Here is a 56,379-nt window from a genome sequence, read left to right as displayed (position 1 = left end):
GACGCGATCGCACTCCTTGACCCGGAGATTGGCGATGCCGACGAAACGCACCGGCGTTTCGTTGAAAGCGGCAAGGACAGCGAGCGTCGGAATGGCGTCCTGCATCTGCGATCCGTCGATGACGGCGGGGAGATGCGGAAACTGCGAGATCATGTCATAGGCGCGGGCGTCCGGCTGCGAGAATTCGCTCGCCGGCGTGCCGAGATCGATCTTCCCGCCGGACAGCACTTCCGCCGCCCAGAGATAGGTCGCGGCCGATGCATCCGGCTCGATATGGAAATCGGCTGCGTGATAGCCAGTCGGCTGAACCCGCCAGGCAACGGCGCTGACGCGCTCCACCTTGGCGCCGAAGGCACGCATGGCGGCAACCGTCAGATCGATATAGCCGAGAGCGCCGATATGTTCGCCAAGCAGCACGACATCGACCGGGCGATCGCCGCCGGCCGCCATCATCAGCAGCGCCGAGACATACTGGCTGGAGAGGCCGCCATCGATCTCAACCCGGCTCGCCTCGAAACGGCCCGTGCCGTTGACGGTCACGGGCGGGCAGCCGGTCTCGGCCGAGGCATCAATGCCCAGGGAGCGCAGGGCGTCAACCAGCGGGCCGATCGGCCGCTTGCGCATATGTGCATCGCCATCGACCACGACCTTCCCGTCAACCAGAGCAGCGGCGGCGGTCAGGAAGCGGGTCGCGGTGCCGGCATTGCCGAGAAACAGCGGCGCGGCCGGCGACTTGAGTTTGCCATCGCCGGTGACGATGAACGTGGTGTCGTCGGGCTCGTCGATCGCAACGCCCATGGCCCGCAGCGCTTCGGCCATATAACGCGTATCGTCGCTCTTCAGCGCACCCGTCAGCCGGCTGGTTCCCTTGGCGAGGCCGGCGAGCAGCAGCGCGCGGTTGGTGATCGACTTCGACCCCGGCGGCATGGCGCGTCCGATAAGCGGCTTGCCGGGGGGGATAATCGTGAGTTTGGCTCTACCCATCATCAATCTCTTTGGTCAGTCCAGAAAGCGGCCAATGGCCTGCGGTCGGCTTCCTTTACCGCCTGGAATGCAAAACCGATAGAAGGAATCTTAGAACTTGACCGATGGAACAGCACGGTCCGTCTCGTTGGTGATTTCGAAGAAGGCGCGCTTGGTGAAACCGAAAGGGCCGGCGAGCAGATTGTTGGGAAAGCTCTCGACCTTGACGTTGAGATCGCGGGCTGCACCGTTGTAGTAGCGCCGCGACATCTGGATCTCGTTTTCCGTCGTTTCCAGGGATTGCTGCAACTCGACGAAGCCGACATTGGCCTTGAGGTCAGGATAGGCTTCGGAGACAACCATCAGGCGACCGAGCGCCTGCCCGAGCACACCTTCGGCAACAGCGCGGCCGGCAACATCCCCTGCAGGCACTGCCTGAGCTCTGCTGCGTGCCTCGACAACTTCCCTCAACGTCTGGTTCTCATGGCCGGCATAGCCTTTGACCGTCTCGACCAGATTCGGAATGAGATCAGCGCGGCGCTTGAGCTGCACATCGATGCCGGACCAAGCCTCCTCGGCCACCTGACGCGCGCGAACGAGGCCGTTATAGGTGAGGACGGCGTAAAGCGCGATCAGAACGATGATCGCCAAAATAATATACATCGCGAACCCCGTGGCAAATGCAACCACGAGGCACATTATGTGGCTTGACGGGCGTTGTCATCCGCTTTTCGCCGCCAGGCCAATACCTTAGAGATTAGGAATGTGCCTTAAGCCGCCTGCTTGCCCCAGTTCGCACCACCGGCATCCGTGAGCAGGAATGCCTCGCCACAGGCTTTCGCCAGCGTGCGGACGCGCAGGATATAGCTCTGGCGTTCGGTGACCGAGATCACGCCGCGCGCATCGAGCAGATTGAAGACGTGGCTGGCCTTGATGCACTGATCGTAGGCTGGAAAGACGCATTTGTGCAGGAGCTGATTGGCATTGTCGCCCGGCGCGCCGGCGGCAAGCAGCGCTTGGCATTCCCGTTCGGCATCGATGAAATGGCGATGCAGCATTTCCGTGTTGGCATATTCGAAATTATGCCGCGAATATTCCTGCTCTGCCTGCAGGAAGACATCGCCATAGGTGATCTTCTCGTCGCCTTCGAGACCGTTGAAATTCAGGTCGTAGACGCTGTCGACGCCCTGGACATAGGTTGCCAGACGTTCGAGACCGTAGGTCAATTCGCCAGCAACCGGCGCGCACTCGATGCCGCAAATCTGCTGGAAATAGGTGAACTGCGACACTTCCATGCCGTCGCACCAGCATTCCCAGCCAAGCCCCCAGGCACCAAGCGTCGGGCTTTCCCAATCGTCCTCGACGAAGCGGATGTCATGCAGAAGTGGGTCGAGGCCGATGGCCGCGAGAGAGCCGAGATAGAGCTCCTGCAGGTTCGGCGGGTTCGGCTTCAGGATGACCTGATATTGATAATAATGCTGCATACGGTTCGGGTTTTCGCCGTAACGACCGTCGGACGGACGGCGCGAGGGCTGCACATAGGCAGCCTTCCACGGCTTCGGTCCAAGCGCGCGCAAGGTCGTCGCCGGATGGAACGTGCCGGCGCCAACTTCCATGTCGTAGGGCTGCAGAACCGCACAACCTTTGTCGGCCCAGTAATTGTGCAGCGTCAGGATCAACGCCTGAAACGAGCGCTTCGGATTCATGTTATCGGGCGGGGTCGCGGTCATGGAGATTGATTTCTTCGGGTAATGGATTGTTTGGCGGACAGGTGCCACGGCAGAACGGAAGGGTCAAGGCTTTCAAGCGCAAACTGTCATAGTCACCTTTTCGTATTTCCACGATCTATCGGAGGCTACTCATCCTCCCGCTTCACCCTATACTCCCCTGTCTTCGGGTCTTTCACCAGTGTGCCGATGGCGCCCGTGCGCCGTTCGCTTTCGGCGCGGCGTGATTTCTCGGTGAGTTTTCGGGCGTCGCGCAGGAAGCGTCGATAGAGAAGCCAAATACCGCCGACAGCAACGATGAAGAAGATGATCTGCGGCATCACGCAGCGCTCCCGATTACAATCCGTACCGCCCCCACAATGCCTTTTCCTCTGCCACCTCTGCAAGTCCGGAGGCGAGGCCGGCGCCGATGCCGTCCATGCCCGAAAGGGAAATGCCGGGTGCGCGGCGGCCGAAGAGGCTACGTGGCGTGGTGACCAGCTCGAGCTTGATCTTGTCGCCGTAACGCTTCTTGAGTTCCTGGCGCATATCGCCGAGCCCGTCGATCAGGCCGAGTTCGAGACCACGCCCGCCGGTCCAGAAGAGGCCGGAGAACACGACCTCGTCCGCCGCCAGTTTACCCGCCCGACGCTCACGCACCATATCGATGAAGACCTTGTGGATCTCGACCTGCAGGCTCTTCAGATATTCGATGTCCTTTTCCTTCTCCGGCTGGAACGGATCGAGGATCACCTTGTTTTCGCCGGCAGTATAGACCCGGCGCTCGACCCCGAGCTTCTTCAAAAGCTCCGGAAAACCGAAGCCGCCGGAGACGACGCCGATGGAACCGACGATGGAGGTGGCATCGGCAATGATCTCATCGCCGGCGAGCGCGATCATGTAGCCGCCGGATGCCGCTACATCCTCGACGAACACCAGCACCTTCTTCTCTTTCTCGCGGGCAAGATCGCGGATGCGGTTATAGATCATCCGCGATTGCACCGGCGATCCGCCGGGCGAATTGATGACGACCGCGACTGCCGGGGCAGCCTTCATGCTGAAGGCCTTTTCCAGCGCTTGCGAGACGCCCGCAAGATTGAGCGACTGCCGGAGAGGACCGCCGCCGGAGGCGATGACACCGCTCAGCCGGACAACGGGAATGATCGCCTTTTCCTTGCGAAACCGCTTCGGAAGCATGCGCCTAAAAAATCCAGCCATTCGTCGTCCCTGATTCATGATGTTTGCTGCGTGTGATGTATGCACGGAAACGGCAAACGCAACATCCAGCATCGCATTTCGCGCCCGGATTCCTCGAGCCGGCATACATTTTCATCGATATGAAGAGGGGATGGGGTGACGGGAGGACTGCCTTTTGCCGTAAACACGGCACCCGGGAAAAACATTTCTCCGCGTCCATCAGGATTGGGCCGCCGCTCTCCCTCTGCTCCCAGCAGATCGGATCACCCGAGGCTCTTTCCGCTCGTCTATTCGTCTGGCGCATGCCAAAGTGACGGACTGAGGCGGGTTCGGCTGCAACCAAGGTGAAGGTGGTCCATGTCGGCAATACAGGTCCCAGGACTGCTATCGCTTACCATTGCGATCCTCGTGTTTTTCATTGGTGCAAACCTCAACCGTTTCATTCCCCTCCTTGTTCGGTGGAGCATACCCAAAGCGGTGACAGGTGGCCTGCTTGCCGCCCTGATAACGCTGATCGCGTACGAATACTTCGGTTTGGACTACTTCTTCACCGGGGTCGGCCTTAACGCCAGGCTCTCCGACCTCATGGCTGGAGGCAAGCCGTTTCTTATCTTGTTGGCTGTCACGCTTGTATTTCTCGTCATCCAGAACGCAATCGCCATCGGCGTCAGCGACATGCTCGGCCTCCCCGATGGCGTGGCAATCTTACTTGGCTCCACGTCGCTAATCGGCGGTCACGGCACAACGATTGCCTGGGCACCGATTATCACCGGACGTTTCGGACTGACGAATGCGCTTGAAATCGGTATTGCGAGCGCAACGCTTGGCCTTGTCATCGCCAGCCTCATCGGCGGACCAATTGCGCAATACCTGATCAAACGCCATGGCTTGAGCGGCCCCGCCACCGAAGAGTTGGTGATCGGTGTATCGCGTGCTGCAGTCAGCAGCCATGAAGATGATGTCAGCTATGTCAGCCTGCTGCGAGCCTTGCTGGTAACCAATATCGCTATTCTCACCGGGTACGCCTTGCATGAGATCATCGTGGAGGCTGGCATCAATCTTCCATTGTTCGTCGTCTGCTTGCTGGTCGCGATTGTGATGACGAATACCGTTCCGCTGCTCGCACCGCGCCTCCCTTGGCCGACACGCACGCGAGCGCTTTCGCTCATCTCCGATCTCTCGTTGAACATCTTTCTCGCAATGTCGCTGATGAGCATGCAATTGTGGGCCCTCAGCGGGCTTGGCGCCGCGCTTCTGATCGTCCTCGTCGTGCAGACTGTTGCGGTTGTCGTTTATGTCCTGTTCGTCGTTTTCCCCGCGATGGGGCGGACATATGATGCGGCGGTGATTTCCGCAGGCTTTTTTGGTATCTCGCTTGGAGCGACCCCGACGGCAATCGCCAATATGACGGCGGTAACCAAAACTCATGGGGCCGCAACCATCGCATTCATCATTCTGCCGCTCGTCTCTGCGTTCTTCATCGATCTGGCAAACGCAGCAGCGCTTGGGTTCCTTGTTCGGTAATTGGTCCTGTTCAGCGGCGTCCAAGAACGGCGATGTCCTGAGATGGAATGAAGCCGAGATTGTCTATCGAGAAAGCCCATCGCCACTAAAGCTCGTCGCGATCTTTCAGATTCGCTCCCGCGCTTTAGCTCCTTGTTTGTGCATGTCGTGTTCGCAAAACCGCCGCACACTTTTGCGCGACATGCATTAGAGGTCGCAGATATCCGCCGTTATTGCAGATTGCAGGAATGCCACAGCCGATGCGAACGAGAGCGGGAACGGCTTTTCTTGTTGCGAATGAATTGCATTATCATTCTAAACCGCTAACTTCTCGCGGTATTGAAGCCTGCGGAAGCCCCATGGATCTTATGAAACCCAAGCCCGATGCCGGCTGGCGCCATGACCGAGAAGAAGCCACTCTTTCCGATGTCTATCGCTCGGTCGAAACCGCAAAGGGCGGTTCGGTGCTGCGTCGCGTCGCTGCCTTCGCAGGTCCGGGCTATCTTGTCGCGGTCGGCTATATGGACCCCGGCAACTGGGCGACCTCGCTCGCCGGCGGATCGAAATTCGGCTATGCGCTGCTAACCGTTGCATTGTTGTCCAACATTATGGCCGTGGTGCTGCAGGCGCTTTGCGCGCGCCTCGCGATCGCCACCGGCCGCGATCTGGCCCAGGCCTGCCGGGACGCCTTTCCGAGCTTCGTCTCCGTGCCACTGTGGGCGATGGCGGAGATCGCCATTATCGCGACGGATATCGCAGAAGTCGTCGGCACCGCCATTGGCTTAAATCTCGTTTTCGGCCTGCCGCTCGAACTCGGCGTGCTGGTGACCGCCTTCGACGTGTTCCTCATTCTTTTCCTGCAGCGGCTGGGCTTTCGCTGGGTAGAGGCGCTGATCATCACCCTGCTCGGTGTGATCGCCTTCTGTTTCGGCATCCAGGTCTTCCTTGCCGATCCAAATTGGGGCGACGTCATCAAAGGCTTTTTCCCGACGACTGAGATCGTCAGGAATCCGGACATGCTCTATCTGGCGCTCGGCATCCTTGGCGCGACGGTCATGCCGCACAATCTCTATCTGCATTCCGGCATCGTGCAGACGCGCGCCTTCGGCCATACGCTCTCGGAAAAGAAAGAGGCGCTGACCTATGCCACGCTCGATTCGACGATAGCGCTGACCTTCGCTCTGCTCATCAACGCTTCCATCCTCATTCTTGCCGGCGCGGCGTTTCACGCGCATGGCCACACTGATGTCGTGGAACTCGCCCAGGCGGAATCGCTGCTGGCGCCGCTTCTCGGCCTGGCGATTGCGCCGACGCTCTTCGGGATCGCGCTTCTCTGTTGCGGCCTCAACTCAACTGTAACGGCGACGCTTGCCGGGCAGATCGTCATGGAGGGTTTTCTGCGGCTCAAGGTGAAACCTTGGCTGCGCCGCCTAGTGACGCGCGGACTGGCGATCACTCCCGCCGGGGTCGTCACCATATGGTACGGCGATTCCGGTACGGCGGATCTGCTGATCCTGACCCAGGTCGTGCTCAGCCTACAACTTTCTTTCGCTGTCTTCCCGCTGGTCATGTTCACCGCCGACAAGACCAAGATGGGCGCTCTAGTCGCGCCGCGCTGGCTGAGTACCGTCGCCTATATCATCGCCATCGTTATCGCCCTTCTGAACGTCAAGCTGATCTTAGATGCGTTCCAAGGCATACACTGAATTCGGATGATCTTCCTAAAAAGCGCGTCATGCGTTCGGGATGACGCGCTACTTTCGGAAATAGGCAGCGCGACCATTGTTGAGGTCGTCGACGAAGTCGGAGAATTTGTGCGTCCCCTCGCCATGCATGATCAGCGGCGCGCGCAGCGCCAGCCGTGCGCGTGAGCCCTTGATGGCCGTCACCAGGATGCGAACGGCATTTTCACCCTCGCGCGGATGGATGGGCGTGATCTCGATGCCGCCGAAACGGCGGCCGCAGGCTGCAATGATCTCAGCGATCGATTGCGGCCGAGCGATCAACGACAGTTGCCCGCCGGGGATCATGATTGCGCCTGCCGTTCGCACCCAGCTTTCGAACAGGCCGTCGGTCATGGCATGCGCCTGCGCTTTCAATGCATCCGGCGTCAGCCTGTCGCTGGCATCGTTGAACGGCGGGTTCATGATGACATGATGGAAACTGTCATCGACCAGACCGGCGTCATTGCGGGCCTTCGCGGTCAAGGCGACATCGGCCTCGACAACGGCGACACGGCTGGCGAAGCGGGCATTTTCCGAAAGTGCCAGGCTCTTGCGGGCGAACTCGGCCATTTCCGGCGAGCGTTCGAACAATACCACCTCCGCCTGCTCCAGCCGCGAGGCCACCGCCATGCCGGCGGCACCCGCTCCCGCACCGAGATCGGCCACCCTGATGCTACGGTCATCGGCCACAAGAGCAGCAAGCAACATGGCGTCCATGCCGGAGCGATGGCCCCTGCCCTTCGGCTGGACGATATGGAACGCGCCGCGATGGAAGGCGTCGATGGTTTCGGAATGGGTATCGGCCATGGCGGAACTCAGCCGCGCGCCGGGCGCAGCTCGTCGCCGAGACCGGCATCGATCAGAATGCGCCGGGCCTGATCGGCGCGCTCGTCCTCGACCATGAAACGGCGCGGCAGCATGCCGAGAGAACCCTCGAGAATGCTCATGGCTTGATCCGCGACGAAACAATGAATCCCGGCGTCCTTCATCAGACTCTCGGCGAAGGAGAGTAAAACGGGATCGTTTGTGCGGATCAGCTCGTGCATAAGCCTTGGGTTTCCTGTCAAATTTGCGAGACGAGACAAATCGCCTCTTGCCGCCTCTTTCGCCCCTTCTTATTGTGCTTTGCAGAAAATGAACAGGAGTCCGGATCGTTGGGCGTCGTGATACCGCTTGAAGAAAGCAAGAATAAACTGGCCTCCATCAAGCCATTGGTGGACCTGACCAAGGCGGATATGGAACGCGTCAACCAGCTCATCCTGTCGAAAGCCGGCTCCGATGTGCAGATGATCCCGGAAGTTGCCGAGCATTTGATCTCTTCCGGCGGCAAGCGTCTGCGGCCGATGCTGACCATCGCCTCTGCCGCACTCTACGGCTATCAGGGCGACAATCACATCAAGCTCGCGACCTCGGTCGAATTCCTGCACACGGCGACATTGTTGCACGATGACGTGGTGGATGAAAGCGATCTGCGCCGCGGCAAATCCACGGCCCGCATGATCTGGGGCAATCAGGCCAGCGTTCTTGTCGGCGACTTCCTGCTTGGACAGGCTTTCCGGATGATGGTCGAAGTCGGTTCGCTGGATGCGCTCGACGTTCTGTCATCGGCAGCTTGCGTCATCGCCGAGGGCGAAGTGCTGCAGCTTTCCGTCTCCAAGAACATGGAGACCACCGAAGACGATTATCTCTCCGTCATTCGCGCCAAGACGGCTGCGCTTTTCGCCGCCGCCGCCGAAGTCGGCCCGATCGTCGCCAATGCCGGCAAGGCCGAGCGCAATGCGCTGAAGTCCTACGGCACCAATCTCGGCCTCGCCTTCCAACTGGTGGACGACGCGCTGGATTACGGCGGCAAGGCTGCCGATCTCGGCAAGAATGTCGGCGACGACTTCCGCGAGGGCAAAATCACCCTGCCCGTTATTCTCGCCTATCGTCGCGGCACCGAGAAGGAGCGCGCTTTCTGGCGCGACGCCATCGAGACCGGCAACAACAGCGACGAGAACCTGGAAAAGGCGTTGGGTCTGATCACCAAATACGGTGCGCTCACCGACACCATCGCCCGTGCCGTTCACTACGGCACCATCGCCCGCGACGCACTGGCGCCGCTACCGGAAACGCCGTGGAAATCTGCGCTCATGGAAGTGATCGATTTCTGCATCGAACGTGTGAACTGATCACAGCCGCCCGAATTTCTTGCAGGAGCGCTTCAAAAAAGCCATCCTGTTGTGAATCAATTGACACGAACGTTTTGTGCCGCCGGCGCTCTTCCGGCAAATCCCTTGATGAAAGGCTTTCTAATGCGGCAGAGACTTGCCATTCGTTTCCTCTCGGGCGCAGCTCTGGCGGCGGTCCTCTCGATGGGCGCGCTGAACAGCGCGCGCGCAGAGGATGCCCCGGCAACGCCGGAGGCCAGCGCCCTGGTGACCTTCGATGCGGAAGGCGTCGACACCTTCGCAGGCGCCTTCCTTGCCGCCCGGACCGCCGATGTCGACCATGACTATGAAACTGCGATTTCGCTTTATAAAAAGGCGCTGATGATCGAGCCGGGCAACCCGGAGATTCGCCAGCGGCTGATGATCTCATTGCTGCTCAACGGCAATCTCGAAGAGGGCGTGAAATACGCCAACGAGCTGAAGAACGATCCCTCGGTCGAACGCGTCACCACGATCGTGCGTGGCATGGACGCCATCCGCCGGCATGACTACAAGGCCGCGCAGGACATCCTCAAATATGACGGTCCGAACGATCTCGACCGGATGATGGCCGGTCTTCTGCTTGCCTGGGCGCGCGCCGGCTCCAATCATGGCAAGGAAGCAATCGCCATGATCGACAAGATGAAGGGACCGGACTGGTTCAACATCTTCAAGAACTACCATGCCGGCGCCATTGCCATCACCATCGGCGATACGAAGTCTGCCCGCTCGCACCTGAACGACGCCATTCTCGACAAGGCGGGCGGCGCTACGGCCCCAGACACATTCATGCGCGCTGTCATGGCGCTGGCGCGGCTTGAAGCCAAGGCCGGCGACAAGCAGAAGGCTCTGGATGCCGTTTCGGTCGGCGACAACCTGATTAACAATTACGCGCCGCTGAACGCGCTGCGCGACAGCATCAACAAGGGCGAAACGCCGGACCAGCAAGTGACCGACAGCACGCAAGGTGCAGCCTCGGTGCTCTTTACCGTCGGCGCGGCGCTCAACCGCGACGGCGCCGAAGATGTCGTCTCGCTTTACCTGCAGATCGCCAACACGCTCGATCCCAAGAGTGCCGACACGCTGGTTCTGCTGGGTGGACTTGCGGAAAAGCAGGAGCAGATGGATCGTGCCATCTCCTTCTACAAAAAGGTGCCCAACAACTCGCCCATGGCCCGCATCTCCGAGCTGCAGCTCGGCCTTGCGCTTGCCCAGTCCGGCAAGGTCGACGATGCGCGCAAGCATCTGAAGGCGCTGATCGATTCCGACCCGAAGGATATCCGCAGCTATCTCGCCTATGGCAGCGTTCTCTCGGACGCCAAGGACTTTCAGGCCATGGCGGACAATTACGATAAGGCTGCTGAGGTTATCGGCGCCGTGCCGAACCGCGGCGACTGGGCCGTGTTCTTCCAGCGCGGCATCGCCTATGAGCGGCTGAAGCAATGGGACAAGGCAGAGCCGAATTTCAAGAAGGCCTTGGAGCTGAACCCCGACCAGCCGCAGGTCCTGAACTATCTCGGCTATTCCTGGGTCGACATGAACATGAACCTCGACCAGGGCCTGAACATGATCAAGAAGGCCGTCGATCTGAAGCCGGATGACGGCTACATCGTCGACTCGCTCGGCTGGGCCTATTTCCGCCTCAACCGCTTCGACGATGCGGTGAACGAACTGGAGCGTGCCGCACAGTTGAAGGCCGGCGATCCCACGATCAACGACCATCTGGGCGATGCCTATTGGCGCGTCAACCGCAAGCTGGAGGCGGTTTACCAATGGAACCGCGCGCTGGCTTCCAAGCCCGAGGACGCCGATATTCCGAAGATCAAGGAAAAGATCGCCAACGGTCTGCCGGCGCTCGACAACGACCCAAGGACGGTCGACAAGACCAAGCAGCCTGATCCGGCGCCCGCGGTCACTCCATCGCCCAACACGACAACGCCACCACCGGCCGATAAGAAGTCCTAAGACTTTCGATGAGCGTGATCTTAGCGGCTGACGATTTCGACGTCTCGGAGGAAGCACCCGCCAAGATCAACTTGGCACTGCATGTGACGGGCCGGCGGGCCGATGGGTATCATTTGCTCGACATGCTCGTCACGTTTGCGCGGCATGGCGATCGTCTCGGTTTTCGCGCAAGCGCCCGTGATGAATTCAGCCTGTCCGGGCGCTTCTCTCCTCTTCTTGCCGAGGAGGGTGCGGGCGGCAATCTGGTGCTAAAGACGCGCGATCTGCTGCGACAAGCGGCTCATGCGGCGGGTTTCGTGGCGACGCCAGTCCACATCCATCTCGAAAAGAACCTGCCCGTCGCCTCCGGCATCGGCGGCGGCTCGGCGGACGCCGCGGCGACCCTGCGTGGACTGACGCGGCTCTGGGGCCTCTCCCTGCCCGCCGACACGGTGATGGCGATTGCGCTGAAGCTCGGTGCCGATGTGCCGATGTGCCTTGCCAGCCGTCCGCTGATCGCACGCGGCATCGGCGAGGCGATCGAGTTGCTGCCGGATTTTCCGTCCTTCGCCATGGTGCTCGGCAATCCCCTCGTCGGCGTTTCGACGCCCGAGGTGTTTCGCTTGCTTGCCCGAAAGGACAATCCGCCGCTCGCACTTCCCTTGCAGCTAACAAACGGCCGCATGCAATGGATCAAGACCATTGAGGGATTGCGCAACGATCTGGAGCCGCCGGCGCGGGCGCTCTGCAACGAGATCGCCACGCTCTCGCAATTGATCGAAAGCCAAGGAGCGCTCACCATTCGCATGTCCGGCTCCGGTGCCACCTGCTTCGGCCTGTTCGATAATCTTGAGCAGGCGACGGCTGCGGCGGCATCGCTTCACAGCTTGAAGCCGGACTGGTATTTCCAGGCGACGGAAACGATAAAGGGAGACGCATGATGGCCGGTGCAAGCGAAGCAAGATCCTTTATCCCGGTGGGAATCGCGGTGTTGACTGTTTCCGATACGCGCACGCTCGCTGATGACAAATCCGGCGACACGCTGGTTACCCGCATTGCGGAAGCCGGTCACAACTTGATTGCCCGCGCTATTGTTACGGACGACAAGGAGCGTATTCGAAGCCAGGTGGAAGCCTGGACGCGCGATGACGCCATCGACGTCGTCATCACCACCGGCGGCACCGGCTTTACCGGCCGCGATGTGACGCCCGAAGCGCTGGAGCCCTTGTTCGAAAAGCGGATGGACGGGTTTTCCGAGGTGTTCCACCGTATCTCCTACGACAAGATTGGTACGGCGACGATCCAGTCGCGGGCAACCGGCGGCGTCGCCAACGCCACCTTCATCTTCGTGCTGCCGGGCTCTCCGGGCGCCTGCAAGGATGCCTGGGACGGCATTTTGAAGCCGCAGCTCGACTATCGGCATATGCCCTGCAATTTCGTGGAGATCATGCCGCGGCTCGACGAACATCTAAAGCGCGGTGCCGGCTCAAAATAAGCGGCGCTTTGCTGGGGAATATCCCGGCTTTCCAATTCCTATGCCTTCGATCCGGGCAAAGCAGGAATTGATTCCCAATTCTGGCCCGTGAGGATCACGCAGCTTCGGCCGGAGATACTGGTGATCATCATTGTCCAACTGCCGCTTTCGGCGGCGAAGATTTCGATGATATTCTTTGGATCAAGCTGACCAATGGCCGAGAGCTTTTCGGAATAGTGCGCTTCCAGGAAAGCGACAATATCGCCGCGCTCTGCGCATGCAAGCATCGCCTGCGAAGCTGCTGAGTTCGGATAAAGGATTGCCGTTGCCAGAAGGGCCGTTCCGATGAGGCGGTAGAGCATCGTGCGTCCCATGACGCACCTCCTTTCGCCGGAAACCGGCAGAAGAGGAGAGTTCTGCTGACCTGCTCTGCCGCATCCCGGCATCTTCATGGTCGGCCGCCCGACGCGACACGCGAGGCGCGCCGCCACATGAAAATTATGACAGTAATTCCCTTATTTTCAAATGGAATCTGGATTGATCACAAAGCCGCGCTACCGCGCCGCGCGCGCGACCCAGGAGGGAATCAGTTCGCTCGACAGTTGGCGGCTTTTCTGCCCCTTGGCGAATTCGGCGAGCCGCATGCCTGTTTTGGCGGCGGCGATGGCTTGTCGTTTGGAGAGGAGCAAACCCAGTTCCAGAGGCGGCAGACTGCGGCCGATGCGCTGCAGCAAAGGCCGGCGATAGCCGCGCGACGCGGTGAAGCGCGCCGGCACCTTGTTGAGCGAGACATATTCGGCAATCTCATCGATCCAACCGGCCTGCGGGCGGGCACCGGGTTCGACGAAAAGCAGCCATTCGCCGCGCGCCGAACTTAATATGTCTTTGATATCCCATTGCGAATAGAAACGGCAGCCGGCAGCGTCGGCAACATGTGAGGTGCCGTCACGCGAGCCGTGATCAAGCACGACAACATCGCACACGAGCCCCTCGATCGCGCCGGCCACCAATGCCGCCAATGTCTGCGCCAGTTCAGGTTCCTGGTCCTGGCATTCAATGATTACCGTCAACATTGCCCATTTATAGAGCGACGCACAAATTATTGCCAGCGCATAAGCTTTAAAACCGGAAGGTCTAAAGTAAGGCTTTGATGGGGTTCAAAATGTCCCCACGACCTCTCGGCCAGACGGCGTAGCGGTGCGCAATCGCGCATTTTGTTCTTGCATTGTTCTCATTTGTCGGATAGGAATTTAATCATCTTAGACGCGGCATGCGACGCCATGAACCGCCCCGGAGTTACCGATGAACGAGCAGTCCCTTGCAGGGCAGGCCGCATTCGCGCCTGCCAATACGGCAGATGTTGCCAATGCTTTGATCGCCGACACCGGTCTCAGAGTCGAGATCGACCGCAGGCGCGGCCGCGGTGCCGGGCTGAACCCCAGCGGCCGATTCGAGGCCCTGAAGCGTGAGACATTCGATGACGGCTGGCAGACGCTAGAAGAGCTGCCGCCTTTCAAAACCGAAGTGCAGGTGGAGAAGCCGCGCACGGCAATCACCCGCAACGACTCTCCCGATATAGGCTTCGATCGTTCCATCAATCCCTATCGCGGCTGCGAGCATGGCTGCATCTATTGTTTCGCGCGGCCGACGCATGCCTATATGGGCCTGTCGGCTGGGCTCGATTTCGAATCGAAACTCTTCGCCAAGCCAGACGCGGCTCGGCTGCTCGAACGGGAACTGGCAAGGCCGGGCTACAAGCCGCGCGTCATCGCCATCGGCACCAATACCGATCCCTATCAGCCGATCGAGAAGGAATGGCGCGTCATGCGCCAAATTCTCGAAGTCCTGAACAAGGCGAACCATCCGGTTGCGATCGTCACCAAGTCGGCGCTGATCATGCGCGATATCGACATTCTTAAGGAGATGGCCGCCAAGAACCTGGTTCGGGTCGGTATTTCCGTGACCACGCTCGACCGCAAGCTGGCGCGCACCATGGAACCGCGCGCAGCGACGCCACAGCGGCGGCTGGAGGCGATCCGGGCGCTCAGCGAGGCCGGCATCCAGACAGCCGTCATGGTGGCGCCGATCATTCCGGCGCTCAACGACCACGAAATCGAGCGCATCCTTGATGCCAGCAAGGCCGCCGGCGCCATAGAAGCGAGCTATGTCATTCTGCGCCTTCCGCTGGAGGTCAGCCCGCTCTTCCGCGACTGGCTGCTGCAGAACTATCCGGATCGCTACCGCCACGTCATGTCGTTGATCCGCTCGATGCGCGGCGGCAAGGATTATGATGCCGAGTTTGGCAAGCGCATGAAGGGCGCGGGTCCCTATGCCTGGCAGATCAGCCGCCGTTTCGAAATGGCGATCAAGCGGCTGGAGCTCACCCGTCGCAGTATCGCGCTGCGCGACGACCTGTTTGTGCCGCCAGATGGCAGCGGCGTGCAGCTTTCACTGCTCTGAGCGGCTCAGCTTTTCACGGAATCTTAGAACCGCTCTCTCTTTTTGTTTTTCCGCAATTCCGGACGGAAAGCGGCTCACGCACTTTTCCTGAAATTGCTCTGACCCTTTCCCGCGGGTTTCCCTGCCCGCCGGAAGAGCCCCCAGGTTCGCCGCCTTGATCCACCGGGGGCTTGCAGGAGATCGGGTGGTGTGCGAGCTTGCCGCATGCCACGCAGCACACCATCCGATTCTCCCATGCTTTTCGACGAAGGCCCGATCGTTCCGACTTTCGAACTGGAGCTGATTGCTCGCCGCGCAGGTCACTGGCCCGTTGCCGGTGCCGACGAAGCGGGACGCGGGCCTCTGGCAGGCCCGGTCGTTGCGGCGGCTGTCATTCTCGACCCGGAGCGCATTCCTGAGGGATTGAATGATTCCAAGCAGCTTTCGGCCATGAGGCGTGAGGCGCTGTTTGTCGAAATCCTCGCGACCGCCACCGTCTCCATTGCTTCCTCGAGCGCGGCCCGCATCGATATCACCGATATTCGCAAGGCTAGCCTGGATGCCATGCGCCGCGCCATCTGCAGCCTTGCCGTGCCGGCAAGCTATGTCCTGACGGATGGGCTGGATGTGCCTGGCGGTCTCGCCTGTCCGGGAAAAGCCGTGGTCAAGGGCGACGCTCGCTCCTTTTCCATCGCCGCCGCCTCGATCGTCGCCAAGGTGACACGCGACCGGATGATGGCCCGCGCTGGCGACGTCTTTCCGGCTTACGGTTTTGCGTCCCATGCCGGCTACGGTACGCCGGAGCATCGCGCCGGTATCAAGAAGCACGGCCCCTGTTCGCTGCATCGTATGAGCTTTCGCCCCCTTCGAAGGGAAGAGGTCTGACAGCGCCTTTCCCACCCTTCAATCCATAAGACCGGCTATAATCTCGTCCCGATGTTCGCTGATATAGGCGACATCGCGCCGGTAAATGCGATCGTGGCCCTCTTCGATGTTGCGGCGATACCGTTCCACGCCATTGGCCGCCTCGCGTTCCATGAAGCCGACCAAGGCATTCAGACGGTCAATGATCATGCCGGGCAATACCGGTCGTTCCTTGGCGGGTAAGCCGTAAGCATCAAGAAAAAGGCGAGTGCGGAGAATTTGCGTATCCAGTCCGCCGAGATCTTCGATTGCGACGCCGGCGGACAGAGGCGCCCAGCGATAGATGGCATAAGCAATGTCCCAGTCACGCGGGCCAGGATGGGCAGTCTCAAAGTCGATGATATCGGTCACCTCGCCGCTATTCAGAACAACATTATAGGGTGCGAAATCGCCATGGCAGATCACTTCGAACGGTGGTCTCGGCGGCAATTGCCATGTCTGATCTTTCTCCAGCATCGGCGGCATAAACAGCGCAGTGCAATCATGATAGCGCCGCAGCAGCCGCGCCGCCGACCGCAGAGCGGTCATCGACCTCATATTCTCATTCTCATCCAGGTCGCCGGTCTCGCCCGGAAGAAAGCTCACCCTCTCCCAAGCCGCGTCATATCCGCCAGAAAATGGCGCGTTCACAAAGCCATGTGATTGAAGTGTGGAGAGTAAGGCGTGAACGCTCGCTGTCCAGGGACGGGTGCGCCTATAGATAAGATCACCATGGCGGAATGGTCCTTCGCCGCCGTCCACGCTCGGTATCACCAGATCACTCCTTAAAACGAGGCGGAAATCTAGTTTGGATTCGGGACCATCGTCAAATGCTGCCGCAGATGAGTGTGCCACAAACGCAAAAAGCCCGGCTGAAGCCGGGCTTTTCCTAGAGATCGATTGCTTGCGCTTAGTTCAACCGCGCCTTCACTTCGCCAACGGCGTTGCTGAAGAGTTCGGATTGAACCTGGCCACCGGCCTTCTTGGCGAGCACGGATTCGGCGGCAGCGATAGCCAGATCGACGGCAGCGGAACGGACCGCCTTCATCGCATCGGCTTCCGCCTGCTTGATCTTCTGCTCGGAAAGCGCCGTACGATTGGCGACGAATTCTTCCGTCTTCTTGCGAGCTTCCGTCGTCAGCATTTCAGCTTCGCGCTCGGCTGCCGCAACGATATGAGCAGCTTCGGCTTCGGCTTCCTTCCGCTTGCGCTGGTACTCGGCCAGAAGATGCTGGGCCTCTTCGCGCAGACGCTTGGCTTCAGCCAGATCGTTGCGGATCTGATCGGCGCGGTCGTCCAGCGACTTGGCCATCATGCCCGGCACCTTCAGATAGACGACAAGGCCGAGGAAGAGGATGAGAGCGACGAAGGCAAAGAAAGTTTCGTCGAGACCGAATTCCATGGATCAACCCTCCCGCTTGGCGGATGCTTCGGCAACAGCCGATGCGACATCGGCCTGACCGGCAACGTTGCCGACGAGCTGCTCGACAACGGCAGCCGCCGTTTCTTCAGCAATGGCGCCGACATCACCAAAGGCCTTCGCCTTGATCTCGGCGATACGAACCTCAGCGGCCTTCAGCTTCTCGGAAAGACTTGCTTCGATCGTCTTGCGATCTTCCTCAGCCTTTGCCTTGGCGGCATCGCGGGCGGTGGCACCGATCGAATTCGCCTTGGCGCGCGCTGCAGCCAATTCGCTTTCGTAGGTCGCAACAGCAGCATCGGCTTCGGCCTTCAGACGCGAGGCTTCGTCGATATCCTGGGCGATGCGATCGTGCCGGCTTTCAATGATGCTGCCGACGCGCGGAATAACGATCTTCTGCATGGCCACGTAGAAGATGACGAAGGTGATCACCAGCCAAAGAAGCTGTGACGGATACGTCGTATGGTCAAACGGCGGGAATACGCCTGCGTGATGGCCCTGATCGGGCGCACCCGTCTCCGTATGCACCGCGCCGGCTGCCGGCGGTGCTTCTTCAGCATATGCCGGGGTCACAAACATGCTCACCTCCAGGTGGTCTGCAAATATAAAGAATCACGGCCCGCTGTCCCGCGAACCGTGATCTATCATGCCGTTGATATCAGACGGCGAAGAGCAGGAGGAGAGCGATGAGCAGCGAGAAGATGCCCAGAGCTTCCGTAACGGCGAAGCCGAATACCAGACGGCCGAACTGGCTGTCAGCGGCAGACGGATTGCGAAGCGCGCCGGACAGGTAGCTGCCGAAGATGTTGCCGAGGCCGAGAGCCGTACCGGCCATACCAAAGCAAGCCAGACCTGCGCCGATGAACTTTGCTGCTTCCGCTTCCATGTTGAACTCCTTTGAAATGGTTGTTGCGGCGAATGACTGACGCCCTGCAGACGTCAATGTCGGTAATCCTTAGTGGCCACCCGGATGGATTGCGTCATTGATGTACATGCAAGTCAGTACCGCAAAGACGTAAGCCTGAAGGAAGGCGACGAGGAACTCGAGACCGGTCAGGGCGACGGTCATGATCAGGGGAAGAATGGCGCCGCCGATGCCAATCGCGCCAAGGGCTCCGAGCGAGGCAACGAAGCCTGCGAACACCTTAAGCGTGATATGGCCTGCCAGCATGTTGGCGAAAAGACGAACAGAGAGCGAAATCGGCCGGGACAGGAAGGAGATGATCTCGATCGTCACCACCAGCGGCAACAATACGCCAGGCACGCCCTCCGGCACGAAGAGCTTCAGAAAGCCGAAGCCATGCTTGATGGCGCCGTAGAGGATGACCGTCAGGATGACCAGAAGCGCCAGCGCGAAGGTAACGATGATCTGGGCAGTGACGGTGAAGAAATAAGGAACCATGCCGAGCAGGTTCGCCGTCAGCACGAACATGAAGAGCGAGAAGACCAGCGGGAAGAATTTCATCCCCTTGGTTCCCGCCCCTTCTTTCAACATCGAGGCGATGAATTCGTAAGCCATTTCCGCGATGGATTGGGCGCGGTTCGGAATCACGCTGCGGGGCGCCGTGGCAAAATAGAGGAAGCCAGCGGAGATCACTGCGGAGGCAACCATGAACAAGGAAGCATTGGTGAACGAAAAATCAATTCCGCCGATGTCGATCGGGATAATCTTGAAGATCAGGAACTGATGGGTAGGTCCGTTTGCCACCGCTTGTTCTCTTTCATTTTCCCGCTCGTCAAAGCGGATGCCTCTCACCAGGAAACCGCGCCGCAGCGCTGCTTCCGCCTCACTTCTTATCAAGCCCGTGCTTTTCAAGCATCGGCGTCGCCACCTTGCCTGCAGAGCGCAGAACATTCAGAACGCCGGCACAAAATCCGAGAAGCAGAAAAACAATCATGCCCCACGGCGCCGTGCCGACAAAACGGTCCAACAGATAGCCCAGAACAGCGCCGACGATGATGGCAGCAATGAACTCACTGGAAAGCTTCATCGCCTGAGCATAGCCTTTGCGGCTTTCCTCGGCGCGAACCTCCCCTCGTTCATCCTCTCCCAACGCAGAGCGCTTGTTTGCCAGTTCGGCTCCCAGTTGCTCCCGTCGCTTTTCCAGACCTTCGTCGCGGTCATCCACCATGGCGACGTCCTCCTATTTTCGCTGCGCGCAGCCCCATTACCCCGGTCAACGCGTAAACGAACAGCAGGTTTCGTCACCTTTTCGGCCCGTTTTGAAGTCGCGCGCAACATAGTTTTAGGAAAAAGCATAGTCAAGGCGTAGACGTCATCTGTCCAGCCATAAATTAGCCGAATTAAATCATGATCTTAGGCTGAATATGCGATGCGGGCGGAAAACTGGGCCGAAGAATCCTCTTCAGGCCGGGTTTTTCTGTGGCCTTTTTGTCGCGCAGCCCGCGCTTACGAAATCGGATTAGTCCCGCCGCGCAACAGGCCGTCAGCTCCAGCCGCCGCCATAGGTGCGATAGAAGATGTGCATGCCAATGCGGCCGACCTTTACCATTTCGGCCGCCCATTTCGGCCGGACGTAGACGGCGTGATAGTGCGTGGCGGAGCCGACTTCCGGCAGCCAGATCCTGCCGGCGGTCACGGCCATGGCGACCTGGCGGGCGACCTTCCAATGTTCGGGTGAGTTGACCCGGTCCTTGACGTTGTCGCAGGCAAAGGAAAACTGGCATGCATTGTGCCAATCGTCGTTCTGATAAACGACGCCGCAGATGGTTTTCGGATAGGCCGGGTTGCGGACGCGATTGAGGATGACCTGGGCTACGGCCGCCTGTCCCTTTACCGATTCCCCGCGCGCTTCAAAATAGATACCGGTGGCGAGGCATTGCTGCTCGTCCGAGGAAAAGACTGAGGGCGGCAGGACATTGGCGGCCCAGGCGTGATCCTGTGGACCGATCTGCGGCACGAAACGGCCCTCACCGTCCTGATCCTTGGCGAGAATCGAATCGAAGGGTGAAACGCGGGCATAATCCGGCGGCGGCGACGCGTAGGCGGCAGCGAGGACATCGGCATCCTGGCTTGTTACCAAGCTCGCAAGATAGGACGGCACGCTATTGTCGGGTTTCGGTGGCTCTTTCTTATAGAAGGCCGTAGCGATCTGAATTTCCTTGCCGCCGATCTTCGGCTTCAGGAATGCCGTCTTGTCCTTGTTATCCAGTTCGGGACGGAACAACAGGCTCTCGCGCTGCAGCACAGAGCCAGCGGAAAAATCCTTGGGCGGCTGCATGGGCGCGACCGCAACCACCCTGCTCTTCTTATCCTGGCGATTGATGCGATCTTCGTCCGGCTTGGGATCGCTCCCCTTTTGCTGCGACAGGAAAGCGACGCGACGGCCGTCGGGCAGGACGAGACCGCCATCGCCAATGGCAGCAGCGGTCGATGCGTCGCCAAAGGCAAGTTCGGCCTGATGCGTCGAGCCTGCCGGCGAATTGGTGATGACCATGCGCCAGTTGCTGCTACCCCTGTCGATACCCGCAAGCAGACCTGCAAGATCGGCATAGGCCACCGCCGAAGGAAAGATCAGCCATGCGCAAAGCCCGAAGACGGCTGGCGAAGTCCAGTTTTTCGGCAAAAGACCAAATTTACGAGGGACACGACGCGGGCGAGACAATACCGGACTCCACGGCACTCTGGGTTAGGAGCCGAAATAATCTCGCATTAACCTTGATGGATGGTTAATTCTGGCGGCCGTGCCATCACCATCTATTCACGAAGACGCAAGCAAAAGGCCCGGCGGATATTCACCGGGCCTTTGATGTAAACAAGCTGAACTGAGCTGCGTCAGATGATGACGTGCGATCCCAGTTCGACGACGCGGTTGGCCGGCAGGCGGAAGTAGTCTGAAGGATCGGTCGCGGCGTTGGCGAGCGCGATGTAGAGCCGGTCCTGCCAGTGCGGCATGCCGGATTTCGCGTCCGGAACCAGCTTACGGCGGCCGAGATAGAAGGAAGTCGACATGATGTCGAACTTCAGGCCGGTCTTGCGCAAGGTCGCCAGTGCCTGCGAGACGTTCTGCGATTCCATGAAGCCGAAGCGCAGCTCGACGCGCGAGAAGCGGTCGGAGACCTTCTCGACCGAGTAGCGGTCCTCCTGCACAACGCGCGGCTTATTGATGGTGCGGATCGTCAGGATGACGTTTTTGTCGTGCAGGACGTGATTGTGCTTCAGATTGTGCAACAGCGCCGCGGGTGCCGATTCCGGATCGCTGGTGAGGAAGATCGCCGTACCGGGCACATGCGCCGGCGAATGGTCGCTCTTGCGCTCGATGGAGCTGACGAAGGACGACAACGGAATATCCGTATGGCGCGTCTTCTCCATCAGGATCGCCGTACCGCGGCGCCAGGTCCACATGATCACCGTGAAGGCAGTCGCGATCAGCACCGGAACGTAGCCGCCGTCGTGGATCTTCAGCAGGTTGGCGCCCAGGAAGACGAATTCCAGCAACAGCAGCGGCGTGAGCACGGCAATTGCCATGGGCAGCGTCCAGTTCCAGCGCACACGCACGAACTCGAAAGCCATGATCGAGGTGACGACCATCGCGCCGGTCACCGAGATGCCGTAGGCCGTTGCCAGCGCATCCGAGGTCTTGAAGCTCAAGACGAGGAAGATGACGCCGAAGAACAGCACCGTGTTAACCGACGGCAGGAAAATCTGGCCGGTATTGGTCTCGGAGGTGAAGAGGATTTCCATGCGCGGCAGGAAGCCGAGGTGAATGGCCTGGCGCGTGAGCGAGAAGGCGCCGGTGATAACCGCCTGACTGGCGATGATCGTCGCGAGCGTGGCAAGAATGACCACCGGCAGGATCGCCCAATGCGGATACATCAGGAAGAACGGGTCGGACATCGCGAGCGGCTGGCGCAGGACGAGAGCCCCCTGGCCCAGATAATTCAGCGTCAGCGACGGAAACACCAGGGCGAACCAGGCCCATTGAATCGGCCGACGGCCGAAATGACCCAGGTCGGCGTAGAGTGCTTCGGCACCGGTGACGGTCAGGAAGACCGCGCCAAGCACGACGACACCGAGGAAACCCTCGTTCATCAGGAAGGTGACTGCATACCAGGGGTTCAAGGCGGCCAGGATGCCGAAATCGTCCGAGATATGCATGATGCCGGCCACGCCCATGACGATGAACCAGATCGCCGTGATCGGGCCAAAGAACCGCGCGACCGCACCGGTGCCGTGCGACTGGATGGCAAAGAGCAGCGCCAGGATCGCGACCGAGATCGGCACGATATAATCCGAGAGCGTCGGTGTCACCAATTTCAGGCCTTCGACGGCCGAAAGAACCGACAGCGCCGGGGTGATCATCGCATCGCCAAGGAAGAGCGCGGCGCCCATCAGGCCCAACAGCATCAGAACGGCGGTATGGCCGTTCGCCGTCTTCATCAACAGCGCCAAAAGCGACAGCGTACCGCCTTCGCCATCGTTGTCCGCCCGCAGCAGAAAAAGGACATATTTGATGGTGACGATGATGGTGAGCGCCCAAAACATCAGCGAAACGAGGCTGATGACTTCGCCGCGCGTCAGGCCGTCGGCGGCCACCGGCTTCAGCGCCTCGCGAAAGGCGTAAAGCGGGCTCGTACCGATATCGCCGTAGACCACGCCAATCGACCCCAAAGCGAGGTAGAAGAGTTTGCGTGTATTCATTTTCCCGTCGGGAGAATGATGGGTTTCGTCAGACATTCAGGATCACTAGACTCTCAGAGCCAGCCTTTCCAGCGAAAAAAGAGAAACGGAACGACCGCAGACACCACCATCAATAGCAACGAGGCCGGGTACCCATAGGCGAAATGCAGCTCGGGTATGAACTCGAAGTTCATACCGTAGACCGAGGCGACAAGCGTCGGCGGCAAGAAGACTACGGAGGCGATCGAGAAAATCTTGATGATGGCATTCTGCTCGATATTGATCAGGCCGAGCGATGCATCCAGCAGGAAGGTAATGTTACCGGCGACGAAGGATGCATGTTCGGATAAAGACTGCACATCCCGCGAGACATTGCGGCACAATTCCTTGGCCTCACGGTCCTGCTGCATGGCGGGGATGGTTTGGAGGAAGGTCAAAACCCGCGACAATGAACTCAGGCTGTCGCGCACCTTGCTGACCGTGCGATGATAGCCTGCAACGTCCTTCAGCTTTTCTTCCAAATAGTTCGACGGACGGCGGATTTTCTTCACGCGATCGCCGAACACATGCACCGACAATATATCGATGCTGGAGACCGTCTGTTCAAGGATCTCGGCCGTGCGGTCGACTATTGTTTCGAGAAGTTTCGCCAGAAGCGCAACGCCCGTGCGCCGCTCCTGCGGAATGCGCTGCAGCGCCGCAATGAACAGCGCAAAGGATTTCGGCCGCGCATAGCGGATGGTGATCAGGCGGTGACCCGTCAGGATGAAGGCAACGTCGGTCAGCGTCGGCAGGTTGGTATCGGCCTTCCACAGCAGCGAAGCCGTCAGGAAAACCGCGCCGTCTTCGACATAGAGCCGGCTTGAAGGCTCGATGTCCTTCATATCCTCGCGCGTCGGCACCTCGAGCCCGAGCAGGCGCTCGATAGTCGTCTCTTCTTCACGCGATGGCTCGACCATGTCGATCCAGATGGCATTGTCCGGCAATTGGGCAATGGTCGACAGATCTGCCAATTCGAGCGGCTTGCAATCGGAGCAATAGGCCGTGATCAACGGATCGTCCTCGATGCAGCGAAGGCAAAGCTATGACTGCGGCGCTTTGTGCGCTCCCGCCGAGATCCTACCAATGGCCAATGAAAAAAATTCATAAAACTCCGGCCGTATCCCGCCGGTTTGGCAGGGAATCCGTGTCCATGCTCCATTGCGCTGCTGTACCAATCCTTCGTCCGTCATGACAAAGCCGATTGCTCAGGCGAGACGAAGTCACCATTTGGCGGATGGCCGTCATCGGATATGGCCGACCAAATTCACGCCGGCGGCGCATATGCAGCAAAGCTCGCAAAGAATCAAGTCACAACCCCTTCGATGCGCGCTTTCACCGCAGATTCAAATCGTGCGAAGTCATAGCACACGGCGCGGGCAAGGCAATCGCTGCGCAGCACACGCCCTTGTGAATTATTCGAAGACGATGGAGGGTGCGGCGCGCTGAGGCGTGTTGCTGACCTGTGCCCAGACTTTGGTCGCGATATCGCGATAGATGCCGGCGACAGTGCCATTGGGGTCAGAAGCGACCAGCGGCGTTCCGGCATCGGAAGTCTCGCGGATGCCCATGGTCAGCGGCACTTCGCCGAGGAAGGGTATGCCGATGCGCTCGGCCTCCTTCCGCGCCCCGCCGTGACCGAAGATGTCGTAACGGGCGCCCGTGTCCGGAGCGATGAAATAGCTCATGTTCTCGACAATGCCGAGAACGGGCACTTCCACCTTCCGGAACATGTTGAGGCCCTTGCGGGCGTCGATCAGCGCCAGATCCTGCGGCGTCGAAACGATGACGGCGCCGGCGAGCGGCACTTGCTGCGCCATGGTAAGCTGGGCATCGCCAGTGCCTGGCGGCATATCGACGACGAGCACATCGAGCTCACCCCAGGCGACTTCCCGCAGCATCTGCAGGAGTGCCGACTGCACCATCGGCCCACGCCAGATCATCGCCGTCTCCTCTTCGACGAGGAAACCCATGGACATAACCTTGAGGCCGTAATTCTGCATCGGGTTGATGATGCGGCCGTCGATCTGCGTCGGACGGCCGGAAATCTTCAGCAGGCGCGGCATGGAAGGCCCATAGATATCGGCATCCAGAATGCCGACGCGCAGGCCGTTGGCGAGCAGGCCGAGCGCGAGGTTGACGGCCGTGGTCGACTTGCCGACGCCGCCCTTGCCGGAGGCAACCGCGATGATGGCGCCAATGCCGGGTACACCGATCTTGCCAGCGCGTGGCGGCTGTTGCGGCGCATGGGTATGGGGATGGTTATGGGCATGCGGCTGAGCAGCCGGACGCGGAGCAGGCGTGCCAGCAGCGTTGGCCTTCTTATCCGCGGTCAATGTGACCAAGGCACCTTTGACGCCAGGTAATTCCTTGACCACACGTTCGGCAGCAAGTCGCAGCGGTTCCAGTTCCTTGGCGCGCTCTGCCGGAACCGTGATCGAGAAATAGACCTTGGCATCGGAAATGAAGACATCCGAGACCATGCCGAGCTCAATGATGTTGTGCTCCAGGTCCGGGCCACGAACGGTCCTCAGCGTTTCCAGAACCTGTTCCTTGGTGATGTCCGTCATTCCATCCTCACTGCACCATTTCCATTCGGATCGCCGCGCATGGACGCCCACGCAGCAAACGCGCCAAATCTCTCAGGCTTAGATAGTGGAGTGAGGGAACTTCGCCAAACGAAATTAAGGGAATATCGACACAGAACTCAGTCCGTTGCGGCCGGCAGGTCCGCCGGGCTTATAGCCCTACCAGCCGCAACGCTCCCTTGGAGACTGAAATGTCAGCGGCGGACATAAAGCAATGCTTTGAAAGAAGTAGGGCGAGGATGCGAAAAATCGCGCCTTGGACCCTGTTGATTTTGAGGACGTGCCAAATAAGCAACAGCCGCTGCCGATACCTGCCGCTGGGAAAAGCAACGGCTATAATATCGGCAGCGACGGCCGGATCCGCGCACGTTTGTCGGCGCTGTCATCAAAGTCCCCTCTGGACCTCTGACTATTGAAATGCAGAAAGCGTGCCAGTTCCCCGAAATCAAAAAAGGCCCTTTTTTTCAATTGATTAGCAGGCCATCGCCCGTTACGCCCGCAAATCGGCGCAAAAGAAGTCAGCAAATTTTATGGGCAGCGCACAAAATTCACGCAGAAAATTGCCGGGATTTCGCTCGCTCTATCCGTCTCTGCGGAGGATGCCCTACTTTATCAATCCGACGCGCAGCGCCTTGGCGACTGCCTGGGTGCGGTTGACGGTGTCCAGCTTCTTGGTGGCCCTGTTCAGGTAGTGATTGACCGTATGTTCGGAGAGGGTCAGGATTTCGGCGATTTCCGCGCTGGTCTTGCCGGCGGCCGTCCAGTTCAGGCAATCGATCTCCCGGTCCGTCAGCGCGTCGGTGACGCGGATGTCCATATTACGGATTTCGGCGAGCCGGTCGAAAACATAGATTGCGACATAGCAGAGGTCCTTGATCTCTTCTGCGGTGAAGAGTTCGCGATCGCCGGCAAGCGATATCGCGCCGCGAAGACCGGACGCGTCGTGGGTCGGCAGATAGAGGCACCTCGTCATGCGGAAGCGTTCGAACAGGGCAGCGATGAGTTGAGCCCTGGCATCGTCGCGATTGGTGTTCGCCGTTGTCTCATGGACGAAAGGCAGTGTGGAACCGCGCAGCCGCCGCAGCACGGGGCTGCTCGTCATCAGCCCTTCCTGGTCGTACGTCGCCAGGAGTTCGGCGGGCCAGTTGTTGATGACTGAATTGCTCTGCAGTTCGAAGGATGTCACCGGCGGCAGATTCAGGACCATGAAAGCCCGGCAGCGATAGGCTTCGGTCAGCCGCTTCATGAAACGAAAAACATCGAACTGTGTTTTCAGACCGGTAATTTCATCAATGTAATCTTCGCCCCGAGGGGGCTTTCCCGCCTGCACCAATGCTGCCATCATTAGTCTTCTTTGTATATTAAGGGAGGGGCACAAACGCGAAACCGCCGCCTCCAAGCCTCCGGGTCATTACATGAACGCCGACAAGCGGGCGTTTGATCAATTATAAATTTTTAAAAATTTCGCCTGCTGCGACACTGTTTACTGCGGCGCCGGGGTAACCGGGTCGCCAACCTCCTCCGGATGTAACAGCAGGTACTAAGGAGAACGGCAGTTTATCCGCGATTCTCACAAGCAAATCAGAATAAGCGTGCAAGTTGGCCAAGGTCCAGCGTACGAAAGGCCAAATTGGTGAATTTCACATGACAGTCGAGAAAAGCGGGCGCATTTAGCGCCGGGGACCGAGCCGACTTTGCATATCCTGCATGATCGCGGCCGCCGCTGCTCTCACCAAAGGCGCCCATTCCTGCAATTTTTCCGACGTAACGCGGTATGCGGGGCCGGTTACGGAGACGCCGGCCAGCATTTCGTTGTCGTCCGAGTGGATCGGCGCGGCGACGCAGCATATGCCGCTCTCATGCTCTTCACGGTCAAAGGCGCAGCCGCGCCTCCTGATGTCCTCGATGTCGGCCCGGAGACCTGCCACGCTGCGATGGGTATGTTCGGTGTAAGCGTGAAACTCGAGCCCGGCGACACGCGCCTCGAAACTGATATCGTCGAGCGCGGACAAAGCGGCCTTGCCGACGCCGGTACAATAGGCCGGCGAGGCATTGCCGATCTGCGAATACATCCGCACGGACTGCCGACCCTCGACCTTGTCGAGATAGATGACCTCGGTGCCGCGCAGGACGCCGAGATGCACGGTTTCGCCGGTCTGCGCCTGCAGCAGACGCAGATGCGGCTCGGCGACGGTGCGAAACTCGTTGCGCGCCCAACTGCGGGAGGCAAGGCTCAAGAGCCTGATGCCGGGCAGATAACATCCGTCGCGATCGGTCTCCAGCAGCCCTTCTTCGACGAGGTGAGACAATTGCCTATGCAGCGTGCCACGCGGCTGGTCAGAGAGGGACAGGATGTCGGTAAAACGCATTGGACGATCGGCCAGCGCAACGAGATCGACGAGCGCCATGAGCTTGCCGAGCGTGCCGGTCTCCCGGCCGCGACGGATTTCCTTCATGTCGTCGCCCTGCCTCGAATTCACGATTGCCTCCGCGCGCCTCTGACACACCCTCATGTCCTTGACACGACGGAATGGTAATCGGATAATTCCATATAGTCAAATTGAGTTCCAAATAATGGAACAAGAAGGTATTTTCAATTCCGGGAGGAAACGAACTTGACCGAGGCACAGGCACAATTTCCCGATCTTAAGGATCGCACCGTCCTGATCACCGGCGGTGGTTCCGGTATCGGCGCCGCACTTGTCGAAGCTTTTGCCCAACAGGGCGCCAAGGTCGCCTTCATCGACATAGCCGAGGAGCCGAGCAAGGCGCTTGCCGCCCGGCTTTCGGCGCAATCGGCGCATCCGGTCGCCTTCTATCATGCCGACCTGCGCGACATCAGTGCCGTGAAGAGCACGGTCGCCGCCGTCGAATCCGACCTCGGTGCGATTCGCGTCCTGGTCAACAACGCCGCCTGGGACGACCGGCACGAGATCGACACGACGACCGAGGAGTACTGGGACAACAACCAGGCGATCAACCTCAAGCAGGTTTTTTTCGTCTCGCAGGCGGCAGCGCCGGGCATGCGCGCAGCCGGCGGCGGGGCGATCATCAATTTCTCATCGATCGTCTTCAAGATGAACCCACCGCATCTTTCCGCCTACGCAACCGCAAAGGCGGGCATCATCGGCCTGACCAAGAGCCTTGCCGGCCGCTTTGGACCGGAAAATATCCGCGTCAACGCCGTTCTGCCGGGCATGGTCGTCACCGAGCGGCAGATGGAGCTTTGGCTGACGGAAGAAGCCATAGCCAGCACCGTCGCGCGCCAATGCCTCAAGCATGTTCTCAAGGCCGCCGATCTGGTCGGCCCGACGCTTTTTCTCGCATCCAACTGCTCAGGCAGCATCACGGCGCAGTCCATCATCGTCGATGGAGGTATTTTCTGATGAAAAACCGGCGGTATTTTCTGATGAAAAACCAGTGGCATTTTCTAGTGAAAAATCAGGGGTATTTTTAAATGACACGGCCCGCATACATAGCGGTCGATTGGGGCACCAGCAGTTTCCGGCTGTGGCTGATCGGCGAAGATGACAGCATTCTCGGCGAGCGCCGCAGCGGCGAAGGCATGACGTCGGCGGCTCAGACAGGTTTCGCCAAGGTGCTGCAGTCGCATCTCGATGCCCTTGCAGCTCCGGAAGACCTTCCCGTCATCGTCTGCGGCATGGCCGGAGCACGCCAGGGCTGGGTGGAAGCCGGCTATATCGATACGCCGACGTCGCTCTCTGCCATCCTGACCGGCGCCGTCTCCGTGCCGGGTCAATCGCGCGATGTCCGCATTTTGCCGGGCCTCGCGCAGCGCGCCAAGGAAGCGCCGGACGTCATGCGCGGCGAGGAGACGCAATTGCTCGGCGCGATCGCCGCCGACGCCAAGGGCGAACAGCTCGTCTGCATGCCCGGCACGCATTCGAAATGGGTGCGTGTCGTCGACGGCCAGGTCACCGGCTTTTCGACCTTCATGACCGGCGAACTCTTCGACGTCATCACCAAACACAGCATCCTGTCGCACGCCGTTGCCGGCGCAGCCGACATGCCCGCAGACGTCTCCGCCTTCGAAACCGCGGTCAAAGCCGCCTTCAACAAGCCGGCCCTCGCGACGAACATGCTCTTTACCTCCCGCGCCGGCCAACTTCTGCATGGCCTGACGGCAGCCGGGGCGCAAGCGTTGATCTCGGGCACACTGATCGGCGCCGAATTCGCGGGCGCGCTGTCATCCGCCGGACAAGGGGCTGCGATCACTCTGGTTGCCTCCGGACGCCTGCAGGCGCTCTATGAAGATGCGTTCCGCATCCTCTCCCTCAACTATACGACTGTTGATGCCGATGCTGCCGTTCGCCGCGGGCTTTCCGCCGCTGCGAAGGCGATCTGGCCGAATTAACGAAAGAAAAGATGATGACGACCCGCACTCCCTTCCCTGCCATGAAACGCCCGCTCATCGCCATTCTCCGCGGCATCAAGCCCGAGGAGACGGCTGATATCGTCGGTGCGCTCATCGACGCCGGCTTGACCGCGATCGAAATCCCGCTGAACTCGCCGGAACCCTTCCGCTCCATCGAAATCGCCGCCAAGATGGCACCTGCAGACTGCCTGATCGGTGCCGGCACGGTGCTGACCGTGGAGGATGTCGACCGGCTAGACGCCGCCGGCGGCAAACTGCTGGTGACGCCGAATGTCGAGCCCGCCGTCATCAGCCGCGCCCGCGACAAGGGCATGGTGACGATGCCTGGCGTGTTCACCGCGACGGAAGCGCTTTCAGCCGCCCGCGCCGGCGCGACAGGTCTTAAATTTTTCCCGGCCGGCGTGCTCGGCGCCTCCGGCATCACCGCCATCCGCGCCGTGTTGCCGCCCGAACTCGTCATCGCGGCGGTCGGCGGCGTTTCGGACAAGAATTTCGCCGATTACACCAAGGCTGGCATCCTAGCCTTCGGTCTCGGCACCAGCCTTTACAAGCCGGGAATGACGACAGCAGAGGTTGCCGAACGCGCCAAGGTGACCATTTACGCCTATGATGCTGCCGTAGGAGCCTGATCCATATGACCGACATTCATGATTTCCAGGGCAATATTCTCTGCAACACCGCATCTGTCCTGGGCGAAGGGCCGACCTATGATCCCGATACGGATACGGTCTGGTGGTTCAACATCCTCGGCAAGGAGCTGCATGAACTGCATTTGGCGACGGGCAAGAAGGAAGTTCACACCCTGCCGATGATGGCGAGCGTGCTCGCTCGCGTCGACGCCGAACGGCAATTGATTGCCACTGAAGAAGGGCTGTTTCTTCGCGATATCAAATCCGGCGAATTGACCTTCTACGCCGCGATCGAGGCGGATAAGCCGGAAAACCGCTCCAATGACGGGCGCACGCATATCTCCGGTTCGTTGTGGATCAGCACCATGGGCAAGCGCGCCGAATTGCAGGCCGGCGCGATCTATCACGTCGCCGCCGGCAAGGTGACGAAGATCTTCGATCAGCTCAGCATTCCGAACTCCATCTGCTTTTCACCTGACGGCACGATCGGCTATTTCACCGATACCCGCATCAGCCAGTTGATGCGGGTGCTGGTCGACCCGCTGACAGGGCTTCCGGTCGGCGAACCGATCGTCATGGTCGACAGCATGGACGACCCAGGCGGCCTCGACGGCTCCGTCTGCGATGGCGACGGCTATATCTGGAACGCCCGCTGGGGCTCTGGTTTTGTCGATCGCTACAGCCCCGACGGCTTGCGCATCGAGCGCTATCGTGTGCCCGCCATGCAACCCTCCTGCCCGGCCTTCATCGGCCAGAATGGTGATCGCCTGGCCGTGACCACCGCCTGGGAAGGTCTCGATGAAGACGCCCGCTCGATGCAGCCGCAAGCCGGTGCGCTTCTCGAACTCGGCCCCACGGTCAAGGGTGTTTTCGACCCAGTCTACAAGATCTGATTGTATTTTGTCGTCTTCCCACTCCGAGGGAGACCATGCGGCCGGCAAAAGACTTTGCCGGCCTGCACTGACAAAAGCGTCGTCTGGCGTTGAACTCAGCCCGCTCGTCGCTGCAACCGGCCCGGATAATCAATTGCTTCGGTTGTACAAAGTGGCACATCACCCGTTGATTTTTCGCGTTATTTCGCTCTAACCGCGACGATATACAGCCGTTTCCCGCAACTCTTGCCGGAACTAAACCCTCGTTCGACCATTTTTCCTTAACGAACCGGCACGGTGATGGTCAGCCAATGGAATGGCCCCGCCCGAGCTGGTGAACATGCCCATCTGAATGAAAGGTAGGTTCACGATGACCGGCAAATTGTTCACTTCCGCCGCTGCTGGCGCAATCTTTGCTACAGCATCGGTTCTTTCTCCGATGGCTTTGGCGCAGCAGCAGCCGTCAACCGACAATAACACTGCGCCGATGACGAAGACCGCTCCGGCAACGCCGGACACCACCAAGCCGGCTGTCAAGACGCCGCAAAATGATGCTAAGGCTCCGGCTCCTGCACCGACGACAACCACGGCGCAGGCCGGTAGCTATCTGACCGAGCAGTCGGCAGATCAGATCAGCGCCAAGACCTATATGGGCCAGTCGGTCTATAATGGTAAGAATGAAAGCATCGGCAGCATCAACGACCTCATCCTGATGAAGCAGGGCGGTGTTGTCGCTGCGGTCGTCGGCGTCGGCGGTTTCCTGGGCCTCGGCCAGAAGAATGTCGCCGTTCCCTTCGACAAGATCACTGCGACGCAGAACGCCCAGGACGGCAGCATCAAGCTGACGACCACCGAAACGGCCGACTCGCTGAAGGCCGCTCCGGAGTTCAAGACGCTTGCTATGCAGGCTTCTGAAAAGGCCGCCAAGACGCCGGCAACGGCGGCGGTGCCTGGAACGGACACCACGACGACCTCGTCGACCAACAAATGACGAAGCCTATCGCGTAACGTTGAAAACGGCGGTCTTCACAGACCGCCGTTTTTGTATCCGTCGCAGCCGTCAACGTTCAGGCGTTTTCGCGCTCGCCGGCCAGTTCAAAATAGTTTTCGTGGAGATATCGCAGCGTCGCGACGCTGTCGGCAGGTTTGCCGTAGTAGTAGCCCTGCCCCATGGCGCAGCCGAGCGACCGGAGCGCTGCCGCCTCGGCATAGTCCTCGATCCCCTCTGCAACCACTTGCAGATCAAGCCCTTCGCACATGGCAAGGATCGCCTTGATGATGTGTTCGGAGGCCCGATCGGAATTGATGCGCGAGACGAAGGCACGATCGATCTTCACCTTGTCGAAGATGAAGTCGCGCAGACGACCAAGGCTCGATTGGCCGGTACCGAAATCATCCAACGAGATGCGCACGCCGGCCGCCCTGAGATCGGCGATGATGCGGTGCGCCGTGTCGGCCGAACTCATGACGGCCGTTTCAGTGATTTCCAGTTCCAGCCGGTGCGGATCGAGGCCGACGCGGCCGAGAATAGCGAGAATGCTGCTGCTCGTGCCCGGGTCCATCAATTGCGCGGATGACAGATTGAAGGAAAGGAAAAGCTCGCGCGGCCAGGAGAGCGCAGCCTCCGCCGCCTTCCGCAGCAGAGTCTCGGAAAGAGCGTCGATAAAACCGCGCTCCTCGGCAAGCGGCACGAAGACGGCGGGCGAGACGAAGCCGAGATCGGCGTCGTTCCAGCGAGCCAGCGCCTCGAAACCGACGATCAGATTGTTGGCAAGCGAGACGATCGGCTGGAAATGTACGTCGATGGCGTTGGAAATGATGGCATTGCGCAGCGCCTGTTCGAGCTGCGTCGCGCGCTTCATCTCCTGGGCGATCTCTTTGGAATAGACGGTGATCTGGCCGCGGCCGCGCCGCTTGGAACGATAAAGTGCCGTTTCGGCGCTTTTCAGCAGATCTTCGAACTCCTCGCCGGCGAACGGATAGATGGCGAAGCCGAAGGAGGCGGAAAGGCGGACGTTGCGGTCGCCGAGATCATAAGGCGCCGACAGCACCTCGCGGATCATCTGCCCGAACTTCTCCGCACCGACACGCTCAAAGACCAGCGGCAGCACGAAGGCAAATTCGTCGCCGTCATGACGGGTGACGGTGGCGCCGTCGGGAATGCAGGCTTTCAGGCGATGCGCCACCTGGCAAAGGATCTCGTCGCCGGCTTCGACACCGAAGAGGTCGTTGATCGGCTTGAAGGAATCCAGATTGGCGATGCCGATGGTGAAGGGTGCAGGATCGCTTGCGCGTTCGACGGAAAGCACACGCGCGCGGTCGCGCATGCGATAGCGGTTCCCCAAGCCGGTCAGCGGATCGGTATAGGCCATCGCCTGCAATTCGTTGTGACTGACTGGCGCAAGCGGTATTTCAGCCGATTTCATATTCAGTCCCGACACTTTCCTCCACCCGCAAAAGAGCATGACGGCGAAGTCTTAACAAAGGATGGCCGGGCGACAGTCATTCGATGGGAGGTAAATCTATTCATTAGAAGTTACAAAACTATGAATCTTATTTGACTTGAGCTTTGCTGCTGCCGCGCATGTATTTCTGAAATACAGTCTCAAGAATATCCGGGCTGACGGGCTTCATGATGATATCGTCCATGCCGGCCTCGACGCATTCGTTGCGGTCCCGCTCGAAAGCCTGGGTGAGTACGCCGATGATCGGGGTGTGCGATCCGCCCCCTTGCTCCGTGCGGCGGATCAATCTTGCGGCTTCGAAACCGTTGAGACCCGGCAGGGAAATATCCATCAGGATCAATTGCGGGCGGTATTCGTTCCACAGCCGCACCGCCTCGTCGCCGCTAGTGGCGATCATGTAGCGATAACCGAGCCCTTCCAGGATCTGCGAGAAGACGATCTGATTGATATCATTGTCTTCGGCGACGAGGATCTGGAAGCCGCGATCCTCGCCGCCCGGCGCGATCTGCCAATCCTCCGCCCTGCCTTCGACGGGCTCGCCTGCTTTGCCGCGGATATTGCGGTTGAAATGCCGTGCAATCAGGAAGGTGAGCTCGGTGGAGAGCTGCGAGCCATCCAACGATAGAGCCGGCACACTCTGCCGTTCGGCCAATTCTAGGCCGCGGTTGCCGAGCTGATTGTCGACGATGACGAGATCGATCTTGATGCCGAGGGAGCTTGCGACATCCAGAAATGCCGCCTCCTCGTTTTCATTGTGGACCGAACATGCCTCGAAGCCGTATTTGGCGAGCATCTTCAACGCCGCCGATTCCGCGGCAAGATCCGCGGTAACCACGAGGATCTTGCGGCCAGAGAAATTCTCGGGAACGAAGGTCTCCATCGCCGGCGGACGACGCGAGGCGGTCTGAAGCGCTGCCATCGGCACGTAGGCGCGTCGATAGGACCGGTCGCCGTTCTCCTTGATCTGCGAGGCGAGAGCGAATTCATCGAAATCCGCGCCGTCTTTCGGCAGGTCCTGCATGGTGGCGACCAGGAAATAGCGGCCGGGCTTACCGATACGCTGTTTCCTGGTGACCACTTCGCGCTCGATACCGTCACGGGCGATCTGCCGCTGGCGCGAGATCGACATTTCGCCGGTTTCCAAGACATGCCGATCGCTCTCCTCGAAGCGGTTGGCAATATCCGTGGAAAAGAGATCGATACCCCTACGGCCCAGCACTGCATCCGCCGAGGTCTGGTATTTGTCGCAGAACGCCTTATTGACGGCGACATAGGCCATGTTGCGGTCTTTGACGAAGAGCGGAAACGGCAGATGGTCGAGTATGTCCTCGGTGAGCTGCACGCGCTCCATGTCGAGGCGCCATTGCTCCTCGCGCTTTTTCACCTCCGAAACATCCGAGAGGATGCAGACGCCGAAACCCGACGGCAGCCGGCGCTTGACGAAGCGGACCCAACGATCCCCGCCGCAATGTTCCGTCGTCTCAAAACGCTCGCGCCAGTGCGAGGCAATCCGCTGCGAGATCCAATCGTCGCGCGTTGCCGATTTCGCACGAGCGTCGTGATGCCGGACGCCGCTGTCGAACACAGCGCCGAGAAAATCGCGGAGCCGTGTCGACGGCTGCAGGAATTGTGACGGGATAGGGAAGAAATTCAGGACCTGGCGGCTGGCGAACAGCAGCAGATCGTTCTTGTCGTAGATGAGGAAAGCACTGGAGAGCCCATCGCAAACGGCATCGAACAGCGCCGCCTGCAGATTGCCATCAGACGGCACATCTTCGGTCATTGCTGTAAAAGCTGCCTTGTCAATCTCGGCAGTCATTCGTCCGATTCCTACATCTATCCGGTACTACGGCATATTGGCTTGAGAGCGACGACGGCTCCCGAGGAAAATTGATGGAAATATCATGCTGGCCTGAACACTTGAAACAAGCGGAAACCGACTGCTGCATGACGGCCGCCAACCTGCCGCCAAAAGCCGAAACGTGCGCACGAGCGCTCCACCTGCAATCATTTCAAGTTTTGTGAATGCAACCTGTCATCATTCCCTTAAGCTTTGATTAAATTTCTAAACAAAGCTCCCGCTGAATCGGGTGGATGACGAGAGATGGTATGCCTTTTCTCTTTCCACCTCGCCACGAATCCACGAAAATGCAGATATGGCCATCAAGCAACTCTCCGAAACCCTGATCAACCAGATCGCCGCCGGCGAAGTCATCGAGCGGCCGGCGAGTGCTGCCAAGGAGCTGATCGAAAACGCTCTGGATGCCGGCGCGACGCGCATCGAGATCGCGACCGCCGGGGGCGGCAAGGCGCTGTTGAGGGTCAGCGATAACGGTGCCGGCATGGAGCAGGCGGATCTGGAACTGGCCGTCAGGCGGCACTGCACCTCGAAGATATCGGACACGCTGGAGGATATCCGCACGCTGGGTTTCCGCGGCGAAGCCCTGCCCTCGATCGGCTCGGTGGCGAAGCTCTCGATCGCCAGCCGGAGGCCCGGCAGCGATGGCGGCGCTGAGATAGCCGTCGCCGGCGGCAGGGTGCTGCACCTGCGTCCGGCAGCGGCCAATCCCGGCACGATCGTCGAGGTGCGCGACCTGTTCTTCGCGACGCCGGCGCGATTGAAATTCCTGAAGACGGAGAAGGCCGAGGCTGCGGCGATCAGCGAAGTCGTCAAACGTATGGCGATCGCCTTTCCGCAGGTGCGTTTCGTGCTCTCCGGCAGTGACCGCTCGACACTCGAATTTCCGGCCACCGGCGACGATCACCTCGCCCGCATGGCGCAGGTGCTCGGCCATGAGTTCAAGGACAATGCCATCGAGCTCGACGCCGAGCGGGAGGATGTGAGCCTGACCGGCTTCATCGGCGTGCCGACCTTCAATCGCGGCAACTCGGCGCATCAATATGCCTTCGTCAACGGCAGGCCGGTGCAGGACAAGCTGATCCTGTCGGCGATCCGCGGCGCCTATGCCGAGACCATACCCTCCGGGCGCTATGCCGTCGCCGTTCTTTCCATCAGGCTCGACCCGGCCCTTGTCGACGTCAACGTGCATCCGGCGAAATCCGATGTCCGTTTCCGCGATCCCGGCCTGGTGCGCGGCCTGATCGTCGGCGCCATCCGCGAGGCTTTGGCGCGCGAAGGCGATCGCGCCGCGACGACGGGTGCCGACGGCATGCTTCGCGCCTTCAGCCCCGGCCGTTCCGGCTTCCAGCCTGCCTGGCGGCCGTCGACACCATCGGCACCATGGACACCACAGGCTTCGCCATCGCGGCCGTATCAGTCCTCGGCCACGAACGGATATAGCTTCGGCGAGCGACCGCAGGCCGCCTTCGATGGCCTCGCCATGCCAACCGCCCGCGCCGAACCCGCGCCTGTTGTCGAGCCCATACGCGCAGAGGAGCCGGCCCGCTTCCCCCTCGGTGCCGCCCGGGCCCAACTGCATGAGAACTATATCGTCGCCCAGACCGACGACGGCCTCGTCATTGTCGATCAGCATGCGGCACATGAGCGGCTGGTGTTCGAAGAAATGCGCAAAGCACTGCACTCGAAGCAACTGTCCTCGCAGGTCTTGTTGATCCCGGAGATCGTCGACCTGCCGGAGGAAGATTGCGACCGGCTGATGGTGTTTGCCGACGAGCTTGGCAAACTCGGCCTTGCCATCGAGCGTTTCGGTCCCGGAGCCATTGCGGTGCGTGAGACGCCTGCCATGCTCGGCGAAGTGGATGCGCAAGGGTTAATCCGGCAATTGGCCGACGAGATCGCCGAGTGGGAAACCGCCTCGGGTCTTGCCGCAAAGCTGGAATATGTCGCCGCCACCATGGCCTGCCATGGCTCGGTGCGCTCCGGCCGAAGGCTGAGGCCGGAGGAGATGAATGCGCTGCTGCGTCAAATGGAGGCAACGCCCGGCTCAGGCCAGTGCAATCACGGCCGGCCGACCTATATAGAACTGAAGCTCTCGGACATCGAACGGCTGTTCGGACGGAGCTGAGAACAGATACCACCGAAAGAACTGGAAAAGTCAGGCTTGCCGGGGTATGGCAAAGAGATGACAGAGATCGGGGACGGCATCAGATGAATCTTTTCGAGGGACACGGAAACCGCGAGGCGAAGATTCGCTATCTCGACGGCGATTTCCAAATCCTCATGCCCGGCTCCTACGTCATCTGCGCCATGACCGGCAAGCACATCGCGCTTGACGAGCTGCGCTACTGGAGCGTCGCCCGGCAGGAACCCTATGCCGACGTGATGTCTTCGCTGGAAGCCGAAAAACGCGCCGGCGCGCTTCCAAACCAGAAGCGCTGATAGCAGCGTTCCCTATTTCGCTTTCTGCCCTTCCCGTAACCGCCGTTCGCGGGCGGCGGCGATCGCTCGGTCGATGATCAAGGCCGCTGCGCGATGATCATCGAACACCATGTCGATCTCGATGACACGGCACGCCGCTAACAGCTCGTCAGCCCGGCCGTGATGGCCGATGAGGCGGACATAGTCCTTGGAGGTGGTGACGATCTCCAGGCCATCCCGAGCGGCGATATCGAGAATGTCGGCTATGTCGTCTTCGCCCAGATGTTCGTGATCGCCGAAGGTACGGCTGACGGCAATGCTGGCCCCCAATGACTCGACCGTGCGGAAGAATTTGGTGGGATCGGCGATGCCGGCAAAGGCGAGGACATTGCGCCCGCGCAGATCCTCCTGGCCGCGCACCTTGATCGATGCCGAGAAGAACGGTTTTCCGGCTCTTGCTGCCATGCGCACGAGCCGGTCGGCGGCGTTACCTTCGCCGACTTTCAACAGAGCCGAGGCATAGCGCAATTGCGTCCGCAGCGGCGCACGCACCGGGCCGCCGGGAACGAGATGGCCGTTGCCGATGCCTCTCGTCGCATCGATGACGACCAGAGCATAGTCGATGGCGACTTGCGCACTCTGGAAGCCGTCGTCCATGATGATGAGATCGGCGCCCTCGCGCACCAGCCGCTCCGCGCCCTCCAAACGGCGGCGCGAGATCACCGTCAATGCCTCACCGGCGAGCAGCAGCGGCTCGTCGCCGACTGCGGTGGCGTGATGGTGGTGCGGATCGACCACGGTCGTCACATCCAACGAACCACCATAACCGCGGCTAAGGAAGCCCGGCTTCAATCCCTTCGCCTTGGCGGCACGGGCGATCGTCAGCGCTGTCGGTGTCTTGCCGGCGCCGCCGACCGTGAAATTGCCGACGCAGATGACCGGTACCGGAACGGAAGCACGGCGACCATGCACCATGCGATGGCCGGCAATGCGGCCGTATAAGAAGGAAAAGGGCGAAAGGCCCCAAGCGCGCCAATCCGGCTTCCGCCACCAGAACGGCGGTGCTTCCGATACCATAATCTAATCCCGCCTTGCGCCCGCTCTTGCCCCTATATCTCAGCAAGGCCGCAAGAAAGGGCAGATCGGACGAAAAAGCAAGCCTTTGCGTTGGCTACACCGGTTGAGCAACCGGCAGCAGGCTTTCCAGCTCGGTGATGTCATTCAGGCAATAGTCGGAAGCCGCAAGCGATTCACGCGATCCGGTGCCGGTCAGCACGCCGACCGTCAGGCCCGCACCGGCATTGTGCCCCATGTGCAGATCGTGATTGTTGTCGCCGACGACGGCGATTTGCGAAGGCGAAAGGCCCGTCGCTGCGCAGAAGCCGAGCACCATGCCGGGCTCCGGCTTGGTGCCGAAACCGCTGTCGTAACCCGCGATAAAGTCGAGATAATCGAGAAAGCCGAAGCGGCGCGCCGTCTGGCGGATGGAGCGCTCATTGTCGCTGGAAGCAACGCCCAGCCTATAGCCGCGCTCGTGCAGGCGGCGGAAGAAACCGGCGAGATCAGTGACCGGCGCGGAGAAGTCGGCGGCATGGGAAAATAGCGCATCGAGCTTTTCCGTCAGCTCCATCACATCCACCATGGAGCCGGCGGCGACAAGACCCTCGGAAATCTGGCGGGTATTGCCGGCGGCGAGCAGGCTGTCGGGCACGATATGGCCGGTGACCGGGTCCATGCCGCAGGCCAGAAGCAAATGATCGGCAAGCGCGGCATCACCCTGGGCCGCAATGCTGGCAAGTTCGCGATTGACCGGCAGCCAGCTCGCATCATAGTCGAGCAGCGTGCCGTCCTTGTCGAAGAGAATGCCCGCGATCGCACCCAGCTTGATCGATGTCATGTAGAGCCCCTTATCCCTGCGCCATCGTCTTCGGCAGCAACCGCGCCTTCACCGTCAGCGGGTTGATGTAGGGTTCCAATCCCTTGATGGTCGCCGCCAGCGCCCCGCGCATCTCGTGCACGGCGACGTAGCCGGCATCGATCATGTCGCGTCGCACCGCATCGTTGGTCAACAGGTAATGCACGCCCCTCGCCAGCATCTCGGTGTCGCGCACCATGCGTGCGCTGCCGCGACGGGCGAGCAGTTGATAGGCGTCGCGGAAATTCTGGACGTGAGCGCCCGTCAGGATGGCGCAGCCGAGCATGGCCGGTTCCAGGGGGTTCTGTCCGCCCTCATTGAGCAGCGACTTGCCCATGAAGGCGACTTCGGTCATGCGCAAATAGAGGCCCATTTCGCCGATCGTGTCGCCAAGGAAGATATCGACATCGGGCGACAACACATCGTTGCGGGTGCGGCGCGCCACCTTCAGCCCCTGCTCGGTCAGCATCGCTTCGATTGCGTCGCAGCGTTCGGGATGGCGCGGCACGATGATGGTCAATTGGCCATTATGCTCCTTCAGCGTCTTGTGGACGATGGCGGCGGCATTCTCCTCGCCTTCGAAGGTCGAGACGGCAGCCCAGGTCTTGCGGGCGCCGATCTGCTTCATGTAGCTGGCAAGGGTCGGCGCGTCATAGGGTGGCGCGTCGGTATCTACCTTGAGATTGCCAGACTTGATCACCTGCCGCGCACTGAGATCGCGATAGCGCTCAGCGTCGAGATCGGATTGCGCGACGACCAGTGCGAGGTTTTCGAACAGCGCTTCCGACAGTGCCGGATGCCGGCTCCAGCGGGCAAAGGAGCGATCCGACAATCGGGCATTGACGAGGATCTGCGGGATGCGCCGGCGGCCGAGTTCCATGATGGTCATCGGCCAGATCTCGGATTCGGCGATGATGGTGCAATCGGGCTGCCAATATTCAAGGAAGCGACTGACGGCCGGCTGCAGGTCGAGCGGCACATATTGGTGGATGACCTCGTCGCCGAGACGCTCCTGCGTCACCTTGGCCGAGGTGATGGTTCCCGTGGTCAGAATGACGTGGATGTCGCGGCGGCGGATTTCGCGGATCAGCGGAATGACTGCCGAGGTCTCGCCGACGCTTGCGGCATGAAACCAGACGAGCGGCCCCTGCGGACGGTTGGCGCTCGCATAGCCGAAACGCTCCAACCGACGGGAACGGTCTTCCTTGCCCTTGGCGGCGCGGACGGTAAGGTACGTCCCGACGAGGGGATAGACTGCAATCCCGCCAAAGCGGTAGGCACCCAAAGCGAGGCGCGCCCTAAGGCTGCTCATCTCGATTGCCTCCGATCCAAGCTGATCGTCATCGATGCCAAATCCCACTCATTCCACGGCCGAAAGTTCGGCCGATTCTTCGTTCTGATTGCGTCAAAAATACTGCGCCATAGCCGGATTAAAAACGAGAACACCGTCCGGACGGGAACATCAAATATTAAATGGGCAAAACGCGACCTTAGGAGGAAGCCTTTTCCTGTGGATCGAGCAAACGATGCAGATGGACGATGAAATAACGCATGTGGGCGTTGTCGACTGTCTGCTGCGCCTTCGACTTCCAAGCTGTCAGCGCACTCGCATAGTCGGGATACATGCCGACAATATCGAGTTCGTTCAGATTGCGGAACTGTACTTCTTCGAGATTTTCCAGTTCCCCGCCGAATACGAGGTGCAGGAGTTGCTTTTTGTCGCTGGTAACAGTCATTTTCGTCTCTTTCTGCTGTCATCCCCCTCTACTCTTCCTCTGAGGGATTTTGACCAAAAGGTCAACCGTTTCGTCTGTGGGAGAGCTGGCGCAGGAATTCCGGTAGCCGTGCCGACGACGCGCCGCAGAGTTCGCCATGCGAGACATCGGCGCGATTGTAGTTGAGCGGATGGCCGAAGAGATCGACCAGCGCCCCGCCTGCCCGCTCCAAAATGAGATCGGCGGCGGCGACATCCCAGTCATGAGAATTGCGTTTGACGATCGTTCCTTCCAACCGGCCATCGGCAACCATAGCCAAACGATAGGCGAGCGAGGGCACATGCTTTGCCCGTTCGACCGTCTTGCGGAAATCCGGATCGAAGCCGCTCAACATATCCTCACCGGCGGCGAGCCTGTGGATATCATGTTCCGGCCTGTCGGACACTGCGATCGGCTTGCCATTTTTCAGCGCCGGGCCGTCAGCCGTTGCAACGAACAATTCCTCCAGTGCCGGCGCATAGAGTACACCCGCCGTCGGGCGCCCATTGGTCACCACCGCGACGCTGACGCACCAGAGTTCTAGCCCGGACAGAAACCCGCGCGTGCCGTCGATCGGATCGACGACGAAGAGGGTCTCATGCGACAGCCGCTCGGCATCGTCGTCGGTCTCTTCCGAAAGCCAGCCATAGTCCGGCCGTGCGGGACGCAGGATGGCGGCGAGCTTTTCGTTGGCCGCGAAATCGGCGGCGCTGACGGGGGAACGCCCCTCGTTCTTCCACCAGACTTCCGGCGATTGGCGGAAAAAGCTGAGAGCGATATCGCCCGCTTGGCGTGCCGCTTCAACGATCAGATCAAGATCGTTCAATTGGCCGACTGCGTCTCTATCGCTCATTGCGAAATTCCAATCTCCGTCTCAGCGCCCAGCGAGCGTCATGCCTTCGATGGCGAGCGTCGGAGCTGCGACGCCGAAATCGCGATCGATATCGCTTGCCGGCGTCACACGCATGAACATGTCCTTGAGGTTGGAGGCGATCGTCACCTCCGACACAGGGAACGTCAGTTCGCCGTTCTCGATCCAGAAACCGGTGGCGCCGCGGCTGTATTCGCCGGTAATCATATTGACGCCCTGGCCGATCAGCTCAGTGACGTAGAAGCCGTTGCCGACATTGCGGATCAGCTCTTCTGGGGAAATATCGCCCGGCTCCAGCGCCAGATTGGTCGAGGACGGGGAAACGGCCGTGCCGCCACGCGATCCGCGGCCATTGGTCTTGAGACCGCCGATCTCGCGCGCCGCCGACGTGGACAGGAACCAATGCTTCAGCACGCCGTCCTCGATCATCACCAGGCGCTTGCCCGAAACGCCTTCGCCGTCGAAGGGACGCGAGGCAGGGCCGCGCACGATCAAGGGATCGTCGGTGATCGACAGGCCGGCCTTCAGCACCTGCTCGCCCATCTTGTCACGCAGGAAACTGGTCTTGCGTGCGACGGAGGCACCGTTGATCGCACCGGCGATATGACCGACGAAGCCGCGCGCCACGCGCGGATCGAAAACGACGGTCACATTCTTGCCGGTCGGAACCTGGCGCGGATTGACGCGCTTGACCACCCGCTCGCCGGCACGGCGGCCAATCTCCTCGGCTGCGTCCAACTCGGCGAAATAGAGGCGGCTGTCGAAATCATAGTCACGCTCCATGCCGGTGCCTTCGCCGGCGATGACGCTGACGGAGCGGCTGAAGCGCGAGCCCATATAATGACCGGCAAAACCATGCGACGTCACAAGCACCATGCCGCCCATTCCGGCGGATGCGCCCGCACCCGAGGAATTGCTGACGCCGGGAACGGCGAGTGCCGCCTCTTCCATCGCAAGGGCTGCCTCGCGCAGTTGAACCGACGAGACCTCGGTCGGATCGAAGAGTTCGAGATCGGGATAGGTCTTGGCGAGATCGGCTTCGTCTGCGAGGCAAGCGAATGGATCTTCCGGCGAGACCTTTGCCATGGCGACGGCGCGTTCGGCCAGGGCCTGCAGGTCGAAGCCGGGATTGGCCGAGACATTGGCAACGCGGTTGCCGACAAACACCCTCAACGAAAAATCATCGCTTTCGGAGGATTCGGTGCCCTCGACCTTGCCGAGGCGGACGCTGACGGATTGCGCCCGCGAGCGCACAACAACGGCATCGGCCGCATCCGCACCGGCTTTCCGGGCGAGGTCTATCAATTGGCTGGCGCGGGAAAGCAGAGTGGCGGAATCGATTTCTGAAGACATGATTTGGCCTTTCCTTCGCGTTCCATTTATTGTGCACTACATAAAGCATCAAGGGCGGCCACGCCGATTCTTGTCCGAATGTCTTCACGCATGGTTGTTTCTGATGGCTATGCGCTGCAACACCGCCTGCCCCACAGAAAGAAACAGACGATGTCCGCGCCCAATGCCCTCTTTACCGAAACCCTGATGCTGCTCGGAGGCGCCGTCGTCACTGCGCCGATCTTCAAGAAACTGGGGCTCGGCACCGTGCTCGGCTATCTCGCCGCCGGCGTTGTGATCGGCCCGGTGCTGCATGGTATTGGCGATGGCGAATCCGTGCTGGCCGTCGCCGAACTCGGTGTCGTCTTCCTGCTGTTCATCATTGGCCTGGAGTTGAAGCCATCGCGCCTATGGCAGATGCGGCGCGACATTTTCGGCCTCGGCACGGCGCAGGTGATCTTGACCGGACTGGCGCTGACGCTCGCCGCCTATCTCGCAAACATTACCGGCTGGCGCGGCAGCATCATCGTCGGCTTCGGCTTGGCGTTGTCCTCCACGGCCTTTGCCATGCAGATCCTGGAGCAGGAGGGCGACGTCAACACGAAATACGGCCAGCGTTCCTTTTCCATGCTGTTACTGCAGGACCTGGCGATCGTGCCGCTGCTGGCGCTGATCACCGTTCTCGGCGGACCGACGCAGGTTTCCAATCCGATTCTAGACCTTGCCATCGCCCTCGGCGCCGTCGCGGCGATGATCATTGCGGGCCGTTATCTGCTGACGCCGCTGTTCCAGGTCATCGCCCGCACCGGCGCGCGCGAGGCGATGATTGCCGCCGCCCTGTTCGTCGTCATGGGATCGGCAACCCTGATGCAGCTTGCCGGCCTTTCCATGGCAATGGGCGCCTTTCTCTCCGGCGTGATGCTGGCCGAATCCTCCTATCGCCATGAGCTGGAGGCGGATATCGAGCCGTTCCGCGGCGTGCTGCTCGCTATCTTCTTCATCGCTGTCGGCCTGTCGCTGAAGCTGGATGTCATTGCCGACAATTGGCTGCTGATCGTGCTCGCCGTGCCGGTCGTCATGATCATCAAGGGCGTCATCATCTATGCGCTCTGCCGCGCGACCGGCTCCTCGCATAACGACGCCATTCGGATCGCCTGCCTGCTTCCTCAGGGCGGTGAATTCGGTTTCGTGCTCTTCAGCGCGGCCAGCATCGGCGGGGGGCTCTTTTCCGCCAGCACGGCATCGCTGCTGATCGCGATCGTGACGCTCTCCATGGCGCTGACGCCGCTCGGCGCTGCACTTTCGAAGCGCATGCTGACCGGCGATGCGCATGAGGAGCTGGACGAGGATTTCGAGGGGGCCGGCTCGGACGTGCTGATGATCGGCTTCTCGCGTTTCGGCCAGATCGCCGCGCAGATCCTGCTTGCCGGCGGCCGCGACGTCACCGTCATCGACTTTTCCGCCGACCGCATCCGCCAGGCCTCCAACTTCGGCTTCCGCATCTATTTCGGCGATGGCACCCGCAAGGATGTGTTGCGTTCGGCCGGCATCGATCGGGCCAAGCTCGTCGTGGTCAGCACGCATCAGCGCGAAATCACCGACAAGATCGTCGAACTGGTGCAGACGGACTATCCGCATGCCCGCATCTTCGTCCGCTCCTACGACCGCATTCACTCGATCGCGCTGCGCAACAAGGGCATCGATTACGAGCTGCGCGAAACGCTGGAATCCGGCCTGCTCTTCGGCCGCCGCACGCTGGAAGCCCTCGGCGTCAGCGAGGCCGAAGCTTTCGAGATCGGCGAGGATATCCGCAAGCGCGACGAGCAGCGGCTGGAACTGCAGGCAAGCGAAGGATTGCAGGCCGGGCGCGACATGCTCTACTCACGGCCTGTCAGGCCGGAGCCGCTGGTCAAACCGAAGCGCGCCGCCGATATTTTCAGCGACGACGACGATCTCTCCGCCATGCCGGCGGAGGAGCCGGAGCGGGCTTAGTTCTTCGCGGTCATCACGCGGTCGAGGGCGAATTTCAGTTCGTCCTTGACGCCGGCCGACATCGCGAGAATGTCGCGGGCCTTCAGGAAATCGAGCACGCCGGTGCGGCCGATAGTCGGGCGCAGGAAGATTTGGGGTGCAAGCAGCCGCAGCTTCAACGCGATGTTGGACTGCATCGTCAGTTGTCCGGCACCGAACAGGCTCTCGATGCGGTTCGGGATATGGGTGCCATCACCTTCCGGTCCGCCGACGACGTCGATGCCGATGAGGATATCGGCAAGTCCGGCCAGATGCTCGTAAGGAACCGGATTCATGATGCCGCCATCGATCATGACGCGCTCGCCGACCTTGACCGGCATGAAGACGGCGGGAATGGCGGCTGAGGCGGCCAGCACCGGAAAAAGCTCGCCTTTTTCGGTCACCACCTCGTTCTGATCATAATAATCCGTCGTCACCACCTTCAGCGGGATATGCAGCTCGGAGAAATCCTCCGGAAAGGTGGAGGGCAAGAAAGCGCGCAGGATGCGTTCCAGATTGAACTGGCCGATCCGGAAGCTACGCATGTTCGGGGGCCGCAGGCTCCAGATCTTGTTCAGCACAGCCGGGCGGTTGCCGACGGTGGCGAGCGTATAGTCGCGGATCTCCGCACCGCTCATGCCGGCTGCCATGGCAGCGCCCATGATCGAGCCGATGGAGGCGCCGGCGATCGCGACAGGACGGATGCCGAGCTCGTCCAAGGCTTCGATGATATGGATATGGGCAAGTCCACGGGCACCACCGCAGCCGAAGGCGACCGCGACGCTCGGCGTGCTCGATGTCGCGAGCGTATAGTCGCTCCCAACAAAATCGGCGTAGTCGCCCATGTTCCTCTCCCTCCGCCGCTAGGCTTGCCGCGGCTGATAACGGAAGAAATGCATTTTACTGTCGCCGAAAGTCCGCTCTTCGAGAAAAAGAAAATCCGGTGCGACGGCAACCGTGACATCGGCGCGTTCTTCCAGAATCGCCAAGGCTCCCGGCACCAGCCAGCCGCCGGCAGCGGCAGCGGCGAAGGCCTTCTCGCCCAGACCCTTGCCATAGGGCGGATCGGCGAAGAGAAAATCGAAAGGCTCCAGATTGCCGACGCTGCCCAGATCTGTCGCGTCGCGCCTCAACATGCGCGTGCGGCCGTGCAGGCCGAGGGCATCGATGTTTTCCCAGAGCAGACCACGACCCTCGACGCTGCTTTCGACGAAAAGCACATGGCGGCAACCGCGCGACGCAGCTTCGAGCCCGACCGCGCCGGTGCCGGCAAAGATATCCATCATCCGCGTGCCGTCGATGGCCGCAGAATAGGCATGGCTCAATATATTGAACAGACTTTCGCGCGTGCGGTCCGCCGTCGGACGAATGTCGTTCGACTTCGGCACCGCAAGCGACCGACCGCGAAATTCACCGCCGACGATCCGCACCGCGCGTTAACCTCTTCCGCCCTTGGGGCCGCCCTTGCCGGAACCGCCGCGATTTGGGCCGCCGCGGCTGGGACCGCCACGACCGGGACCGCCGGACGGACGACCGCCGCCACCGGGCTTACCCGAGAAGCCGCGTGCACCGCCGGGCTTTCCACCCGGCTTGCCGCCAAAGGACTTTCCTCCACCCGGCTTCTTGCCGAAGGGCTTACCTGCGGGGCGGTCACCGTAAGAACGCTCGCCCTGCGGACGGTCACTGCGAGGACGTTCGTCTCCCTCAGCGCGCGGTCGACGATCACCACGAGGTTTGTCGCCAAAAGGCCGATCACCACGCGGCGGACGATCACCGAAGGGGCGATCACCGCGAGGACGCTCGGAGCGCTGCTCACCATCGAAAGATCTGGCGCGCGGACGCTCGTCCCCTTCGGCGCGCGGGCGACGATCACCACGCGGTTTGTCACCAAAAGGCCGATCACCACGCGGCGGGCGATCACCGAAGGGACGATCACCGCGAGGACGTTCGGAGCGGGCTTCGCCCTGGAAGGATTTTGTGCGGGGGCGGTCACCGCCCTCCGACCGCGAGCCACGTTCGCCGCGCGGACGGTCACCAAACGACCGATCGCCGCGGGGTTTGTCGCCAAAAGATCTCTCGCCACGTGGACGGTCGGAGCGCTTGCGGTCAAAACCCTCATCATCGCCACGCGACCTGCGCGGAGCTTCTTCGCTCGAACGAATCCATTCGCCGTCACCCTCGTCGACGCGGTTGATCCGAACGCGCGGGCCTTCATCCGGGCGGTCGAAGCCGCTGCGCTGTGGGCGCTCCGTCTCGCCACGCTTGGCGGCGGTTTTTGCATTCTTGGCGGCCTTCAGCGCTGCCTTTTCGCCGAGCGGACGGGCGCCGGGCGCCATCCAGACATTGGCGCTGCGGCGCGGGGCGAGCGGCTGCCGCTTCGGACGGTCGTCCTCGCCATGGCGCGAACCTTCGCGACGATCGTCCATACGGCGGCCACTTTCGCGGCGGTCGTCGCGCTTGGTGTCGAGACGGCTCAGCGCACGCTCGCGCTTGTCCTCGGGCCGCTCGCGGCGCGGACGTTCCTCTTTCGCGGCGCGGGCTGGCTTAGCGTCCGCCTCGTCGTCGGCGGCGGCAGCGGCCGACGTATTGTAAAGCGGCGCATCGAAATTCGCCTTGGCGTCTTCCACCAGACGGGGGCCGAGCTGATCGCGCAATGTGCGGCCGCGCACTTCCAGCACCCGGCCTTCCGGCAGCTCGCCGAGCTGGAACGGGCCGTAGGAAATACGGATCAGGCGGTTGACCTCCAGGCCAAGCGCGCCGAGCACGTTCTTGATTTCGCGGTTCTTGCCTTCGCGCAGGCCCATCGTGATCCAGACGTTGGAGCCCTGCGTGCGGTCGAGCGTCGCCTCGATCGAGCCGTAGAGCACGCCATCGACGGCGATGCCTTCCTTCAGCTTGTCCAAAGCTTCCTGATCGATCTCGCCATGGGCGCGCACGCGGTAGCGGCGCAGCCAGCCGGTGGTCGGCAGTTCCAAAACGCGGGCAAGGCCGCCGTCATTGGTCAGCAACAGCAGGCCTTCGGTGTTGATGTCGAGACGACCGATCGACATGACGCGCGGCAGCTCTTCCGGCAGATTGTCGAAGACCGTCGGACGCCCTTCCGGATCGGCATTGGTGGTCACCAGGCCGGCCGGCTTGTGATAAAGCCACAGGCGCGTGCGCTCGATGCCGCGGATCGGTACGCCATCCACTTCGATCTTGTCGGCGAGCGTCACGTTGACGACCGGCGTATCCAGCAGCACGCCGTTCAGCGTCACGCGGCCGTCCATGATCATGCGCTCGATGTCGCGGCGCGATGCCACGCCGGCGCGCGCCATCACCTTGGAAATGCGCTCGGCTTTTCCATCTCCGCCGTCTGCCTCTGCCGCCACTTTGGCGGGCGCAGCCTTCATCGGCTTGGCGTCGTCGCGTGACTTCGCCGGCTTCGTCTTGGCATCGCGGGTAAAGGGTTTGGACCCAGGCCGCTTGGGCTTGTCATTCATTGTCATTTGTTGTTTGCCTGAATTTTTAAGGCGTGTTCCTATCAGGTCACGCCCCCGCGGTTAAGTGGAAAATCTTAAATGGTGAATACAAATCACTTCATGGAGCTGGCGCTCGCCGAAGCGCGAAGCGCCGGCGCGCGTGGTGAAGTGCCGATCGGGGCCGTCCTCGTGCTCGACCATGCCGTCGTCGCCAAGGCCGGCAACCGCACCCGGGAACTCAACGACGTCACCGCACATGCCGAAATCGCCGTGATCCGCATGGCCTGCGTGTCACTCGGCCAGGAGCGGCTGACGGGTGCCGATCTTTATGTGACGCTGGAGCCATGCACCATGTGCGCGGCCGCCATCTCATTTGCTCGCATCCGCCGCCTCTATTACGGCGCGGAAGATCCGAAGGGCGGCGGGGTCGATAACGGCGTGCGCTTCTATCGCCAGCCGACCTGCCACCACGCACCGGACGTCTATTCGGGCATGGCCGAGCAAGATGCGGCCGACATTCTCAGGGAATTCTTCCAGCAAAAGCGTATAGAAGACTAGAGTGGCTCAGCGTTTCGCGGAATCGCTTTCCCGCTCTATTCCTTTGCTTTTACGCATTCCGGACGGAAAACCGATTCGCACTTTTCCTGGAATTGTTCTAAAAAGCGGCGGTTTTGACCGCCGCCACAGCTAGAAAAGACTTATTGGAAAGGCTTCCACCAACTGCTGTTGTTGGACTGCTGCGCGGCCTCGGCGTCCTTCTTGCGCTGCTTTTCCTTCTTGCTCTCGGGTGTGCCGAGATCGTTCAGCGCTGCCTCATCGGTGACCTGACGATATTGCTGCGGCGGGTCGATCAGGTAGCGGCGCTGATCGATATAGGTGCCGTCCTGATCCTGGCGCGCGGCGCGATAGGCGGCCGTCTGCTGCGCTTCGCTCACACGGTTGCGGCCGCTGTCGGCCTGAGCGAGCGGAGAGCGATAGTTGACATTGTTCTTGTTCTGATCGGCTTCGTCCGCCAGACGCTTGCGCGAATCTTCCGGCGATTCCAGCCAGGCCGGATTATCCTTGCTGGCGAGCGACTGCTGCGGCGAGGTCAGGCTTTCCCTGTCCTTGTCGGCGGGAAGCACCAGGCCCGGACGGTTCGGATATTTTACACCCTTGTCCTTCGGCGTGGCGGCCGAAACGGAAGCGATGTCGCTGATGTCGTCGAAGAGCTGCTCGCCGGCCGTCTTGTCCGTGCCGTAACGCGGGCTGCTCATGCAGCCGGACATCAGACCGCAGCCAATCACGAGTGCCGCCAAGCTGACGCCGACACGAACCCTATGCATCGCTCTCATGAATACCCTTCCCAGCCAAGCCGGTACAACTATCGCAGAACCCCATTCACGGCAACTGCCGCCAAAATCGGGCCATTTTCAGGCAGCTTTTACCGGATGAACGCCCCAAAGGCAATTCATCCGGTAATTTTCTTCAGTTGACAGCCATCAACTCGCGCAAGGCGGCCGCATCGCGCGCCGAAACCTCGGGATATTCCGGGTCGGAACCGACATCGGTGGTGATGCGCCAGGAGCGTGCGCACTTGCGGCCTTCGGCCAGCTTCGGCACGACGGTCACCCTGGCGGCGTCATCCAGACGGAACGCATCGGAGGGGCCTTCGCCGCCCTTGATGGTGATATCGGAGGTGATGCAGATTTCCGCGAAATCCTGACCTTCCAGCACCTTCAGCAGCTCCGGATCGGCGATATGGACGACGGGCGCGGCTTCCAGCGAGGAGCCGATGCGCTTGTCCTTGCGCTCGATTTCCAGAGCGCCGGTGACGACGCTGCGCACGGCGCGGATCTTCTTCCACTTCTCGGCCAGCACCTCGTTCTTCCATTCGCTGGGAATGGTGACGAACTGTTCGAGATGCACCGAGACGGCCTGTGGATTACGCGACAGCCACGCTTCTTCCGTCGTGAACGGCAGCATCGGCGCCAACCAGGTCACCATGCAATCGAAGATCGTGCGGATGACGGCCAGCGCTGCACGGCGGCGCAGGCTCGACGGCGCGTCGCAATAAAGCGTATCCTTGCGGACATCGAAATAGAAGGCCGAAAGCTCGACATTCGAAAAATCGATGAGAGCACGGGCGATGCGCTTGAAGTCGAAGGCGTCATAGCTTTCGCGCACCAGCTCGTCGAGTTCCGCAAGACGGTGCAGCATGAGCTGTTCCAGCTCCGGCATATCGGCAGGGGCTATCACCTCGCCCTTATCATGCGCGAGTGTGCCGAGCATCCAGCGGATAGTGTTGCGCAGCTTGCGGTAGGCGTCGATGTTGGTCTGGATGATCGTCTTGCCGACGCGCAGATCCTCGGCATAGTCCGATGTCATGACCCACAGGCGCAGAATGTCGGCGCCGGCATCCTTCATCACCTCCTGCGGCGAGGTGACGTTGCCCTTGGACTTCGACATTTTCTCGCCCTTCTCGTCCATGGTGAAACCATGGGTGAGAACGGTGTCGTAAGGCGCGCGGCCGCGCGTTGCAGCGCTTTCGAGCAGCGACGAATGGAACCAGCCGCGATGCTGGTCCGAGCCTTCGAGATAGAGGTCCGCCGGCCATTTCAGGTCCGGACGGTCTTCCAGCGTGAAGGTGTGGGTCGAGCCCGAGTCGAACCAGACATCGAGGATGTCCATGACCTGCGTCCACGGCTCATTGGCCTTTTCGCCGAGGAAGCGCTCGCGCGCACCTTCGCCAAACCAGGCATCGGCGCCTTCCTTCTCGAAGGCCTCGAGGATGCGGACGTCGACGCCCTCGTCCTGCAGGATCTGGCCATCGTCATCGACGAAGATGCAGATCGGCACGCCCCAGGCGCGCTGGCGCGACAGAACCCAGTCCGGGCGCTGCTCAATCATAGCGCGCAGGCGATTCTGGCCGGCGGCGGGCACGAAACGCGTATCGTCGATCGCCTTGAGGGCGCGCGAACGCAGCGTCGTGCCATCGGCAAGGTCCTTGTCCATATAGACGAACCATTGCGGCGTGTTGCGGAAGATGACCGGCTTCTTCGAACGCCAGGAATGCGGATAGGAATGCTTCAGCCTCCCCCGCGCGAACAGCGTGTTCGTCTCGATCAGGGCCTTGGTGACCAGCTCGTTGGCATTGCCCTTCTTGCCATTGTCATCCATGACGCGGCCGCCTTCGAAGCCGGGGGCATCGGCGGTGTAGAAGCCGGCGTCATCGACCGGGAACGGGATGCGGGAGGAGATGCCACGCGCTTCAATCTGGCGGGCATGGCTCGTCCAAGCATCGAAGTCCTCGCGGCCGTGGCTGGGAGCCGTATGCACGAAACCAGTACCGGCATCGTCGGTGACATGATCGCCGTCGAGCAACGGAACTTTGAAGTCGTAGCCGAGCGAGGCCAGCGGATGGGCGCAGGTGATCGCAGCCAGATCGTCGGCAGTCACGTCGCGCAGGCGCTTGTACTGCAGCTTCGCCTTGGCAAAGGATTCCTCGGCAAGCTTGTCGGCAAAGATCAGCTTTTCGCCCGGACGCGGGCCGAAATCGTTCGCGGCTTCCGTCACTTCGTAGAGGCCGTAGGACACACGCGACGAATAGGAGATCGCCCGGTTGCCGGGGATCGTCCAGGGCGTGGTCGTCCAGATAACGACGAAAGCACCGGCAAGTGCGGCCGGACCTTCGACGACTGGGAACTTCACCCAGATCGTGTCGCTCTCGACATCGGCATATTCGACTTCGGCTTCCGCCAGCGCTGTACGCTCGACCACGGACCACATGATCGGCTTGGAGCCTCGATAGAGCTGGCCGCTGCGGGCGATCTTCAAGAGTTCGCCGGCGATGCGGGATTCCGCATGGAAGTTCATCGTCAGATAGGGATTGTCGAAATCCCCTGTGATGCCGAGGCGCCTGAACTCCTCGGACTGGATCTTGATCCAGCCGGCGGCGAAGTCACGGCATTCCTGGCGGAATTCGTTGACCGGAACCTCGTCCTTGTTCTTGCCCTTCTCGCGGTATTTTTCCTCGATCTTCCATTCGATCGGCAGACCGTGGCAGTCCCAACCCGGAACATAATTGCTGTCATAGCCGCGCATCTGGAACGAGCGGGTGATGACGTCCTTGAGGATCTTGTTGAGCGCGTGGCCGATGTGGATGTTGCCGTTGGCATAGGGCGGGCCGTCATGCAGCACGAATTTTTCGCGCCCGGCGGCCGAAGCGCGCAGCTTCTTGTAGAGGTCCATTTCCTGCCAGCGCTTGACCAGCTCCGGCTCCTTTTGCGGCAGGCCGGCGCGCATCGGGAAGTCGGTCTCGGGCAGGTAAAGGGTTTTCGAATAGTCGATCTTTTCAGCGGTATCGGTCATTGTTCTGACAATTGCCTCGGCGTCTCGGGCGTTTTGCGCCGGAAAGGCGCAGCCATATGGGGATTTTTCGGCGGCGGAAAGCGCCTCGGGAACAGGCGCCCAAAACCCGGACCTTCCGGCAACTTACAGCGCGCGGAAGGCCGGGCCAATAATTCGTATCGATGGGCTCAGCCGAAATTGGGTCATGGTTGGCGGTTCATAGGCGCTTTTTGCATGGAAAGAAAGAGGGATCAGCCGCCGCAAGGTATAGAAAAGCCGATCGGAGCTGGCCCAACAGGCTGTGCTGCTGCCCTGCGAACGTGGCGCTCAAGAAAAGGCGATGAACAGGTCGATGTCCCCAAGTGGCCGCACGCCGGCGAGGAGCGCCCTCGCCTCTTCCTCGTCCTTCCTGATCTGGGCGACCAGCGGGTCGAGGCCGTCGAACTTCAGTTCGGGCCGGAGATAGCCGAAGAAGGAGACGGAGCAGACCTGGCCATAGAGATCGCCGCTGAAGTCGAACACGAAGGTTTCGAGCAGCGGCGCGCCATTGTCGGTCACCGTCGGGCGCCGGCCATAGCTGGCTACTGCATCGCGAATGACGCCGTCGGCGGCGCGGAAGCGCACAGCGTAGATGCCGGCCTTTAACTGCACCTCGGGTGGCAACCGCATATTGGCAGTCGGGAAACCAAGCGAGCGGCCGAGTTTTTCGCCGCCGATGACCTCTGCTTCGACTGTGTAGCGATAGCCGAGCAGACCTGCGACCTCCGCCACCTCGCCTTCCGCCAGCAGTTCTCGGATGCGGCTTGACGAGACCACCTCGGCATTTTCATCGCGGTAAGCATCGATCAGCGTGACGCCGAAGCCGTTTTTGCTGCCGGCGTTCATCAGGAAAGCCGGGCCGCCCTGGCGGTCATGGCCGAAATGAAAATCGAAGCCGGTGACCACTTCCGACGCATGCAGCCAGTCGATCAGAATCGAATGGACAAATTCGTCGGCGGAACGCTGCGAAAAGGCACGGTCGAAGGGATATTCGATGACGGCATTGAAGCCGATTGCCTCCAGGAGGCGCGCCTTCAACGGCGCCGGCGTCAGGCGAAAAACAGGCTGATCGGGCTTGAAGACGGTTCGCGGATGCGGCTCGAAGGTCAGAACCAGCGCCGGCACGCCGCGCTCCCTGGCGATTTCCAGCGCGCGATCGAGTACGGATTGATGGCCGCGATGCACGCCGTCGAAATTGCCGATGGCAATGACGCCGCCTTTGAGATTATCCGGCAGCGGTTCGCGGGTCTCATTGCGATGGAAAACCGTCATCGGCTACCACTCTCCTCAGACAAGGCGCGGCATCCACCACTTCGGCGACGCCTGTTCGCGCGCCAGAAAGGCGCCAAGCGCTGCCTCGTCGGTGTGACCGTCGACAACATATTCGCGGGCATGAATGCCATGGCTTATATAAAGAAGATCGAGGCCGTAATCGAGCGCGCCGCGCACATCGGTCGGCATGCCGTCACCGATGGCGACAACGCGCGACAGCGGGAACTCGCCGCGCGCTTCGCGGGCGGCAGCAATCGAGGCATCGTAGATCGGCTGATGCGGTTTGCCGGCAATCCGCGTCTCGCCGCCGAGCCGATCGTAATAAGCGGCCATGGCGCCGGCGCAGGGGATCATGCGGTGGCCACGCTCGACAACGAGATCGGGATTGGCGCAGATCAACGGCACATTACGGGCCGACCAGGCCTTCAGCATGTCGGTATAGTCGTCGGGGGTCTCGGTTTCGTCATCGAAAAAGCCGGTGCAGACGATGCTCTCGGCCTCTTCAGCCTCGACGCGCACGACATCCAGCCCCTCGATGATGGCGATGTCGCGCTCGGGACCGAGCAGAAATACCTTTTTCGGACCCTCGGCAATTAGGCGGCGGGTAACGTCGCCGGAGGTGACGATGCGGTCATAGGCACTGTCGGGAACGCCGATCTCCCGCAGTTGCTGGACCACCTTCGGCGCCACGCGGGGAGAATTGGTGATGAGGACGACCGTCAGTCCTTCGGCCCGTGCAGCTTCCAGCGCAACCGGCGCGTCCTTATAGACGGAGACGCCGTTGTGCAGCACACCCCAGACATCGCAGAGCGCGACGTCATAAAGTTTGCCGATCTCGCGGAAGCTTTCGATACGCTGGCCCATGCAGTCCTCGTGGTCAAAGAAATCACGGGCTGACATCGCAAACCGGCCGGCAAATTACAAGAGCGGAGCTCAGGTTTTTGCATCGCACACAAACTGCGTTCGTTTCATCCCGCGAAGCGCAGCAGGCAACCGACCAAGGCAGATATGCCAAGCACGGTTGC

Annotated in this window: 54 protein-coding genes (2 of these 54 running past the window's edge); 17 read left to right on the top strand and 37 right to left on the bottom strand. The window is 60.7% G+C overall.

All coding sequences use genetic code 11. The features are described 5' to 3' along the window. From C9E91_RS04620 to C9E91_RS04600, 5 genes are all read right to left on the bottom strand, one after another. On the bottom strand, positions 1 to 987 hold the 5' portion of the coding sequence (locus C9E91_RS04620) for a 3-phosphoshikimate 1-carboxyvinyltransferase (RefSeq protein ID WP_107107187.1). 270 nt of this gene lie to the left of the window's left edge; the window shows 987 of its 1,257 coding nt (coding positions 1-987); it begins with the start codon at positions 985 to 987; its stop codon lies off the left edge, out of view. Positions 988 to 1,074: 87 nt separating this feature from the next. Then, positions 1,075 to 1,626: a LemA family protein gene (locus C9E91_RS04615; protein WP_107107250.1), complete on the bottom strand. Its 552-nt coding sequence runs from the start codon at positions 1,624 to 1,626 to the stop codon at positions 1,075 to 1,077. 107 nt (positions 1,627 to 1,733) lie between these two features. Next, positions 1,734 to 2,693, bottom strand: a complete 960-nt coding sequence (locus tag C9E91_RS04610; RefSeq protein WP_107107186.1) for a glycine--tRNA ligase subunit alpha — start codon at positions 2,691 to 2,693, stop codon at positions 1,734 to 1,736. Between the two features lie 125 nt (positions 2,694 to 2,818). After that, positions 2,819 to 3,010: a hypothetical protein gene (locus C9E91_RS04605; protein ID WP_104822173.1), complete on the bottom strand. Its 192-nt coding sequence runs from the start codon at positions 3,008 to 3,010 to the stop codon at positions 2,819 to 2,821. Between the two features lie 16 nt (positions 3,011 to 3,026). Further along, positions 3,027 to 3,887 carry a S49 family peptidase gene (locus C9E91_RS04600; RefSeq protein ID WP_107107185.1) on the bottom strand — a complete coding sequence of 287 codons (861 nt, stop codon included), beginning with the start codon at positions 3,885 to 3,887 and terminating at the stop codon, positions 3,027 to 3,029. Positions 3,888 to 4,223: 336 nt separating this feature from the next. Between C9E91_RS04600 and gltS the strand changes: the two genes are divergently transcribed. Further along, positions 4,224 to 5,390 (top strand): sodium/glutamate symporter, encoded by a 1,167-nt coding sequence (gene gltS / locus C9E91_RS04595; RefSeq protein ID WP_107107184.1) that lies wholly within the window; start codon positions 4,224 to 4,226, stop codon positions 5,388 to 5,390. 338 nt (positions 5,391 to 5,728) lie between these two features. After that, entirely contained in the window at positions 5,729 to 7,075 is a 1,347-nt protein-coding gene (locus C9E91_RS04590) for an Nramp family divalent metal transporter (RefSeq protein ID WP_107107183.1), read from the top strand. Between the two features lie 48 nt (positions 7,076 to 7,123). Here the strand turns inward: C9E91_RS04590 and C9E91_RS04585 are convergent, their stop codons facing one another. Together C9E91_RS04585 and C9E91_RS04580 are read right to left on the bottom strand one after the other, a co-directional pair. Then, on the bottom strand, positions 7,124 to 7,900 hold the full coding sequence (locus C9E91_RS04585) for a tRNA1(Val) (adenine(37)-N6)-methyltransferase (protein ID WP_107107182.1): 777 nt from the start codon (positions 7,898 to 7,900) through the stop codon (positions 7,124 to 7,126). Positions 7,901 to 7,908: 8 nt separating this feature from the next. Continuing rightward, a complete protein-coding gene (locus tag C9E91_RS04580) occupies positions 7,909 to 8,139 on the bottom strand; it encodes a putative signal transducing protein (RefSeq protein ID WP_028750583.1) in 231 nt (76 codons plus the stop codon). 108 nt (positions 8,140 to 8,247) lie between these two features. Here C9E91_RS04580 and C9E91_RS04575 point away from each other — a divergent pair, with 108 nt between their 5' ends. The 4 genes from C9E91_RS04575 (at position 8,248) to moaB (ending at position 12,721) form a co-directional block, all read left to right on the top strand. After that, on the top strand, positions 8,248 to 9,264 hold the full coding sequence (locus C9E91_RS04575; protein ID WP_028750582.1) for a polyprenyl synthetase family protein: 1,017 nt from the start codon (positions 8,248 to 8,250) through the stop codon (positions 9,262 to 9,264). A gap of 123 nt (positions 9,265 to 9,387) precedes the next feature. Next, complete coding sequence (locus C9E91_RS04570) at positions 9,388 to 11,247, top strand: tetratricopeptide repeat protein (protein WP_107107181.1); 1,860 nt, start codon at positions 9,388 to 9,390, stop codon at positions 11,245 to 11,247. Between the two features lie 8 nt (positions 11,248 to 11,255). Beyond that, complete coding sequence (locus C9E91_RS04565) at positions 11,256 to 12,167, top strand: 4-(cytidine 5'-diphospho)-2-C-methyl-D-erythritol kinase (RefSeq protein WP_107107180.1); 912 nt, start codon at positions 11,256 to 11,258, stop codon at positions 12,165 to 12,167. After that, on the top strand, positions 12,167 to 12,721 hold the full coding sequence (moaB, locus tag C9E91_RS04560; protein ID WP_107107179.1) for a molybdenum cofactor biosynthesis protein B: 555 nt from the start codon (positions 12,167 to 12,169) through the stop codon (positions 12,719 to 12,721). The genes C9E91_RS04565 and moaB overlap by 1 nt, the downstream gene beginning before the upstream one ends. Positions 12,722 to 12,759: 38 nt before the next feature. Here moaB and C9E91_RS04555 read toward each other — a convergent pair whose 3' ends face one another. Together C9E91_RS04555 and C9E91_RS04550 are read right to left on the bottom strand one after the other, a co-directional pair. After that, positions 12,760 to 13,074, bottom strand: a complete 315-nt coding sequence (locus C9E91_RS04555; protein WP_107107178.1) for a hypothetical protein — start codon at positions 13,072 to 13,074, stop codon at positions 12,760 to 12,762. A gap of 180 nt (positions 13,075 to 13,254) precedes the next feature. After that, entirely contained in the window at positions 13,255 to 13,773 is a 519-nt protein-coding gene (locus tag C9E91_RS04550; protein WP_107107177.1) for a glycosyltransferase family protein, read from the bottom strand. Between the two features lie 229 nt (positions 13,774 to 14,002). On the opposite strand from C9E91_RS04550, the gene C9E91_RS04545 reads away from it, so the two are divergent. Both C9E91_RS04545 and rnhB read left to right on the top strand, forming a co-directional pair. After that, a complete protein-coding gene (locus tag C9E91_RS04545) occupies positions 14,003 to 15,160 on the top strand; it encodes a PA0069 family radical SAM protein (protein ID WP_107107176.1) in 1,158 nt (385 codons plus the stop codon). Positions 15,161 to 15,364: 204 nt separating this feature from the next. Further along, positions 15,365 to 16,024 carry a ribonuclease HII gene (gene rnhB, locus C9E91_RS04540; protein ID WP_107107175.1) on the top strand — a complete coding sequence of 220 codons (660 nt, stop codon included), beginning with the start codon at positions 15,365 to 15,367 and terminating at the stop codon, positions 16,022 to 16,024. An 18-nt stretch (positions 16,025 to 16,042) separates the two neighbouring features. On the opposite strand, the gene C9E91_RS04535 is transcribed toward rnhB, so the two are convergent. The 12 genes from C9E91_RS04535 to C9E91_RS04480 all read right to left on the bottom strand — a co-directional run bounded on the left by C9E91_RS04535 (position 16,043) and on the right by C9E91_RS04480 (position 28,186). Then, positions 16,043 to 16,804, bottom strand: coding sequence for an aminoglycoside phosphotransferase family protein (locus C9E91_RS04535; RefSeq protein ID WP_245407416.1), 762 nt, complete (start codon positions 16,802 to 16,804; stop codon positions 16,043 to 16,045). Between the two features lie 148 nt (positions 16,805 to 16,952). Further along, complete coding sequence (locus C9E91_RS04530) at positions 16,953 to 17,444, bottom strand: F0F1 ATP synthase subunit B (protein ID WP_107107174.1); 492 nt, start codon at positions 17,442 to 17,444, stop codon at positions 16,953 to 16,955. A 3-nt stretch (positions 17,445 to 17,447) separates the two neighbouring features. Beyond that, positions 17,448 to 18,041, bottom strand: a complete 594-nt coding sequence (locus tag C9E91_RS04525; protein ID WP_107107173.1) for a F0F1 ATP synthase subunit B — start codon at positions 18,039 to 18,041, stop codon at positions 17,448 to 17,450. A 79-nt stretch (positions 18,042 to 18,120) separates the two neighbouring features. Continuing rightward, the gene (locus C9E91_RS04520; protein WP_028750571.1) at positions 18,121 to 18,348 is read right to left on the bottom strand and encodes a F0F1 ATP synthase subunit C; all 228 of its coding nucleotides are present in this window, start codon (positions 18,346 to 18,348) and stop codon (positions 18,121 to 18,123) included. Between the two features lie 69 nt (positions 18,349 to 18,417). Further along, on the bottom strand, positions 18,418 to 19,170 hold the full coding sequence (locus tag C9E91_RS04515) for a F0F1 ATP synthase subunit A (protein ID WP_107107172.1): 753 nt from the start codon (positions 19,168 to 19,170) through the stop codon (positions 18,418 to 18,420). Between the two features lie 79 nt (positions 19,171 to 19,249). Then, on the bottom strand, positions 19,250 to 19,594 hold the full coding sequence (locus C9E91_RS04510) for an AtpZ/AtpI family protein (protein ID WP_107107171.1): 345 nt from the start codon (positions 19,592 to 19,594) through the stop codon (positions 19,250 to 19,252). 315 nt (positions 19,595 to 19,909) lie between these two features. After that, positions 19,910 to 21,088 carry a cell wall hydrolase gene (locus C9E91_RS04505; RefSeq protein ID WP_107107170.1) on the bottom strand — a complete coding sequence of 393 codons (1,179 nt, stop codon included), beginning with the start codon at positions 21,086 to 21,088 and terminating at the stop codon, positions 19,910 to 19,912. 170 nt (positions 21,089 to 21,258) lie between these two features. Continuing rightward, positions 21,259 to 23,124, bottom strand: coding sequence for a potassium transporter Kup (locus tag C9E91_RS04500; RefSeq protein ID WP_425503975.1), 1,866 nt, complete (start codon positions 23,122 to 23,124; stop codon positions 21,259 to 21,261). A gap of 53 nt (positions 23,125 to 23,177) precedes the next feature. Further along, complete coding sequence (locus C9E91_RS04495) at positions 23,178 to 24,155, bottom strand: magnesium transporter CorA family protein (RefSeq protein ID WP_107107168.1); 978 nt, start codon at positions 24,153 to 24,155, stop codon at positions 23,178 to 23,180. A 402-nt stretch (positions 24,156 to 24,557) separates the two neighbouring features. Then, positions 24,558 to 25,712, bottom strand: coding sequence for an Mrp/NBP35 family ATP-binding protein (locus tag C9E91_RS04490; RefSeq protein ID WP_107107167.1), 1,155 nt, complete (start codon positions 25,710 to 25,712; stop codon positions 24,558 to 24,560). 622 nt (positions 25,713 to 26,334) lie between these two features. Then, positions 26,335 to 27,075, bottom strand: coding sequence for a helix-turn-helix transcriptional regulator (locus C9E91_RS04485; RefSeq protein ID WP_414125037.1), 741 nt, complete (start codon positions 27,073 to 27,075; stop codon positions 26,335 to 26,337). Between the two features lie 325 nt (positions 27,076 to 27,400). Beyond that, positions 27,401 to 28,186, bottom strand: a complete 786-nt coding sequence (locus tag C9E91_RS04480) for an IclR family transcriptional regulator (protein WP_107107247.1) — start codon at positions 28,184 to 28,186, stop codon at positions 27,401 to 27,403. A 159-nt stretch (positions 28,187 to 28,345) separates the two neighbouring features. On the opposite strand from C9E91_RS04480, the gene C9E91_RS04475 reads away from it, so the two are divergent. From C9E91_RS04475 to C9E91_RS04455, 5 genes are all read left to right on the top strand, one after another. Next, positions 28,346 to 29,116 (top strand): SDR family NAD(P)-dependent oxidoreductase, encoded by a 771-nt coding sequence (locus tag C9E91_RS04475; protein WP_107107166.1) that lies wholly within the window; start codon positions 28,346 to 28,348, stop codon positions 29,114 to 29,116. Positions 29,117 to 29,187: 71 nt separating this feature from the next. Further along, entirely contained in the window at positions 29,188 to 30,105 is a 918-nt protein-coding gene (locus tag C9E91_RS04470; protein WP_107107165.1) for a 2-dehydro-3-deoxygalactonokinase, read from the top strand. Positions 30,106 to 30,119: 14 nt separating this feature from the next. After that, positions 30,120 to 30,755: a 2-dehydro-3-deoxy-6-phosphogalactonate aldolase gene (locus C9E91_RS04465; RefSeq protein ID WP_107107246.1), complete on the top strand. Its 636-nt coding sequence runs from the start codon at positions 30,120 to 30,122 to the stop codon at positions 30,753 to 30,755. 5 nt (positions 30,756 to 30,760) lie between these two features. After that, a complete protein-coding gene (locus C9E91_RS04460; protein WP_107107164.1) occupies positions 30,761 to 31,648 on the top strand; it encodes an SMP-30/gluconolactonase/LRE family protein in 888 nt (295 codons plus the stop codon). A gap of 349 nt (positions 31,649 to 31,997) precedes the next feature. After that, positions 31,998 to 32,618, top strand: coding sequence for a PRC-barrel domain-containing protein (locus C9E91_RS04455; protein ID WP_107107163.1), 621 nt, complete (start codon positions 31,998 to 32,000; stop codon positions 32,616 to 32,618). 76 nt (positions 32,619 to 32,694) lie between these two features. Here C9E91_RS04455 and C9E91_RS04450 read toward each other — a convergent pair whose 3' ends face one another. Then, positions 32,695 to 34,053 carry a putative bifunctional diguanylate cyclase/phosphodiesterase gene (locus C9E91_RS04450; protein ID WP_107107162.1) on the bottom strand — a complete coding sequence of 453 codons (1,359 nt, stop codon included), beginning with the start codon at positions 34,051 to 34,053 and terminating at the stop codon, positions 32,695 to 32,697. 127 nt (positions 34,054 to 34,180) lie between these two features. Next, positions 34,181 to 35,911 carry a response regulator gene (locus C9E91_RS04445; RefSeq protein WP_107107161.1) on the bottom strand — a complete coding sequence of 577 codons (1,731 nt, stop codon included), beginning with the start codon at positions 35,909 to 35,911 and terminating at the stop codon, positions 34,181 to 34,183. A gap of 337 nt (positions 35,912 to 36,248) precedes the next feature. Here C9E91_RS04445 and mutL point away from each other — a divergent pair, with 337 nt between their 5' ends. Both mutL and C9E91_RS04435 read left to right on the top strand, forming a co-directional pair. Beyond that, positions 36,249 to 38,078 carry a DNA mismatch repair endonuclease MutL gene (mutL, locus tag C9E91_RS04440; RefSeq protein ID WP_107107160.1) on the top strand — a complete coding sequence of 610 codons (1,830 nt, stop codon included), beginning with the start codon at positions 36,249 to 36,251 and terminating at the stop codon, positions 38,076 to 38,078. An 83-nt stretch (positions 38,079 to 38,161) separates the two neighbouring features. Then, complete coding sequence (locus tag C9E91_RS04435; protein WP_107107159.1) at positions 38,162 to 38,392, top strand: DUF2093 domain-containing protein; 231 nt, start codon at positions 38,162 to 38,164, stop codon at positions 38,390 to 38,392. A gap of 12 nt (positions 38,393 to 38,404) precedes the next feature. Here the strand turns inward: C9E91_RS04435 and lpxK are convergent, their stop codons facing one another. The 6 genes from lpxK to C9E91_RS04405 form a co-directional block, all read right to left on the bottom strand. Continuing rightward, a complete protein-coding gene (gene lpxK / locus C9E91_RS04430) occupies positions 38,405 to 39,448 on the bottom strand; it encodes a tetraacyldisaccharide 4'-kinase (protein ID WP_107107158.1) in 1,044 nt (347 codons plus the stop codon). Positions 39,449 to 39,542: 94 nt separating this feature from the next. Next, positions 39,543 to 40,268: an HAD family hydrolase gene (locus C9E91_RS04425; protein WP_107107157.1), complete on the bottom strand. Its 726-nt coding sequence runs from the start codon at positions 40,266 to 40,268 to the stop codon at positions 39,543 to 39,545. A 10-nt stretch (positions 40,269 to 40,278) separates the two neighbouring features. After that, entirely contained in the window at positions 40,279 to 41,598 is a 1,320-nt protein-coding gene (waaA, locus tag C9E91_RS04420; protein ID WP_107107245.1) for a lipid IV(A) 3-deoxy-D-manno-octulosonic acid transferase, read from the bottom strand. A gap of 178 nt (positions 41,599 to 41,776) precedes the next feature. Further along, the gene (locus C9E91_RS04415) at positions 41,777 to 42,022 is read right to left on the bottom strand and encodes a DUF4170 domain-containing protein (protein WP_107107156.1); all 246 of its coding nucleotides are present in this window, start codon (positions 42,020 to 42,022) and stop codon (positions 41,777 to 41,779) included. Positions 42,023 to 42,083: 61 nt separating this feature from the next. Further along, the gene (locus C9E91_RS04410) at positions 42,084 to 42,893 is read right to left on the bottom strand and encodes a 3'(2'),5'-bisphosphate nucleotidase CysQ (RefSeq protein WP_107107155.1); all 810 of its coding nucleotides are present in this window, start codon (positions 42,891 to 42,893) and stop codon (positions 42,084 to 42,086) included. A 21-nt stretch (positions 42,894 to 42,914) separates the two neighbouring features. Further along, the gene (locus C9E91_RS04405) at positions 42,915 to 44,264 is read right to left on the bottom strand and encodes a TldD/PmbA family protein (protein WP_107107154.1); all 1,350 of its coding nucleotides are present in this window, start codon (positions 44,262 to 44,264) and stop codon (positions 42,915 to 42,917) included. 150 nt (positions 44,265 to 44,414) lie between these two features. On the opposite strand from C9E91_RS04405, the gene C9E91_RS04400 reads away from it, so the two are divergent. Continuing rightward, on the top strand, positions 44,415 to 46,235 hold the full coding sequence (locus C9E91_RS04400; protein WP_107107153.1) for a monovalent cation:proton antiporter-2 (CPA2) family protein: 1,821 nt from the start codon (positions 44,415 to 44,417) through the stop codon (positions 46,233 to 46,235). On the opposite strand, the gene C9E91_RS04395 is transcribed toward C9E91_RS04400, so the two are convergent. Genes C9E91_RS04395 through C9E91_RS04385 form a run of 3 tightly spaced genes read right to left on the bottom strand, consistent with a single transcriptional unit; the run spans position 46,232 to position 49,741 of the window. Continuing rightward, the gene (locus C9E91_RS04395) at positions 46,232 to 47,098 is read right to left on the bottom strand and encodes a patatin-like phospholipase family protein (RefSeq protein ID WP_107107152.1); all 867 of its coding nucleotides are present in this window, start codon (positions 47,096 to 47,098) and stop codon (positions 46,232 to 46,234) included. The two genes, C9E91_RS04400 and C9E91_RS04395, sit on opposite strands and share 4 nt — an antisense overlap. An 18-nt stretch (positions 47,099 to 47,116) precedes the next feature. After that, the gene (rsmD, locus tag C9E91_RS04390) at positions 47,117 to 47,683 is read right to left on the bottom strand and encodes a 16S rRNA (guanine(966)-N(2))-methyltransferase RsmD (protein ID WP_107107151.1); all 567 of its coding nucleotides are present in this window, start codon (positions 47,681 to 47,683) and stop codon (positions 47,117 to 47,119) included. Between the two features lie 6 nt (positions 47,684 to 47,689). Continuing rightward, positions 47,690 to 49,741, bottom strand: a complete 2,052-nt coding sequence (locus C9E91_RS04385; protein ID WP_107107150.1) for a pseudouridine synthase — start codon at positions 49,739 to 49,741, stop codon at positions 47,690 to 47,692. A gap of 72 nt (positions 49,742 to 49,813) precedes the next feature. On the opposite strand from C9E91_RS04385, the gene C9E91_RS04380 reads away from it, so the two are divergent. After that, the gene (locus tag C9E91_RS04380; RefSeq protein ID WP_107107149.1) at positions 49,814 to 50,272 is read left to right on the top strand and encodes a nucleoside deaminase; all 459 of its coding nucleotides are present in this window, start codon (positions 49,814 to 49,816) and stop codon (positions 50,270 to 50,272) included. A 140-nt stretch (positions 50,273 to 50,412) separates the two neighbouring features. Here the strand turns inward: C9E91_RS04380 and C9E91_RS04375 are convergent, their stop codons facing one another. From C9E91_RS04375 to chrA, 5 genes are all read right to left on the bottom strand, one after another. Next, positions 50,413 to 51,048, bottom strand: a complete 636-nt coding sequence (locus C9E91_RS04375) for a hypothetical protein (RefSeq protein ID WP_107107148.1) — start codon at positions 51,046 to 51,048, stop codon at positions 50,413 to 50,415. Positions 51,049 to 51,181: 133 nt separating this feature from the next. Beyond that, positions 51,182 to 54,064: an isoleucine--tRNA ligase gene (gene ileS, locus C9E91_RS04370; RefSeq protein WP_107107147.1), complete on the bottom strand. Its 2,883-nt coding sequence runs from the start codon at positions 54,062 to 54,064 to the stop codon at positions 51,182 to 51,184. 306 nt (positions 54,065 to 54,370) lie between these two features. After that, complete coding sequence (locus tag C9E91_RS04365) at positions 54,371 to 55,354, bottom strand: bifunctional riboflavin kinase/FAD synthetase (protein WP_107107146.1); 984 nt, start codon at positions 55,352 to 55,354, stop codon at positions 54,371 to 54,373. Positions 55,355 to 55,369: 15 nt separating this feature from the next. Next, on the bottom strand, positions 55,370 to 56,218 hold the full coding sequence (locus tag C9E91_RS04360) for a TIGR01459 family HAD-type hydrolase (protein ID WP_107107145.1): 849 nt from the start codon (positions 56,216 to 56,218) through the stop codon (positions 55,370 to 55,372). Between the two features lie 104 nt (positions 56,219 to 56,322). After that, positions 56,323 to 56,379: the 3' end of a chromate efflux transporter gene (chrA, locus tag C9E91_RS04355; protein ID WP_181316008.1), read on the bottom strand. 1,380 nt of this gene lie beyond the right edge of the window; the window shows 57 of its 1,437 coding nt (coding positions 1,381-1,437); the start codon falls outside the window, past its right edge; the stop codon is at positions 56,323 to 56,325.

This window comes from Rhizobium sp. SEMIA4064 (assembly GCF_003025035.1).
Taxonomy (GTDB): domain Bacteria; phylum Pseudomonadota; class Alphaproteobacteria; order Rhizobiales; family Rhizobiaceae; genus Rhizobium; species Rhizobium paranaense.
The sequence above is the reverse complement of the archived record's forward strand: the minus strand, read 5'-3'. Positions and strand labels throughout refer to the sequence as shown.

What these genes read in the sequence shown, in the direction of transcription:
- C9E91_RS04580 (WP_028750583.1), bottom strand. Translation starts at nt 8,139, where the DNA reads ATGCACGAGCTGATCCGCACAAACGATCCCGTTTTACTCTCCTTCGCC.
- waaA (WP_107107245.1), bottom strand. Translation starts at nt 41,598, where the DNA reads ATGAGCAGCCTTAGGGCGCGCCTCGCTTTGGGTGCCTACCGCTTTGGC.
- C9E91_RS04555 (WP_107107178.1), bottom strand. Translation starts at nt 13,074, where the DNA reads ATGGGACGCACGATGCTCTACCGCCTCATCGGAACGGCCCTTCTGGCA.
- C9E91_RS04395 (WP_107107152.1), bottom strand. Translation starts at nt 47,098, where the DNA reads ATGGGCGACTACGCCGATTTTGTTGGGAGCGACTATACGCTCGCGACA.
- C9E91_RS04585 (WP_107107182.1), bottom strand. Translation starts at nt 7,900, where the DNA reads ATGGCCGATACCCATTCCGAAACCATCGACGCCTTCCATCGCGGCGCG.
- C9E91_RS04365 (WP_107107146.1), bottom strand. Translation starts at nt 55,354, where the DNA reads ATGACGGTTTTCCATCGCAATGAGACCCGCGAACCGCTGCCGGATAAT.
- C9E91_RS04480 (WP_107107247.1), bottom strand. Translation starts at nt 28,186, where the DNA reads ATGAAGGAAATCCGTCGCGGCCGGGAGACCGGCACGCTCGGCAAGCTC.
- C9E91_RS04600 (WP_107107185.1), bottom strand. Translation starts at nt 3,887, where the DNA reads ATGGCTGGATTTTTTAGGCGCATGCTTCCGAAGCGGTTTCGCAAGGAA.
- C9E91_RS04525 (WP_107107173.1), bottom strand. Translation starts at nt 18,041, where the DNA reads ATGTTTGTGACCCCGGCATATGCTGAAGAAGCACCGCCGGCAGCCGGC.
- C9E91_RS04605 (WP_104822173.1), bottom strand. Translation starts at nt 3,010, where the DNA reads ATGCCGCAGATCATCTTCTTCATCGTTGCTGTCGGCGGTATTTGGCTT.
- C9E91_RS04550 (WP_107107177.1), bottom strand. Translation starts at nt 13,773, where the DNA reads ATGTTGACGGTAATCATTGAATGCCAGGACCAGGAACCTGAACTGGCG.
- C9E91_RS04510 (WP_107107171.1), bottom strand. Translation starts at nt 19,594, where the DNA reads ATGGTGGATGACCGCGACGAAGGTCTGGAAAAGCGACGGGAGCAACTG.
- C9E91_RS04380 (WP_107107149.1), top strand. Translation starts at nt 49,814, where the DNA reads ATGGTGAATACAAATCACTTCATGGAGCTGGCGCTCGCCGAAGCGCGA.
- C9E91_RS04455 (WP_107107163.1), top strand. Translation starts at nt 31,998, where the DNA reads ATGACCGGCAAATTGTTCACTTCCGCCGCTGCTGGCGCAATCTTTGCT.
- C9E91_RS04610 (WP_107107186.1), bottom strand. Translation starts at nt 2,693, where the DNA reads ATGACCGCGACCCCGCCCGATAACATGAATCCGAAGCGCTCGTTTCAG.
- C9E91_RS04400 (WP_107107153.1), top strand. Translation starts at nt 44,415, where the DNA reads ATGTCCGCGCCCAATGCCCTCTTTACCGAAACCCTGATGCTGCTCGGA.
- C9E91_RS04385 (WP_107107150.1), bottom strand. Translation starts at nt 49,741, where the DNA reads ATGACAATGAATGACAAGCCCAAGCGGCCTGGGTCCAAACCCTTTACC.
- C9E91_RS04615 (WP_107107250.1), bottom strand. Translation starts at nt 1,626, where the DNA reads ATGTATATTATTTTGGCGATCATCGTTCTGATCGCGCTTTACGCCGTC.
- C9E91_RS04470 (WP_107107165.1), top strand. Translation starts at nt 29,188, where the DNA reads ATGACACGGCCCGCATACATAGCGGTCGATTGGGGCACCAGCAGTTTC.
- lpxK (WP_107107158.1), bottom strand. Translation starts at nt 39,448, where the DNA reads ATGGTATCGGAAGCACCGCCGTTCTGGTGGCGGAAGCCGGATTGGCGC.
- C9E91_RS04490 (WP_107107167.1), bottom strand. Translation starts at nt 25,712, where the DNA reads ATGACGGACATCACCAAGGAACAGGTTCTGGAAACGCTGAGGACCGTT.
- C9E91_RS04520 (WP_028750571.1), bottom strand. Translation starts at nt 18,348, where the DNA reads ATGGAAGCGGAAGCAGCAAAGTTCATCGGCGCAGGTCTGGCTTGCTTT.
- C9E91_RS04460 (WP_107107164.1), top strand. Translation starts at nt 30,761, where the DNA reads ATGACCGACATTCATGATTTCCAGGGCAATATTCTCTGCAACACCGCA.
- C9E91_RS04565 (WP_107107180.1), top strand. Translation starts at nt 11,256, where the DNA reads ATGAGCGTGATCTTAGCGGCTGACGATTTCGACGTCTCGGAGGAAGCA.
- C9E91_RS04360 (WP_107107145.1), bottom strand. Translation starts at nt 56,218, where the DNA reads ATGGGCCAGCGTATCGAAAGCTTCCGCGAGATCGGCAAACTTTATGAC.
- C9E91_RS04465 (WP_107107246.1), top strand. Translation starts at nt 30,120, where the DNA reads ATGACGACCCGCACTCCCTTCCCTGCCATGAAACGCCCGCTCATCGCC.
- C9E91_RS04410 (WP_107107155.1), bottom strand. Translation starts at nt 42,893, where the DNA reads ATGAGCGATAGAGACGCAGTCGGCCAATTGAACGATCTTGATCTGATC.
- C9E91_RS04445 (WP_107107161.1), bottom strand. Translation starts at nt 35,911, where the DNA reads ATGACTGCCGAGATTGACAAGGCAGCTTTTACAGCAATGACCGAAGAT.
- C9E91_RS04570 (WP_107107181.1), top strand. Translation starts at nt 9,388, where the DNA reads ATGCGGCAGAGACTTGCCATTCGTTTCCTCTCGGGCGCAGCTCTGGCG.
- gltS (WP_107107184.1), top strand. Translation starts at nt 4,224, where the DNA reads ATGTCGGCAATACAGGTCCCAGGACTGCTATCGCTTACCATTGCGATC.
- C9E91_RS04435 (WP_107107159.1), top strand. Translation starts at nt 38,162, where the DNA reads ATGAATCTTTTCGAGGGACACGGAAACCGCGAGGCGAAGATTCGCTAT.
- C9E91_RS04590 (WP_107107183.1), top strand. Translation starts at nt 5,729, where the DNA reads ATGGATCTTATGAAACCCAAGCCCGATGCCGGCTGGCGCCATGACCGA.
- ileS (WP_107107147.1), bottom strand. Translation starts at nt 54,064, where the DNA reads ATGACCGATACCGCTGAAAAGATCGACTATTCGAAAACCCTTTACCTG.
- moaB (WP_107107179.1), top strand. Translation starts at nt 12,167, where the DNA reads ATGGCCGGTGCAAGCGAAGCAAGATCCTTTATCCCGGTGGGAATCGCG.
- C9E91_RS04405 (WP_107107154.1), bottom strand. Translation starts at nt 44,264, where the DNA reads ATGTCTTCAGAAATCGATTCCGCCACTCTGCTTTCCCGCGCCAGCCAA.
- C9E91_RS04545 (WP_107107176.1), top strand. Translation starts at nt 14,003, where the DNA reads ATGAACGAGCAGTCCCTTGCAGGGCAGGCCGCATTCGCGCCTGCCAAT.
- C9E91_RS04530 (WP_107107174.1), bottom strand. Translation starts at nt 17,444, where the DNA reads ATGGAATTCGGTCTCGACGAAACTTTCTTTGCCTTCGTCGCTCTCATC.
- C9E91_RS04485 (WP_414125037.1), bottom strand. Translation starts at nt 27,075, where the DNA reads ATGATGGCAGCATTGGTGCAGGCGGGAAAGCCCCCTCGGGGCGAAGAT.
- C9E91_RS04425 (WP_107107157.1), bottom strand. Translation starts at nt 40,268, where the DNA reads ATGACATCGATCAAGCTGGGTGCGATCGCGGGCATTCTCTTCGACAAG.
- C9E91_RS04500 (WP_425503975.1), bottom strand. Translation starts at nt 23,124, where the DNA reads ATGAATACACGCAAACTCTTCTACCTCGCTTTGGGGTCGATTGGCGTG.
- C9E91_RS04415 (WP_107107156.1), bottom strand. Translation starts at nt 42,022, where the DNA reads ATGACTGTTACCAGCGACAAAAAGCAACTCCTGCACCTCGTATTCGGC.
- mutL (WP_107107160.1), top strand. Translation starts at nt 36,249, where the DNA reads ATGGCCATCAAGCAACTCTCCGAAACCCTGATCAACCAGATCGCCGCC.
- C9E91_RS04375 (WP_107107148.1), bottom strand. Translation starts at nt 51,048, where the DNA reads ATGAGAGCGATGCATAGGGTTCGTGTCGGCGTCAGCTTGGCGGCACTC.
- rnhB (WP_107107175.1), top strand. Translation starts at nt 15,365, where the DNA reads ATGCCACGCAGCACACCATCCGATTCTCCCATGCTTTTCGACGAAGGC.
- C9E91_RS04450 (WP_107107162.1), bottom strand. Translation starts at nt 34,053, where the DNA reads ATGAAATCGGCTGAAATACCGCTTGCGCCAGTCAGTCACAACGAATTG.